Origin of the sequence: Palleronia sediminis (assembly GCF_004358695.1) — a bacterium.
Classification (GTDB): Bacteria; Pseudomonadota; Alphaproteobacteria; order Rhodobacterales; family Rhodobacteraceae; genus Palleronia; species Palleronia sediminis.
The window spans coordinates 1-55,147 of the sequence record NZ_SNAA01000017.1 but is presented as its reverse complement, the minus strand read 5'-3'; the positions used below and the strand labels follow the sequence as shown (position 1 = coordinate 55,147).

The 55,147-nt window shown below is 68.3% G+C and carries 56 protein-coding genes (1 of these 56 cut by a window edge); 18 read left to right on the top strand and 38 right to left on the bottom strand.

What is annotated here, in order from left to right:
- The 3 genes from E2L08_RS17385 to E2L08_RS13875 all read right to left on the bottom strand — a co-directional run.
- Positions 1-1,063: the 5' portion of an MRP-like and DUF971 domain-containing protein gene (locus E2L08_RS17385; protein ID WP_276321533.1), read on the bottom strand. 71 nt of this gene lie to the left of the window's left edge; only the first 1,063 of its 1,134 coding nucleotides appear in the window; its start codon is at positions 1,061-1,063; its stop codon lies beyond the left edge, outside the window.
- Positions 1,064-1,082: 19 nt separating this feature from the next.
- On the bottom strand, positions 1,083-1,682 hold the full coding sequence (locus E2L08_RS13880; RefSeq protein ID WP_133397693.1) for a MarR family winged helix-turn-helix transcriptional regulator: 600 nt from the start codon (positions 1,680-1,682) through the stop codon (positions 1,083-1,085).
- Positions 1,683-1,772: 90 nt separating this feature from the next.
- Entirely contained in the window at positions 1,773-3,080 is a 1,308-nt protein-coding gene (locus E2L08_RS13875) for a DUF8689 domain-containing protein (protein WP_133397692.1), read from the bottom strand.
- A 131-nt stretch (positions 3,081-3,211) separates the two neighbouring features.
- Here E2L08_RS13875 and E2L08_RS13870 point away from each other — a divergent pair, with 131 nt between their 5' ends.
- Positions 3,212-4,909: a DUF2339 domain-containing protein gene (locus E2L08_RS13870; RefSeq protein ID WP_133397691.1), complete on the top strand. Its 1,698-nt coding sequence runs from the start codon at positions 3,212-3,214 to the stop codon at positions 4,907-4,909.
- Here E2L08_RS13870 and E2L08_RS13865 read toward each other — a convergent pair.
- The 12 genes from E2L08_RS13865 to E2L08_RS13810 form a co-directional block, all read right to left on the bottom strand.
- Positions 4,814-5,335 carry a prepilin peptidase gene (locus E2L08_RS13865; protein ID WP_240758240.1) on the bottom strand — a complete coding sequence of 174 codons (522 nt, stop codon included), beginning with the start codon at positions 5,333-5,335 and terminating at the stop codon, positions 4,814-4,816. The genes E2L08_RS13870 and E2L08_RS13865 overlap by 96 nt on opposite strands.
- A 4-nt stretch (positions 5,336-5,339) precedes the next feature.
- A complete protein-coding gene (locus E2L08_RS13860) occupies positions 5,340-6,197 on the bottom strand; it encodes a tetratricopeptide repeat protein (RefSeq protein WP_133397689.1) in 858 nt (285 codons plus the stop codon).
- Positions 6,198-6,221: 24 nt separating this feature from the next.
- Positions 6,222-6,797 (bottom strand): tetratricopeptide repeat protein, encoded by a 576-nt coding sequence (locus E2L08_RS13855; protein ID WP_168771160.1) that lies wholly within the window; start codon positions 6,795-6,797, stop codon positions 6,222-6,224.
- Positions 6,794-7,762, bottom strand: a complete 969-nt coding sequence (locus tag E2L08_RS13850; protein ID WP_370450689.1) for a type II secretion system F family protein — start codon at positions 7,760-7,762, stop codon at positions 6,794-6,796. The genes E2L08_RS13855 and E2L08_RS13850 overlap by 4 nt, the downstream gene beginning before the upstream one ends.
- A 22-nt stretch (positions 7,763-7,784) precedes the next feature.
- Entirely contained in the window at positions 7,785-8,753 is a 969-nt protein-coding gene (locus E2L08_RS13845) for a type II secretion system F family protein (RefSeq protein WP_133397687.1), read from the bottom strand.
- A gap of 6 nt (positions 8,754-8,759) precedes the next feature.
- Positions 8,760-10,208 (bottom strand): TadA family conjugal transfer-associated ATPase, encoded by a 1,449-nt coding sequence (locus E2L08_RS13840; RefSeq protein ID WP_133397686.1) that lies wholly within the window; start codon positions 10,206-10,208, stop codon positions 8,760-8,762.
- 1 nt (position 10,209) lies between these two features.
- Positions 10,210-11,463 carry a CpaE/TadZ family protein gene (locus E2L08_RS13835; protein WP_133397685.1) on the bottom strand — a complete coding sequence of 418 codons (1,254 nt, stop codon included), beginning with the start codon at positions 11,461-11,463 and terminating at the stop codon, positions 10,210-10,212.
- Positions 11,464-11,623: 160 nt separating this feature from the next.
- The gene (locus tag E2L08_RS13830) at positions 11,624-12,274 is read right to left on the bottom strand and encodes an OmpA family protein (RefSeq protein WP_133397684.1); all 651 of its coding nucleotides are present in this window, start codon (positions 12,272-12,274) and stop codon (positions 11,624-11,626) included.
- A 5-nt stretch (positions 12,275-12,279) separates the two neighbouring features.
- Positions 12,280-13,629, bottom strand: coding sequence for a type II and III secretion system protein family protein (locus E2L08_RS13825; RefSeq protein WP_240758239.1), 1,350 nt, complete (start codon positions 13,627-13,629; stop codon positions 12,280-12,282).
- 186 nt (positions 13,630-13,815) lie between these two features.
- Positions 13,816-14,658 carry a Flp pilus assembly protein CpaB gene (cpaB, locus tag E2L08_RS13820; RefSeq protein WP_133397682.1) on the bottom strand — a complete coding sequence of 281 codons (843 nt, stop codon included), beginning with the start codon at positions 14,656-14,658 and terminating at the stop codon, positions 13,816-13,818.
- A gap of 190 nt (positions 14,659-14,848) precedes the next feature.
- Complete coding sequence (locus tag E2L08_RS13815; RefSeq protein ID WP_133397681.1) at positions 14,849-15,043, bottom strand: Flp family type IVb pilin; 195 nt, start codon at positions 15,041-15,043, stop codon at positions 14,849-14,851.
- 144 nt (positions 15,044-15,187) lie between these two features.
- Complete coding sequence (locus E2L08_RS13810; protein WP_133397680.1) at positions 15,188-15,379, bottom strand: hypothetical protein; 192 nt, start codon at positions 15,377-15,379, stop codon at positions 15,188-15,190.
- Between the two features lie 244 nt (positions 15,380-15,623).
- Between E2L08_RS13810 and E2L08_RS13805 the strand changes: the two genes are divergently transcribed.
- Positions 15,624-16,487 (top strand): lytic transglycosylase domain-containing protein, encoded by an 864-nt coding sequence (locus E2L08_RS13805; RefSeq protein ID WP_133397679.1) that lies wholly within the window; start codon positions 15,624-15,626, stop codon positions 16,485-16,487.
- A complete protein-coding gene (locus E2L08_RS13800; RefSeq protein WP_133397678.1) occupies positions 16,480-17,889 on the top strand; it encodes a UbiA family prenyltransferase in 1,410 nt (469 codons plus the stop codon). Before E2L08_RS13805 ends, E2L08_RS13800 begins: the two co-directional genes overlap by 8 nt.
- On the opposite strand, the gene E2L08_RS13795 is transcribed toward E2L08_RS13800, so the two are convergent.
- From E2L08_RS13795 to tldD, 8 genes are all read right to left on the bottom strand, one after another.
- The gene (locus E2L08_RS13795; RefSeq protein ID WP_133397677.1) at positions 17,886-18,614 is read right to left on the bottom strand and encodes an SDR family oxidoreductase; all 729 of its coding nucleotides are present in this window, start codon (positions 18,612-18,614) and stop codon (positions 17,886-17,888) included. The genes E2L08_RS13800 and E2L08_RS13795 overlap by 4 nt on opposite strands.
- Positions 18,611-19,918 carry an FAD-binding oxidoreductase gene (locus tag E2L08_RS13790; RefSeq protein WP_133397676.1) on the bottom strand — a complete coding sequence of 436 codons (1,308 nt, stop codon included), beginning with the start codon at positions 19,916-19,918 and terminating at the stop codon, positions 18,611-18,613. The genes E2L08_RS13795 and E2L08_RS13790 overlap by 4 nt, the downstream gene beginning before the upstream one ends.
- Positions 19,899-20,897: a lysylphosphatidylglycerol synthase transmembrane domain-containing protein gene (locus E2L08_RS13785; RefSeq protein WP_133397675.1), complete on the bottom strand. Its 999-nt coding sequence runs from the start codon at positions 20,895-20,897 to the stop codon at positions 19,899-19,901. The genes E2L08_RS13790 and E2L08_RS13785 overlap by 20 nt, the downstream gene beginning before the upstream one ends.
- Before the next feature lie 93 nt (positions 20,898-20,990).
- Positions 20,991-21,614 (bottom strand): 3-oxoacid CoA-transferase subunit B, encoded by a 624-nt coding sequence (locus tag E2L08_RS13780; RefSeq protein WP_133397674.1) that lies wholly within the window; start codon positions 21,612-21,614, stop codon positions 20,991-20,993.
- A complete protein-coding gene (locus E2L08_RS13775; protein WP_133397673.1) occupies positions 21,614-22,336 on the bottom strand; it encodes a CoA transferase subunit A in 723 nt (240 codons plus the stop codon). The genes E2L08_RS13780 and E2L08_RS13775 overlap by 1 nt, the downstream gene beginning before the upstream one ends.
- A gap of 117 nt (positions 22,337-22,453) precedes the next feature.
- Positions 22,454-25,168 carry a type I DNA topoisomerase gene (gene topA / locus E2L08_RS13770; protein WP_133397672.1) on the bottom strand — a complete coding sequence of 905 codons (2,715 nt, stop codon included), beginning with the start codon at positions 25,166-25,168 and terminating at the stop codon, positions 22,454-22,456.
- Between the two features lie 54 nt (positions 25,169-25,222).
- Positions 25,223-26,389 (bottom strand): DNA-processing protein DprA, encoded by a 1,167-nt coding sequence (dprA, locus tag E2L08_RS13765; protein ID WP_338069524.1) that lies wholly within the window; start codon positions 26,387-26,389, stop codon positions 25,223-25,225.
- A gap of 127 nt (positions 26,390-26,516) precedes the next feature.
- Entirely contained in the window at positions 26,517-27,938 is a 1,422-nt protein-coding gene (gene tldD / locus E2L08_RS13760) for a metalloprotease TldD (protein ID WP_133397670.1), read from the bottom strand.
- Positions 27,939-28,114: 176 nt separating this feature from the next.
- Here tldD and coxB point away from each other — a divergent pair, with 176 nt between their 5' ends.
- The 11 genes from coxB to E2L08_RS13705 all read left to right on the top strand — a co-directional run bounded on the left by coxB (position 28,115) and on the right by E2L08_RS13705 (position 37,922).
- Positions 28,115-29,086: a cytochrome c oxidase subunit II gene (coxB, locus tag E2L08_RS13755; RefSeq protein ID WP_133397669.1), complete on the top strand. Its 972-nt coding sequence runs from the start codon at positions 28,115-28,117 to the stop codon at positions 29,084-29,086.
- Positions 29,087-29,114: 28 nt separating this feature from the next.
- Positions 29,115-30,044 carry a heme o synthase gene (gene cyoE, locus E2L08_RS13750; RefSeq protein ID WP_133397668.1) on the top strand — a complete coding sequence of 310 codons (930 nt, stop codon included), beginning with the start codon at positions 29,115-29,117 and terminating at the stop codon, positions 30,042-30,044.
- Between the two features lies 1 nt (position 30,045).
- A complete protein-coding gene (locus E2L08_RS13745; protein WP_133397667.1) occupies positions 30,046-30,240 on the top strand; it encodes a cytochrome c oxidase system small membrane protein in 195 nt (64 codons plus the stop codon).
- Positions 30,237-30,794, top strand: a complete 558-nt coding sequence (locus tag E2L08_RS13740) for a cytochrome c oxidase assembly protein (RefSeq protein WP_133397666.1) — start codon at positions 30,237-30,239, stop codon at positions 30,792-30,794. The genes E2L08_RS13745 and E2L08_RS13740 overlap by 4 nt, the downstream gene beginning before the upstream one ends.
- A gap of 19 nt (positions 30,795-30,813) precedes the next feature.
- A complete protein-coding gene (locus tag E2L08_RS13735; RefSeq protein ID WP_133397665.1) occupies positions 30,814-31,605 on the top strand; it encodes a cytochrome c oxidase subunit 3 in 792 nt (263 codons plus the stop codon).
- An 89-nt stretch (positions 31,606-31,694) separates the two neighbouring features.
- Positions 31,695-32,381, top strand: a complete 687-nt coding sequence (locus E2L08_RS13730; protein ID WP_133397664.1) for an SURF1 family protein — start codon at positions 31,695-31,697, stop codon at positions 32,379-32,381.
- Positions 32,378-33,757: a threonine synthase gene (gene thrC, locus E2L08_RS13725; protein ID WP_133397663.1), complete on the top strand. Its 1,380-nt coding sequence runs from the start codon at positions 32,378-32,380 to the stop codon at positions 33,755-33,757. Before E2L08_RS13730 ends, thrC begins: the two co-directional genes overlap by 4 nt.
- Positions 33,754-35,016, top strand: a complete 1,263-nt coding sequence (locus E2L08_RS13720; RefSeq protein WP_133397662.1) for a M16 family metallopeptidase — start codon at positions 33,754-33,756, stop codon at positions 35,014-35,016. Before thrC ends, E2L08_RS13720 begins: the two co-directional genes overlap by 4 nt.
- Positions 35,016-35,600 (top strand): GNAT family N-acetyltransferase, encoded by a 585-nt coding sequence (locus E2L08_RS13715; RefSeq protein ID WP_133397726.1) that lies wholly within the window; start codon positions 35,016-35,018, stop codon positions 35,598-35,600. The genes E2L08_RS13720 and E2L08_RS13715 overlap by 1 nt, the downstream gene beginning before the upstream one ends.
- A gap of 67 nt (positions 35,601-35,667) precedes the next feature.
- Complete coding sequence (locus E2L08_RS13710) at positions 35,668-36,501, top strand: MBL fold metallo-hydrolase (RefSeq protein ID WP_240758238.1); 834 nt, start codon at positions 35,668-35,670, stop codon at positions 36,499-36,501.
- Complete coding sequence (locus E2L08_RS13705; RefSeq protein ID WP_133397661.1) at positions 36,498-37,922, top strand: FAD-binding oxidoreductase; 1,425 nt, start codon at positions 36,498-36,500, stop codon at positions 37,920-37,922. Before E2L08_RS13710 ends, E2L08_RS13705 begins: the two co-directional genes overlap by 4 nt.
- Here E2L08_RS13705 and E2L08_RS13700 read toward each other — a convergent pair.
- From E2L08_RS13700 to E2L08_RS13665, 8 genes are all read right to left on the bottom strand, one after another.
- Complete coding sequence (locus E2L08_RS13700; protein WP_133397660.1) at positions 37,919-38,725, bottom strand: ABC transporter permease; 807 nt, start codon at positions 38,723-38,725, stop codon at positions 37,919-37,921. The two genes, E2L08_RS13705 and E2L08_RS13700, sit on opposite strands and share 4 nt — an antisense overlap.
- Positions 38,722-39,579 (bottom strand): ABC transporter permease, encoded by an 858-nt coding sequence (locus E2L08_RS13695; protein WP_133397659.1) that lies wholly within the window; start codon positions 39,577-39,579, stop codon positions 38,722-38,724. The genes E2L08_RS13700 and E2L08_RS13695 overlap by 4 nt, the downstream gene beginning before the upstream one ends.
- Positions 39,580-39,620: 41 nt before the next feature.
- Positions 39,621-40,457, bottom strand: a complete 837-nt coding sequence (locus E2L08_RS13690; protein ID WP_133397658.1) for an AAC(3) family N-acetyltransferase — start codon at positions 40,455-40,457, stop codon at positions 39,621-39,623.
- Positions 40,458-40,461: 4 nt separating this feature from the next.
- The gene (locus E2L08_RS13685) at positions 40,462-41,202 is read right to left on the bottom strand and encodes a transporter substrate-binding domain-containing protein (protein WP_133397657.1); all 741 of its coding nucleotides are present in this window, start codon (positions 41,200-41,202) and stop codon (positions 40,462-40,464) included.
- A gap of 105 nt (positions 41,203-41,307) precedes the next feature.
- Positions 41,308-42,075: an ABC transporter ATP-binding protein gene (locus tag E2L08_RS13680; protein ID WP_168771159.1), complete on the bottom strand. Its 768-nt coding sequence runs from the start codon at positions 42,073-42,075 to the stop codon at positions 41,308-41,310.
- A 63-nt stretch (positions 42,076-42,138) separates the two neighbouring features.
- Complete coding sequence (locus E2L08_RS13675; protein WP_133397656.1) at positions 42,139-42,585, bottom strand: tellurite resistance TerB family protein; 447 nt, start codon at positions 42,583-42,585, stop codon at positions 42,139-42,141.
- Between the two features lie 61 nt (positions 42,586-42,646).
- On the bottom strand, positions 42,647-43,432 hold the full coding sequence (gene rpiA / locus E2L08_RS13670; protein ID WP_133397655.1) for a ribose-5-phosphate isomerase RpiA: 786 nt from the start codon (positions 43,430-43,432) through the stop codon (positions 42,647-42,649).
- Positions 43,433-43,495: 63 nt separating this feature from the next.
- Positions 43,496-44,188 (bottom strand): thiamine diphosphokinase, encoded by a 693-nt coding sequence (locus E2L08_RS13665; RefSeq protein WP_240758237.1) that lies wholly within the window; start codon positions 44,186-44,188, stop codon positions 43,496-43,498.
- 132 nt (positions 44,189-44,320) lie between these two features.
- Between E2L08_RS13665 and E2L08_RS13660 the strand changes: the two genes are divergently transcribed.
- Positions 44,321-46,558 (top strand): hypothetical protein, encoded by a 2,238-nt coding sequence (locus E2L08_RS13660; RefSeq protein ID WP_133397653.1) that lies wholly within the window; start codon positions 44,321-44,323, stop codon positions 46,556-46,558.
- A 45-nt stretch (positions 46,559-46,603) separates the two neighbouring features.
- On the opposite strand, the gene E2L08_RS13655 is transcribed toward E2L08_RS13660, so the two are convergent.
- Complete coding sequence (locus E2L08_RS13655) at positions 46,604-47,479, bottom strand: 3-hydroxybutyryl-CoA dehydrogenase (protein WP_133397652.1); 876 nt, start codon at positions 47,477-47,479, stop codon at positions 46,604-46,606.
- 163 nt (positions 47,480-47,642) lie between these two features.
- On the opposite strand from E2L08_RS13655, the gene E2L08_RS13650 reads away from it, so the two are divergent.
- Positions 47,643-48,416: a DUF6473 family protein gene (locus tag E2L08_RS13650; RefSeq protein ID WP_133397651.1), complete on the top strand. Its 774-nt coding sequence runs from the start codon at positions 47,643-47,645 to the stop codon at positions 48,414-48,416.
- A gap of 47 nt (positions 48,417-48,463) precedes the next feature.
- Here E2L08_RS13650 and E2L08_RS13645 read toward each other — a convergent pair whose 3' ends face one another.
- The 6 genes from E2L08_RS13645 to E2L08_RS13620 form a co-directional block, all read right to left on the bottom strand.
- Positions 48,464-49,390 carry an electron transfer flavoprotein subunit alpha/FixB family protein gene (locus tag E2L08_RS13645; RefSeq protein WP_133397650.1) on the bottom strand — a complete coding sequence of 309 codons (927 nt, stop codon included), beginning with the start codon at positions 49,388-49,390 and terminating at the stop codon, positions 48,464-48,466.
- On the bottom strand, positions 49,390-50,151 hold the full coding sequence (locus tag E2L08_RS13640) for an electron transfer flavoprotein subunit beta/FixA family protein (protein WP_133397649.1): 762 nt from the start codon (positions 50,149-50,151) through the stop codon (positions 49,390-49,392). The genes E2L08_RS13645 and E2L08_RS13640 overlap by 1 nt, the downstream gene beginning before the upstream one ends.
- Positions 50,152-50,239: 88 nt before the next feature.
- Positions 50,240-50,812 carry a cob(I)yrinic acid a,c-diamide adenosyltransferase gene (locus E2L08_RS13635; RefSeq protein ID WP_133397648.1) on the bottom strand — a complete coding sequence of 191 codons (573 nt, stop codon included), beginning with the start codon at positions 50,810-50,812 and terminating at the stop codon, positions 50,240-50,242.
- Between the two features lie 12 nt (positions 50,813-50,824).
- On the bottom strand, positions 50,825-51,022 hold the full coding sequence (locus E2L08_RS13630; RefSeq protein WP_133397647.1) for a twin transmembrane helix small protein: 198 nt from the start codon (positions 51,020-51,022) through the stop codon (positions 50,825-50,827).
- Between the two features lie 66 nt (positions 51,023-51,088).
- On the bottom strand, positions 51,089-51,913 hold the full coding sequence (locus tag E2L08_RS13625; protein ID WP_133397646.1) for an SDR family NAD(P)-dependent oxidoreductase: 825 nt from the start codon (positions 51,911-51,913) through the stop codon (positions 51,089-51,091).
- A gap of 42 nt (positions 51,914-51,955) precedes the next feature.
- On the bottom strand, positions 51,956-52,432 hold the full coding sequence (locus E2L08_RS13620; protein WP_133397645.1) for an SH3 domain-containing protein: 477 nt from the start codon (positions 52,430-52,432) through the stop codon (positions 51,956-51,958).
- Between the two features lie 164 nt (positions 52,433-52,596).
- Here E2L08_RS13620 and E2L08_RS13615 point away from each other — a divergent pair, with 164 nt between their 5' ends.
- Both E2L08_RS13615 and E2L08_RS13610 read left to right on the top strand, forming a co-directional pair.
- Positions 52,597-54,894, top strand: coding sequence for a DNA topoisomerase IV subunit A (locus E2L08_RS13615; RefSeq protein WP_133397644.1), 2,298 nt, complete (start codon positions 52,597-52,599; stop codon positions 54,892-54,894).
- A gap of 126 nt (positions 54,895-55,020) precedes the next feature.
- A partial coding sequence (locus E2L08_RS13610) for a GTP-binding protein (RefSeq protein WP_240758241.1) occupies positions 55,021-55,147 on the top strand: 127 nt, incomplete at its 3' end.

Below are 55,147 nucleotides of genomic sequence, written 5' to 3'. Positions count from 1 at the left end.
CGTCGCTGAAGGTCATGCCCAGGGCGTAGTTCCCGACGCTCCACACCCGCAGGAGCGACAGGTCGAGCGGCACGTTCGCGGGGTCGAGCAACCGCTTGCCGGTCATCTCGTCGCGGCACTTGGCACAGGTGCAGGCCAGCCGAAGATCCCTGTCGGCGAGGCGCTGCCGCGACCCGTCGGCCCAGTCGAGCACCAGCGCCCCGTCGTCATGGTCGATCGCGACGAGGCGGTCGCGCGGCCCGTCGGTCAGGGGCGCGGCGGGGGCGGGTTTGCCGGCGCCGTCGGCCAGCGTCCAGGCAAAGGGCGTCGCGATCCCCGCCATGTGGTCCTTGCCCGCGGCCAGGGCGCGCGCGATGTCGCGATAGGCCTGCGCGGCCGGGCTGCTGGGCGCGGCACGGACCAGCGGCCGGCCATCATCCCCGCAATCCACGACTGTGGGGTCGAGCGGGACGGCGCCTAGAAAGGCCACGCCGATCTCGTCCGCGATGGCCGCGCCGCCGCCCTGGTGAAAGATATGCGTGACGCTGCCGCAATCCGGGCAGGTAAAGCCGCTCATGTTCTCGATCACGCCGAGGATCGGGACATTCACCTGCTCCATCATGCGCAGCCCGCGGCGGGCGATCTTGAGGCTGACATCCTGCGGCGTGCTGACGACCACCGCGCCGGTCAGCGGGAAAGCCTGCGCCAGCGTCAACTGGATGTCACCGGTGCCGGGCGGCAGGTCGAGCAGCATGACGTCGAGCTGTCCCCAATCGACCTGGCGCACGAACATCTGGAGGTATTTCGTCACCATCGGGCCGCGCAGGATGGCGGGCTTGTCGTCATCGGTCAGCATCGCCATCGAGATGACCTTGACCCCGTGGGCCTGTGCCGGGATCACCTTGCCGTCGGGCGACATGGCCGGCTTGTCGGTCGAGACGCCCAGCATTCGCGGGATCGAGGGGCCGTAGATATCGGCATCGACCACGCCCACCGACAGGCCGGCATCGGCCATGGCGACGGCGATATTCGCGGTCACGGTGGATTTTCCGACGCCGCCCTTGCCGCTGCTGATGGCGATCATGCGGGGGGCTGTTTGGGGGTCAGGCTGCGCCATCGCGCTCTCCTTCCGATGCCGGCCCTGGGGTCGGCGTGTAACTTGCACAAAGTTTGACGATATCGGCTTCGGCCAGTTCGGCCGCCATGCAGGCGCAATAGGCGCCGTTGCCCGAGGTTCCGAAATGGCCGCAATCGGCGCAGGTGCCAAAGGCGGGTCCGTCGCGCCGCACCGCAAGCGCCGAGCTGAGCCGAGACAGGGTCGCGAGAAACCGATCCCGCTCGGCCCGGTCGAGAATGTCGATCACGCCCACGAGATCGCCCAGCGGGTCGCGTTCGAGCATCGCCTGCCCGAGGGGGCTGAGGTCGAAACAGACGCTGCGCCCGTCGCGGGCCGAGGGCCTGCGCGTAACGAGCCCCTGCCGTTCGAGCGATTTTACGATCTGCGAGGCGGTGCCGCGCGTCGTGGCCTGAAAGCTGGCAAAGGCCGATGGCGTGCGGGTGCTGCGATTGGCATGGGCAAAGAACCGCAGACAGGTCCATTGCGCCGCCGTCAGGTCCGAGCCCGAGGTTTCGCACCGCGCCGCGCGGCCGAGATGAACCAGAAGCTGCGCGATCCGGTCAGGGGTGTGAAGCGTATCAGCCATGCCGAACTGATAGCGAAACGAAACCAGTTTGGCAATCGCCCGCCACCCTTGGCGAGGGCGGCGGGGTGCGACCCGATGGCGCGCGCGGGGCTAGTGTTCGACCTCGCACTCCTCGACGAACAGGTTGGCCCAGGCGCGGTCGATCAGTTCGGGCGACATCTGCGGCGCAATCCCCTCGAACGCGCAAATCGAAAGCATCTGGTCGATCAGGAACACGGGCTGATAATTCGCGTAGACGTTGCCGATGGTCGGGTATTTCACCTTGAGCAGGTGAACCAGCGCGGCCTCGTTCAGCGGCATCCCCTTTCTCTTGGCCACGAGGGCAAAGATCTTAAGGAAATCCTCGCGCGAGGGGCCGTCGATCCTGACCTTGTAGGCGATCCGCCTCAGCGCCGCCTTGTCGAAGATCTTTTCGGGGTGGAAATTCGTAGAGAAAATCACGAGCGTATCGAACGGAACCTCAAATTTTTCGCCCGATTGAAGGGCAAGAATGTCCTTTCCCTCCTCCAGCGGGACGATCCACCGATTGATGAGCGCCTGCGGGGGATCGGCCTGCCGCCCGAGGTCGTCGACGATGAATACGCCCCCCGTCGATTTGAGCTGAAGCGGCGCCTGGTAGGTGCGCGACACCGGGTTGAACACGAGGTCGAGCATGTCGAGCTTGAGCTCGCCCCCCGTCACCACGGTGGGGCGGTCGCAGCGGATGTAGCGCGCATCGTGGCGCGGCGTGCAGCGCAGCGACGTGGGGTCGTCGGCGGTCTCTTCGGCTGCGCTGTGCACGATAGGGTCATAGACGCTGATGATCTGGCCGCCATATTCGATGGCGTGGGGCACGTAGATCCGGTCGCCCAGCGCATCGCGGATCCCGTTCGAGATCGACGATTTGCCGTTGCCGGGCGGGCCGTACATCAGGATCGACTTGCCCGATCCGACCGCGGGCCCGAGCTGGTCGATCAGCGACGGCGGCAGGATCAGATGGCCCATCGCGCGGGTGAGCTGCGGCCGCGTCAGGGCCATGTTGCGCAGCGACTGGCGTTTGACCTGCTCGGCATAGACGGCCATCGGCACCGGCATGGGGCCGAAATACTCGGACTGGGCCAGCGCATCCTGCGCCCGCTTGCGCCCCGCATCCGACAGCCGGAACCCCATCTCGCCGCTGCCCCCGGCATGAAGCGTCCCGGTCGCCTCGAGCAGGGCCGCGGTGCGGGCCGCGTCGATCAGCGTCTGGGTCAGGGCGCGCGTCAGGCAGATGCGCCGCGCGATCTCGGGCGCGGTTTCTGCGCCGGTGCGGAACATAGTCTTGAGCAGGATATCGGTCACGAGAACCGGGGACAGGCCAAGCGCCTCGGTCGTCCTGGGCGCAGCGGGGGCAAAGCCGGGATCGGTCGGGATGTTCACGGGATTACGGGCCTCCGGGTCATGGTATCGCCGCCGCGCTTTCCAATTTTGGCCATGCGGTCGGGTCAGGATCGTTTGTGACCGGCGGATGCGCCCGTATTGTGGCGAAATAGCGGAATGAGGCAGGACACATGAGCAGGTTTCACCGGATCGCCCTGCCGGTCTTCGGCCTCGCGATGATCGCGGTTCTGGGCGGCTTGTCCTTGATGAAGGGTGGGTTCTACGGCTCGCTCTATGACGGCGACATGCTTCACCTCGCCGATATCGTCCTGCGCATGGCCGACGGGCAGATGCCGCATCGCGATTTCATGACCCCCATCGGGCCGCTGGCCTTCTGGCCGATCTCGGGGCTGGTCGCGGCGGGGCAGGGGATCGGCCTCGCCATGGTGGGCGGACAGGTCGCGATGGCTCTGGCGATCCTGCCCCTCGCCCTATGGGCGGCGGCAAGCCGGTTCGCCGGCTGGACCGGTTTCGCCTTTCTCGCCGCGACCTGTCTCTTGCCGCTCGCGCTGGTGCAAGGGGGCGATGTCGCGGGGCTGTCGATGTCGATGCACTACAACCGATGGGCCTGGGCGCTGGCCTTCGTCGCGGTCGCGGTGGGCGTGCTGCCCGCGCGGCGCGAGGCGCCGATCCTGGACGCGCTGGCCATCGGACTGCCGATGGCGGGGCTCGTGCTCATCAAGGTGACTTACGTACTGGCGCTGGCCCCGGCGATTATCGTGGTCCTGGCGGCACGCGGCGATTGGCGGCGCCTGGGCGCTGCTGTGGCCGTGGGGATCGCGACGCTCGGTGCGGCGACCGCGTGGCTGGGCCTCGGTTTCTGGGAGGGGTATGTCACCGACCTCCTCGCCGTCGCCAATTCGCCCGGACGCTCGTATCCCGGTCTGCCGCTGGGCGAGCTTCTGGTGGCGCCGGGGCTCATCGCGGGCCATGCGCTGGCGCTGCTGTCGGTGATCCTGCTGCGCCGTGGCGGCCAGCGCGAGCTTGGGCTGGGACTGCTGTTCGCGCTGCCGGGGTTCGTCTATGTCACCTGGCAGAATTTCGGGCACGATCCGGTCTGGTTCGTGCTGTGGGGGCTCGTCCTGTGGGCGGCACTCGACACTGCCGGGCGCCGCGCCGCGCCGGGCTATATCGCCGTCGCCATGCTGGCGCTCGGGGTGCCGATATTCTCGAACTACGCGGTGAGCCCGCTGCGCCATCACGCCGAAAAGCCGGGCGATTTCCGTGCCGTTTTCGCCGGTACGCGCCATGACGATTTCGTCATACTCGCCGACCGGATGGAACAGCTCGACATGTCGCGGGCGGGCGAGCGCGATTTCCCCGAGGTGTTCGCCCGCATGGCCGAGGCCGACAGCCGCGAGGGCAAGCCTGCGATCCTCGGGGGCGAGACCCTGCCCACCTGCAAGCTGTCCAACGCGCTCGTCGGCTGGTTTCCCGCCATCGTGCGCGACATCGAACGGGCGGTGCCCGAGGGCGATCTGCGGATATTCTCGGCCGACCTGCTCAACCCGCTCTGGATCTATTCCGACCGCATCGCGCCGCTCGAGGGTGGCACGCCCTGGCATTACGACGGGCTGCCGGGGATCGAGAACGCCACCCATGTCTTCGTGCCGCTTTGCCCCTCGAGCCTGTTCGTCCGGTCCGAGACGCTTGCCGCGCTGAACGCCCGCGGCGACCTGCACCCCGTCGAGGTGGCCCGCAACGATCTCTATATCCTGCTGCGGCTCGACGGCTCAGCCCAAGGCGCAGAGCCAGAGATAGACGATCAGCGTGGGACCGAGGGCCAGGCCCATCGGGAAACGCGGCGAGGTCCAACTGACCCAGCCTGAGCCCACGCGGCGCCCGACCCCCAGCCCGCGCGCCGCGCGATGAAGGGCAAAGCTCGCCAGCAGCATGACGCTGAGGATCATGAGGACCGGCATCGTGTCACGTACCGCGATGAAGGGGGCGGCGGCGGCCATGAACTTGGCGTCGCCCGCACCCAGCCCGCCGATCATGTTGGCGAAGAACCCGAATAACAGGATCACCGCGAAGTTCAGCCAGCCCCAGGCCCAGAACTCGAACGGCAGTACCAGCGGCCCCACCAGCGCGTAGATCGCCAACAGGATCGCCACCGCGAGGTTGCGGATCTTCATCTCGGTGAGGTCGGTCCAGGCCACCCAGAGACAGACGGGCGCGACCAGCGGCAAGAGCCACAGCGCCGCGCGGTCCGGGAACACCAGGCCCGCCGCGAAATGCGTCAGCGACCACTCCACGGCGTCAGTTGGTGACGTTGGCGTCGAGCGCGGCCAGCGCGCGGGCCGCCGGCTCGAAATGCTGGGGATGGGTCTCGACGGCTTCTTCGAGCAGCGAGCGGCCGGTCGCGACATCGCCGCGTTTGATCGCGGCCAGCGCCAGCGTGTGCAAAAGCTGGGCCTTTTCGATCTGGGTCATCTTGACGACGGGCAGGTCGTAATTGCCCTGCGATCCGCGCGCGAGAACGAGGTTGTTCTTGGCCGTGAAAAGGCTGCCATCATGGCTCAGCGCGCGGGCGAAAAGCCGTTCGGCTGCCGCGTAATCGCCACGGCTGAGCTTTGAATAGCCCCAGTTGTTCAGGATGCCCGCGGGTTTCAGCGTCAGCCCCGCGGCCGTCTCGTAGAAACTGTCGGCGCGGGTCCAGTCGCCCTTGCTGTCGGCGACCATGGCCTCGAGCTTGTAGCGTTCGTAGGTCTCGACGGTGGGCGGGATACGATCGAGCTGCGCCTTGGCACCGGTCCAGTCGCCCGCCCGGATCAGGGCGCCGGCCAGTTCCACCCGGTCCTCGGGGGTGCCGCCCGGCCCGTCCGCCACCTGTGCCCAGATGCCGGCCGCCTCGGCGGGTTGCTTGGCGCGCACCAGCGACCGCGCCAGCCCGCGCTTGAGTTCGGGGCGGTCGGGGTTTTGCGTCGCGGTGCGGCGGAAATAGGCGACCGCCTCGGCCGGGTCCGCCGCGGACATCATGACCTCGTTGAGATTCGCCTCGTCGATGACGTTGATATCCTTGAGCGCGCGCTGAACCTCGGCCTCGTCCGACCGGTCGCCGCATGCCGAAACGGCAAGCGCGCAAATCACAAGTGTCACGAATGGTTTATGGCGCATCGCCCGCGTTCCCAGCCTGCCCGCTCAGGCCCCGTCTTCCGCTGCGCCGAGGATCAGGAAATCGCCCCGACCCCGCCGCACCAGCGCGAAGCTCTCTTTTTCGGGGTCAGCATATGCCGGATCGTCGCGTTTTGCGAGCGCGCGGGCAAGATTCGCCCGTATGGCGTCACTTTGGCCACTGTCATTGGCAAAGGCCGCGCGAAAGACCTCGGCCGCCTCGGCGGTGCGGCCGGTCTCCATCAGGACGACGCCCAGATTGTTCAGCGCCGGCACGAATGTCGGGTCGCGATCCATGGCGTCGCGCAACCGCTCCTCGGCCTGGCCGAGCCGGCCCAGCCGCAGATCGGCCGATCCGAGCGCCGAGAGGATATCGACATCGAACCCGCGTTCGAGCGCAGCGCGCAAATAGGCCTTGCGCGCAAGCTCGAACTCGCCCGCGCGCATGAGCCTGTGGCCCACGGTCAGGCCGTCGACGGCCTCTTCGTCCCGGTCCACCCCCGCGGGCGCAAAGGGATCGGCGGGCGCGTCGGGCGTGTCCGCGCAGCCCGTAAGGGCCAGCGCGGCGAGCGCGGCAAGCGTGATCGCGCGCAACCCGGTCACATTCCGATCTGTCCGAAGGTTTCGATGATGCTGTGGATCGAGGGGCCGAGCAGGATGATGAGCAGCGGCGGGACGCAGAACATCATCGTCGCCAGCGTCATCTTGGTGGGCAGGGTGTTGGCCTTTTCCTCCGCCCGCATCACCCGCTTGTCGCGCATCTCCGAGGCATAGACGCGCAGCGCCTCGGCGATCGAGGTGCCGAAGGCCGCGGACTGTATCAGCACGGTGACGAAGTTGGCGACATCGGGCACGCCAGCCCGTTCGGCCATGTCCTTGAGCACGGTGGGCTTGTCCTTGCCCGCTTTCACCTCGTAGGCGACGATCTGGTATTCGTCGGCCAGCGCCGGATAGCCCGACCTGATCTCGGTCGCGACCCGCGCGATGGAATGGTCCATGGATTGCCCGGCCTCGACGCAGACCAGCATCATGTCGAGACTGTCGGGAAAGCCGTTGGTGATTTCCTCGCGCCGTTTCTGCAACCGTTTCGTCACCCAATAGCGCGGCAGCATGTAGCCCACGGCGCCCGGAATCAGCGTCCAGAGGATCATCGACTGCGTCGTCACCTCGCCGTTCTGGGCGCGCGACAGGGCCAGGAACAGGCCGATGACCAGCGCCCCGATCCCGAGGGCGAACTGCGCGAAATGGAACATGCGGATCGCGTTCGGGCTGCGATAGCCCGCCTGCAACAGCCGCAGCTTGACGGCCGAGAATTCCTCGGCGTTCTGGGGTTCGAGAAAGGTCGAGAATTTCTCGAGCTTGTCCTTGTTGCGCCCGCCAAGGCGGAGCGATTGCACGTCCCCGTCCTGACGGCGGCGTTCGTCGCGGGTCCGCTCCTTGAGCTTCTGCATCGGGTCGGGGCCCTTGCCGAGCAGAAAGGGCAGGGTGGCCAGCACCAGTACGAGGCCCAGCCCGCCGACCGCGATCAGCGGCCCCGCGGGCCCGAGCGTTCCGGTCAGCATGTTCATCAGAGCATCCATCGGGCGGGCCTCATACCTTGATATCGACGAGCGAACGCATGACGAAGATGTTCGCGATCAGGAACCCCGCCACGACGAGGCAGGCGGGGATGAAATACTGGGTTTCCTTGACCGCGTCGTAATAGTTCGGCTGCAACAGGTTCACCATGACCAGCGCCCCGAGCGGGAAGGCCGACAGGAACATGCCCGACCACTTGGCCTCGGCGGTGATGGCCTTGACCCGGCGGAACAGCTTGAACCGCGACCGGATCACCCCGGCGAGGCCGGCAAGCACCTCGGCCAGGTTGCCGCCCGATTGCTGCTGGATCGTGACCGCCACGGCGAGAAAGCGCAGATCCTGCATGTCGAGCCGCTCGGCCATGGATTTCAGCGCCTCGCCCACGTCGCGGCCATAGGCGGCCTCGTCCGCGATCACGCCCATCTCCGAGCCGAGCGGGTCGGGCACCTCTTTCGCGACGGCGTTCAGCGCCGAGGAAAACGGATGGCCGACCCGCAGGCTGCGCACCATCAGCTCGACCGCGTCGGGCAACTGTTCCTCGATCAGGGCCATGCGTTTCTTGGCCCGGTTGTTGATCCAGACATAGATGCCGCCGACGCCCATCAGGATGCTGACGCCAAAGCGGATGGTGCCCGAGGCCGTCGTGCCCAGCGTCAGCGCGACATAGGAGAACACGGCCAGCGCCGCCATCATCATGATGAGCTGCGAGGGGGTGAAGGCGATATTCGCGCGCTGCGCCTTTTCGGCGAGGATCGCGTAGATCGGGATGCGCTGGCTGCGGATATGCTGCGTCATCTCCTTGCGGAGCTGGTCGAGAACCTCTTCGCGGTTCTTGCCCTTTTCGAGCATCTCGAGACGGCGATTGACGCGGCTGTTGAGGCTGATCGACTTGCCGAACACCGTCAGATAGACGCCCTCGACCAATAGCAGCACCGCGAAGAAGATCGCGCCGTAGACGACAAGATCGAAACTGATGCTCATGTCCGGTCAGCCCTTTACCACGTCAAAGATCTCGGGGGGCAGGTTGTAGCCCCACATCCTGAACCGCTCGGCGAAATGCGACCGGACGCCCGTGCCGGTGAAATGGCCGAGGATCTTGTTCTCGGGCGTCAGCCCCGTGCGCTGAAAGCGGAATACCTCCTGCATCGAGATCACGTCGCCCTCCATCCCGGTCACTTCGGTGATCGAGGTCATCCGGCGCGAGCCGTCCTGGAGGCGGCTGGCCTGCACGATCAGGTTGACGGCGCTCGCGACCTGGCTGCGCACCGCCTTGAGCGGCATCTCGATCCCCGCCATGGCGATCATGTTCTCGAGACGGCTGACCGCGTCGCGGGCCGAGTTCGCGTGGATCGTCGTCATCGACCCGTCATGGCCGGTGTTCATGGCCTGCAGCATGTCGATGACCTCTTCGCCGCGGGTCTCGCCCACGATGATGCGATCGGGGCGCATCCGTAGCGCGTTCTTGAGACAGTCGCGCTGGCTGACCGCGCCGCGGCCTTCGACATTGGCCGGGCGGCTTTCCATCCGACCCACATGGGTCTGTTGAAGCTGGAGTTCGGCCGTATCCTCGATGGTCAGGATCCGTTCGGAATCGTCGATGAAGGACGACAGCGCGTTCAGCGTGGTCGTCTTGCCCGAGCCCGTGCCGCCCGAGACGATCACATTGAGCCGCGTGCTGACCGCCGCCTCGAGATACAGCGCCATTTCCTCGCTGAAGGCGCCGAAATTCACCAGGTCGGGAATGCCGAGCTTTTCCTTCTTGAACTTGCGGATCGACACGAGGCTGCCGTCGACGGCAATGGGCGGAACCATCGCGTTGAACCGCGACCCGTCGGCGAGCCGCGCGTCGACATAGGGGTTCGATTCGTCCACCCGCCGCCCGACGGCCGACACGATCTTGTCGATGATCCGCAGGAGGTGCCGCTCGTCCTTGAAGCTGATATCGGTGAGTTGCAGCTTGCCCGCCCGCTCGACGAAGATCTGGTTGGGGCCGTTCACGAGGATATCGTTGACCGTATCGTCCTTGAGCAGCGTCTCGAGCGGGCCGAGCCCCTTGACCTCGTCAAAGAGGTCCTGGTTCAGCGACTGGCGTTCCTCGCGGTTCAGCACCACGCCCATTTCCTGAAGCGCCTCGGCCGAAATGGCGCTGATCTCGGCCTTGAGATCGCTCTCGGCGGCGGTGTCGAGCGCGGCGAGGTTGAGGTTGTCCAGCAGTTCCTGGTGCAGCTTGACCTTGATATCGCCGAGGCGTTCGCGGCGACGGCGATCCTTGTCGAGTTCCGGCCGCGCCTCGGCGCGGCGGGCCGGGCGCACGTTTTCGGGCAGGGCGCGCTTGCGCGGGGCCTCGGGCAACTGTTCGGGGGCGGCGCCGGCGCGCGGGGGCGCGGTCTTGGCCGGGGCAGCGGGCTGGGCGGTCTTCTTGTAGCGGGAGAACATGTCAGCCTACCTTCGATGCTTCGCGGTTCAGCTCGTGGGCCGAGGCCGCGAGCTTGGCGATCTCGCGCCGCAGCGGGTTCTTGCGCGCCGCCTCGGCCAGCGGCACGCCCCGGTCGCAGGCCTCGGAGACCGGGCGGCCGCCGTCCGGCAACTGCACCTCGAGCGAGATATCGAGGCTCTGGGCAAGCTGCTTGACCCGCGATTTCCCGGCGAGGTCGGTGAATTTCGGCGCCCGGTTGAGGATGAAGCGCAGCTTTTCGACCGGCAGATCCTCGGCCTTTAGCGCGCGCAGCAGCCTCAGCGCGTTCTGCGCCGAGCGCATGTCGATCTCGAGCAGGGAAAAGAACACATGCGCGCGGTTGAGTACCGTTTCGGTCCAGTGGACCACCGTGCGGGGCATGTCTATCACGACGTAATCGAACTGCGCAGTGGCCGCGTCGATGAGGCGGTCCACGTCTTCGGGGCCGATGATGTCGAGCGGCAGGATCTCGGCCGGCGCGGTCAGCGTCCAGAGGCGGTCATCATGGGGGACCAGCGCCTGGCGGAAACTCTCGTCGTCCATCGTCTCGGTGTCGGACAACAGCTCGAACACCGCCTCGCGCTGGACGAGGTCGAGATATGTCGCGCTCGACCCCGTTTGCAGGTCGAGATCGAGCAGGCACACGCTGCCATCGTCGCCCTTGGACAAAAGCGACAGCTCGTTGGCGAGGTTCACCGCGAAGGTGCTGGCCCCGACCCCGCCCGCAAGCCCCTGCACCGGAAGGATCACGCCGTTGCGGTTGCCGCCCGCCATCCGAGCCGGGGCGGCGAGCCGGGCCTGTTCGACCGGCGGGGCGACCGCCGGCTCGGGCGCCTCGAGCCGGGCCACGGCCTCGCGCAGGGCGTTCTCGGGCAGGGGATAGGGCAGGAACTCGGACGCGCCTTTCCTGAGGATCCGGTGCAGGTCCACCGGCTTGATATCCTCGGCCACGACGAGAACCTTGATCCCGCGGTCATGCGCCTCGGCGACCAGAAGCTCGATGAAAGGCAGTTCGGAGGTATCCGCCGTGTCGATGGCGAGGGCGAGGATGCGCAGGTCGGCGGCGTCGGGCTGGCCGAGAAAGGCGCGCGCCTCGGCAAAGGACAGATCGCCCCAATCCTCGCCGAACACGGTTTCCATGTCGTCGATCAGCAGGTCGAACTGTTGGACATCCCGCGAAACGGTGCAGGCCCGGAACGGTGCGGGGTCGGGCGCCACTGCGAGGTTTCCAGCCATATGCGTCATCCTTCGCTCGGTCGAGCATGGGTCGGACCGGGCCGGCGGAAAGCCGGATAGGGTCCGTCTGGCGCCTTTATCGGCGATGAAGTGGGCAACATTTTGGCCGGACGGGCATAATCGTTCGACAAACGGGGACGGTGGTGCCGGCTTGCGGGCGCTACTCGACCACGTTCAGGCCGCCGTCATCGGCCGGCGGCAGGGCAACGGCGCTTTCCACGTATTCGCGAAAGATCACCTCGGCATATTTGCCGTTGAGCAGCGTGCCGCGCCGCCCGACAAAGCCCGACACCTCGGTCACGGTGCGGCGGTTCGCCTCGGCGCGGCCCTGCGTCGCGATCAGCGGGCGCGATTCGCCGAATGACACCATCGCGGCCAGCCGGTCGCGCCGCACGCCGTTGGCTATCAGCGCATCGACGACCGATTTCGCCCGCCGCAGCCCCAACGCCTTGTTGTAGGCGTCGCTGCCGACGAGATCGGTATGGCCGAACACGCGGAAGGTCACCTCGGGGAACTGGCGGATCCACGATGCCTGCCGCGCGACCGTCGCATAGGCCTCGGCAGACAGAACGTCGCTGTCGAAGGCGAAATTCACCATCGGGTCGATCTCGGATGAAAAGCGGGCGTTCAGCCCCTCGACCTGGCCGATCCGTCCCGATTGCACGGCCATGTTGTTCGCGGTTGCCGCGCCGAACCGTCCCTCGTCCAGAGAGGCCCCGACCGGCGCGCCCCATCTTTCGCCCACGGGCACGTCTGCGCAGGCGGCCAAGGCCAGCAGGGCGGCAAGCAGGGTGGGCGCCTTTGCCGACATCGTCCTCACTCCATAACGTAGCCATAGGACCCCGAGAAGCCCTGGCGGGCGATCTCGCCCGCGGCGCCGCCGGTGGTGCGGCCCGACAGGAACAGCTCGCGTTCGGTCGGGAGTGTGACGCGGTCGGTCGGCAGGGTCAGCGCCTCGCCCCGGACGGGCGTGACGAGATGGGCGGTGATGATGATGACCAGTTCGGATTGCGCGCGGGCGTATTCGCTGCTGCGAAACAGCGCGCCCAGCACCGGAATGTCGCCGAGCCACGGAACCTGGCCCACGAGGTCGCGGAAATCGTCCTGCAACAACCCCGCGATGGCAAAGCTTTCGCCGTCGCGCATCTCGATGGTGGTCTGCGTCTCGCGCCGCGAAAACCCGTCGATGTTGAACCCGTTCTGCTGGATGCCGATGGTCGGGTCGACGGCCGAGACGGCGGCGGCGAGCTGGATGTTGATGAGGTCGGTATCGACGACGCGCGGCGTGAACTCGAGCTCGACACCGAAAGGCTTGTACTCGATCGTCACCCCCTCGTCGCCGCCCGCGACGGGAATGGGGTATTCGCCGCCCGCCAGGAACGAGGCCTGCTGGCCCGAAAGCGCGGTCAGGTTCGGCTCGGACAGGGTGCGCACGACCCCGCGGCTTTCCAGCGCCTCGAGCAGCACCTCGAACCGCAGGCTTTCGGGCCCGAAGCCGAAGACCGTCGCGCCCTGCGTGCCGCTCGCGACCTCGACCGGCTGGCCGGGCGCGTTGTCGCCGCGCAGGTAGCCGCCGGTCTCGGCCGAGAAATCGGTGCCCGACACGCCCAGCGAGGCCGAGAGGGATTTGCTGACCGACCGGCTCATCTCGGCAAAGCGGACCTTGAGCATCACCTGCTGCGTGCCGCCGACCGTCATCAGGTTCGATACCCGGTCGGGCGCATAGCGCCCGGCAAGATCGAGCGCGCGGTCCAGCGCCGTGATCGACGAGACGGTGCCCGACAGCACGATGCCGTCATTGGCGGTGCGCACCTCGATCTTTTCGTTGGGCAGGATCTGCTGGAGCCGCTCCTTGAACTCGCCCAGATCGGGGACGACATGCACCTCGACATTGGTGATGAGCCGCCCCTCGGCGTTCAATAGCGTCAGCGTCGTGCGCCCCGGCGTCTTGCCCAGAACGTAGACGGTGCGGTCGGACAGGGTCGAGATATCGGCGATGGCGGGGTTGGCGATGCTCAGCTCGGCAAAGGGCATGTCGGATTCGACGACCACCGCACGGTTCATCGGCACGCGCAGCACGCCCGAGGTGCTGCCCTGCAACACACGCAGGGATTGTGCCGGGCTTTCCGCCGGAACCCCCACGAGCGCCAACGCGCACCCGATCATAGCCAGTCTGAAGAGCGCCCTTATCGGCATTGAACGTGCTTTCGCCTCGAATATCCGGGTCTTGTGCCCGTTCGTTGAAGTCACCCTGCGGGGCGTTTCGCGTCATTGCAACGTCGCTGATACGGTGACCGGGCGGTTGTCACCGCCCCGCAACACAGCAAAGGCCCGGAAACCGGGCCTTTGGCGTCAGTTCGTGCAGGGGATCGGGATTTCGACCACCTCGTTGCCCCGGCGGGTGCGGATGGTGCAGACCTCGTCCTTTTCGACGACCGGGACGGGATCGTCGCGGATGCCCAGCAGGCTGCGCTGATCCATCTCGACCACGCCGACCTCGACATCGTCCGCGCCGCCGACCAGCGACAGCGACAGCCGCCCCGAGGATTGCGCCTGGGCGAGCTTGGCCACCTGCTGGGGTGTCGCCTCGACCGTGACGGTGCGCGCGACCGTGGCGCCCGTGCGTTCCTCGTCGGCGGATTGATCGACGGCGACGATGCGCACGCTGCGGTCGATGAGGCGCGTGACCTCTGACCGGGTATCGGGGGTCATGCCGGTCCAGTAGACATCGACCCGGTCGTTGGGGCGCAGGAAACCCGAGACGCCGGTGGCGACATCGACGCTGATCGCAAAGGCGCGCTTGCCCTTGCTGATGCGCGACGAGACGCCCGCGCCCTCGCCCGGCTCGGACACCTTGGAGGCGAGCACCGCCTCGTTGGCGAGCATCGAGCGCAGCGTGGTGCGCGGCATGTCGGCCCCGCGGGGAAACATCTCTTCGAAGGTTCCGAACAGCCCCTCGGGCACCGCGTCGAGCGGGAAGGACACGACGCGCAGATCCTCGGGGACGAGCGGCTGGCCATAAGGAATGTCGCGATTGACCACGATGACCGGGCGCATGGGCACGCTCGCGCCGTTCTTGGCGCGCTCGGCCTCGAGCGCGGTCTGGTATTCCGCGATCTGGTTCTGGATCATGTAGACGGCGAACCCCGCAAGCGCGAGACCGATCGCGAGAACGCCGATGAAAACGATACGCATCCTGTCACCTCATCTTCGGCTGCCGGACTGGCCCGGTATCGTGCCGGGCCCGTCGCGGCGATCCTCGAAAGCATGGCCTGGAAATGCGGCGCCGGCGTGACGCTGCCGTGACCATCGAAAGCAACGGGCCCGCATCGACAGGATGCGGGCCCGAGGCATGTCAGTCGTCGGTCGGACGTATGGCCCGGCCTTACGGGAAGGCCGTGGTCGTGGCGCCGCCTAGGTGCGACGAGATCGTGTTCGAGATCGACGTGGTGCCGCCCCGGACCGTCGTCAGAACGGCGATGCCCAGACCCATGACGGCGGCGGTCAGCACGACCCAGTCGACGGTGACGGCGCCGTCTTCGTCGTTGCGGAAGGTCTTGGCGAGTTTGAAGAATTTCATGACATGCTCCAGTGGTTTTCGGTTCGGGGCGTCGCCTGTGCTCGGTGGCGATGAGGACAATCTGCTGTTGCTTTGGGGCATCTTTTGGGCGCTGGTCGTTTCATTCTGCGGCATCCTCGGGGCGCCGCGGCCATGATTGCGGGATCAGCGGAACTGCGTCGTGATGGTGTAGCCGTTGTAATGGGTATGACCCGACGATGCCGTTTCCTGGTTGTTCGACACCGCGCTCAGCACGCCGATGGCCAGCGCGACGATCAGTCCGACCTGAAGGACCCAGTCCCCCGAGATGCCACCGTCCTGGGACGCAGCGAACTTCTTGAACATGGATACTGTCATAACGGTCGGTTCCTTCGGTCTTCCGGTAACGGCTTGTTAACCTTCTCTGCGTCGCAACTGCGGCAAACCGGGGGAAAGACGGCGGCGCGAGCGCTAACCGCGCCATCTCGATGCCGCAAACCGGGGGATTTTTGCGACGATCGGCCGGAAAAGGCCCGAATGCCCGAGGTTAGGCTTGCCGCATCCGTCCGTCCCCTCTGAAACTGGGCGCAACGAGAACAAGCCGAACGGTCGAGCAGCCCTGATGCGTCTCACACTGGTCCTGTCCGCATGCCTTGCGGCGACGCTCGCCGTTCCGGCCGCCGGCGAGGCGGTCTCGCCGTTTCCCGATTTCACCTTCAAACGTCAAAAGGCCCCGCCCGCCGGAACGCGGCCCCGAATCGGCGTCCAGATCGACCCCGAGGAACAGGCGCGCATCCTCGCCGCGCGCCCCAAGACCGTGCTTCGCCGGCCCGATGCGATCCTGCCCCAACGCGCGCAGCCCGAAGCCGCCCCGCCCGCGGGCGCGCAGGATTACGCGTGGTTCTGGGACGGGGTGCCGCTGAACGGGTTGGGGCCCGGCGGGCTCGAAGGTGCCATGAACGCGCTCGCCGCCCCGCCCGGCGGCGTCTCGGCGCCCGAATTCCGGCTCGACGATCTGCGCCGGATCGCGGACCGTCACGGGATCGAGATCCTCAAGGCCACGGTCGGCACCCGCGTCTCGCCCGCCCTCGCGCTGGCGGTGATCGCGGTCGAATCGGCGGGGCGGACCGACGCGGTCAGCCATGCGGGCGCGACCGGGCTGATGCAGCTCATGCCCGACACCGCCGCGCGGTTCGGCGTCACCGACAGCACCAATGCCGTGCAGAACATCGAGGGCGGGGTGAAATATCTCGACTGGCTGATGGGGCGGTTCCAGGGCGATCCGCTTTTGGTTCTGGCCGGGTACAACGCGGGCGAGGGGGCGGTCGACAAGCATTCGGGCGTCCCGCCCTATGTCGAGACGCTCGATTACGTGCCCAAGGTGCTCGCGGCGTTTCGCATCGCGCGCGGGCTGTGCCTGACGCCGCCGATGCTGGCCTCGGATGGCTGTGTCTTCGTGAACGGCCGGACGGCGCAGAATGGCTGATCCGCGCCCGCTCGTGCTCGACGTGGACGAGACGTTCCTCAAGACCGACCTGCTGCACGAATCGCTTTGCGCCGGGATCGGGCGGGCGCCGGGGGCGACGCTGAGATCGCTCGCCCGGCATTGGCGGCGGCCCGACAGGCTCAAGGCCGAGCTGGCCGAATCCGTACCGCTCAGGGTCGACCTGATGCCCACGCGCCGTGGCCTCGCAGCGCGCGCCCGCACGGCGCAATCCGAGGGCCGCGAGGTGATCCTCGCTTCGGCCTCCGACCGGCGGCATGTCGAGGCGCTGGCCGCGCATCATGGGTTCGACGGCGCGATGGGGTCCGAGAGGGGCGCGAATCTCAAGGGCGCCGCCAAGGCGCGCGCCCTCGTCGACCGGTTCGGCGTCGGGGGGTTCGACTACGCGGGCGATTCGACCGCCGACCGCGCCGTGTGGGCCAAGGCCGGTCGCGCCCTGACCGTCGGCGCCGATCCCCGCACCGACGGACCGATCGAGCGCCTGCCCGCCGAGCGCCGCGCGAAAGATATCGTCCGGGCCTTGCGGCCGAAATCCTGGGTCAAGAACATCCTCCTGTTCCTGCCTGCCGTGGCGGCCCATGCGTTCGACTGGGCGACTTTCGGACTGGCGCTCCTGGGGATCGTGGCGTTTTCGCTCGCCGCGTCCTCGATCTATATCGTCAACGACCTGCTCGATCTCGAGGCCGACCGCCTTCACCCGACGAAACGCAACCGCCCCTTTGCCAGCGGGGCGGTGTCGATCAGGACGGGGCTGGTGCTGTTCGTTGCAGCGCTTGGCGCGGCCCTGGCGGTATCGGCCGCGCTGGGCGCGGCCTTCACCGGGGTGATCGTCGTCTATGTCGCGCTGTCGCTGGGGTATTCGCTGCGGCTCAAGCGGATGCGCTGGGTCGATCTGTTCTGCCTTGCCGCCCTTTACACCTTGCGGGTCGTGGCGGGCGCGGCCGCGACCGGGGTGCCGGCGACCACCGCGATGCTCGTTTTCGTCTTCCCGGTGTTCTTCACGCTCGGCTGCGTCAAACGGCTGACCGAACTGGCCCGCGCGTCGTCGCCCGAGCGTTTGCCGGGCCGAGGGTACGGGGCTGCCGACAAGCCCGATCTGCTGAACCTCGCCGGGATGGGCGTGGTCGCGGCGCTGGCGATATTCGCGATCTACACCATGTCGCCGCAGGCCGAGGCGCTTTATCCCAGCCGGTGGCTGCTTTGGGCGGCGCTGCCGGTCATGGCGCTGTGGCTGATGCGGATGGTGGCGTTGGGCGCGCGGGGACGCATGGATTACGATCCCATCGTGTTCGCGCTACAGGACCGGCGCGGGATCGGGCTGCTGCTCATCACGTTGTCTCTGATCTTTTGGGCGGCGGGCCTGTGGTCCGAGTGGTTCGGCTAGATCGACAGGCGTTTGAACACCCGCTCGGGGATCGACCGGATGATGAGCATGATCGCCCGCCAGAAACCGGGGGTATAGATCACGTCCCGTTTGCGGTCGGCGGCGCGCAGGATGTCGCGCGCCACCCGTTCCGGCGGGGCGACGAGGAACATGCCGGGCAGGCCCCATGTCATGGCGGTGTCGACAAAGCCCGGCTTGACCGTCACCACATGGGCGCCGGTCCCCTCGAGCCGGGAACGCAGCCCCGAAAGATAGGTCGTGAACCCGGCCTTGGCGGCCCCGTAGACGTAATTGCCCTGCCGACCGCGGTCGCCCGCGACAGAGGAGACGCCGACCACCGTGCCGCCATGTTCGGACAGTTGCGGCAAAAGGCCGGTCAGGAATTGCGCGGGGCCGGTCAGATTGACGCGCATGACGCGGTCGATCAGGGCGGGGTCGGCGTCGATCTCGTCCTGCGCGGGCATGTCGCCCACGAAGACGGCGCAGTTCACGCGCCCCGGTCCGGCCATGGCGCGGATGTCGTCAAAGCCCGCGGGATCGCCGATATCGAGCCGCGCGATCTCCGCATCCGCAGCCCCGCGCGCGCGGCAATCGGCGGCGGTCGCGGCCAGATCGTCCTCGTCCCGTCCGGCTAGGATCAAACCGGCCCCCCGTTCGGCGAGGCTGCGCGCAAGCGCCCGCCCCATCGCCGAGGATGCGCCGAGGACGATCCAGGTCTCGCTCATGACGTGCCCCTCAGCTCGAGACGTCGCGTCAGCCCCGTGGCATAGGCGGCATTCGGGTCCAGCCGGTCGGCCTCGGCCAGCCAGTCGGCATGTTCTGGATACATCGCGCGCACCATCGCCCCCCCGGCCAGCGCATCCTTCGCGAGATAGATCCGCCCGCCGGCCTCGGCGACATCGTCGTAGAGGGCGCGGATCGCGGTTTCGCCCGCGTCGCCCGCGCGGATATCGCAGGCGAGCGTCCATCCCTCCATCGGAAAGGACATATGCCCCGCGCGCCCCGGCCCCATGCGCTTGAGCACGCTCAGCGGCGAGGCGAGACCGCTCTCGACGATCGCGCCGAATATCGCGCGCAGCGCGTCGAGCCGCGCCTCGGGCAGGACGCATTGGAACTGGTGAAACCCGTTGCGGCCGTAGAGGCGGTTCCAGTCCGCGATCCCGTCGAGCGGGAAATAGAAGCTCTCGCAGGGGATGTCGCGCGTGCGCCCCTCCTTTGGCACCCGCGCGAGATAGGCCGCGTTGAACAGCCGCACCACCGGTGGCGCAAGCGCCAGCCGCGGCGCGTCGAGAGGCACGCGCAGCCGCCTTTCGCGGGCGGTGCGGCGCGTTTCGGTCGGCGCGGCCTCTTCGACGATGCCGCGTCCGGTGGCCGCCCCGCGCGCCGTGGCGTCGATCCAGGCGACCGCGTATTCCGCAGGCGATTCGGCCAGCCGCGAAACGAGGGCGTCCCAATCGGCGGCGCGGGTTTCGGTGACGCGCATCGCCCCCGCCTGCCGCCGCTCGAGCTGTATCCTGACGCGCGCGATGGGGCCGGTCTGCCCCAGCCCGCCGATGGTTGCGAGAAACGCGGCCTCACCGGGGTGGAGACGCAGCGGGCCGTCGCCTGTGAGCAGCGTCAAGGCGGTGACATGCTGGCCGAAACTACCGGCGCGGTGGTGATTCTTTCCGTGCACGTCCATCGCGACGGCGCCGCCCACCGTGGCGTGACCCGTCCCCGGCAGGACCGGCGGCAGGAACCCCTGCGACCGGGCGAGGCGCAGCAGGTCGGCAAGAGTAAGGCCCGGTTCGACCTCGATCTCGCCCGTTTGCGTGTCGAACTCGAGCACGCGGTCGAGCCGCGTGCTGAGGATCGCGTCGCCGCCGGGGTTAAGGCAGGCATCGCCATAGGATCGGCGCGCGCCCAGAACAGGTGCGGGGGACGTGGCGATGAGGCGCGCAAGCTCGGCCTGGCGTTCGGGGCGGGCAAGCCGGCCCTTGGCACGAAGCGCACGGCCCCAGCCGGCATATTCAGCGGTTTTCCAGCGCATGATCCCTCTCGCAGCGGGTGGCGTGGCGTTCCGCGACCGGAAAGACGACCAGCCCGATGGCCAGCGCGAACCACAGCGTGGTGAGGCGGATCACTGCGGTCGCCGCGATGGCGGCATCGAGCGGGACGTCCGACGCGACGAGCAGCGCGACCATCGCCGCCTCGGCCCCGCCGAGGCCGCCGGGCGCGCCGGTCAGCCCGCCCGCTAGCGTTGCAAAGGTAAATATCGCGATGGCGGCCCAGAAACCCACCGGGGCGCCGAACCAACCGAGCAGCAGCCACAGCCCGATCCCCTCGGCCGCCCAGCCGACGATGCCCAGCGCCAGCACCGGCACCGCGACCCGCGGCGCCTGGAACCGGCCCAAGAGCCCCGCGGCGCTGCGCAGCCGCGCAAGCGGCCGGGCGAAACGCCCCGTAGCCCGATAGGCGCCCAGCGCGGCCGCCGCGAAAAGACCGGGGCGGGTGACGATAAAGGCCAGCGCCAGCGCGCCGCCCGCGGCCAGCATTCCCCCGGCGATGCCTGCCTGCGCCAGGGCCAGCGACACGGCGAGGATCAGCGCCATCGCGCCCAGGTCCGCCGCGCGGTCGAGGAGCGCCAGCGGCGCGATCCGCGTCATGGCGGCGCCGGTTTCGCGGCCGATCCAGCGCAGGCGCACGAGTTCGCCCACCCGGCCGGGCGTGACCGACATGGCGAACCCGCCGAGGAAGTGGCGCAGGCTGGACGAGAGCGGCAGGTCGAGCCCGGCGCGGCGCACGCAGACATGCCAGCGCAGCGCGCGGCAGCCGTAATTCGCCAGCGACAATACCAGCAAAACCGCAATCTGAACCGCCCCGAGGCGGGCGATCTGGTTCACGACCTCGGACCAGCCGGTTCCACGGGCAAGCATGACCAGCCCCGCGGCAATGGCCAGCGCGAACAGGGCGCCGAGCGCGATGTCGCGGTTGCGCGTGGTGCGGGGGATGGCGGTCGTGACCTTCATGAGCGCCGTGATAGCCGGGCATTGGGGCGATTTCATGGCCCCATAGGCCTGGCCGGCGGCATCACTCGCGATCCGCCGCCGGCCGTTGCCGGTTCAGACGATGGTGGCCTCGGTCGCCGCGCGCAGGTCGTCCTCGGTCACGCCGGGGGCGGTTTCCACGATCTTCAGCCCGCCCTCGACCACGTCCAGAACGCCGAGATTGGTAATGACGCGATCCACCACGCCCGTTCCGGTCAGCGGCAGGGTGCAGGCGCGCAGCAGCTTGGACTCGCCCTTCTTGTTCTGGTGATCCATGACCACGACCACGCGGCCGACGCCCGCGACGAGATCCATCGCCCCGCCCATGCCCTTGACCAGCTTGCCGGGGATCATCCAGTTGGCGAGATCGCCGTTCTCGGCAACCTCCATCGCGCCGAGGATCGCGACCGCGATCTTGCCGCCGCGGATCATTCCGAAACTGGTGGCGCTGTCGAAATAGGCGGTGCGGTCGAGCTCGGTTATGGTCTGCTTGCCGGCGTTGATGAGGTCGGGATCCTCGTCGCCCTCATAGGGGAAGGGGCCCATGCCGAGCATCCCGTTCTCGGATTGCAGGGTGATGTCCTTGTCGCCGGTATAGTTCGCGACCAGCGTCGGAATCCCGATCCCGAGATTGACATACATGCCGTCCTCGAGCTCTTGCGCGGCGCGTTCGGCCATCTGATTGCGGTCCCAGGGCATCACGCGGACTCCTTCTTGCGGGTGGTGCGCTGTTCGATGCGCTTTTCGTGATCGCCCTGGACGAGGCGGTGCACATAGACGCCGGGCAGGTGGATATGGTCGGGGTCGAGGCTGCCGCGCGGCACGATTTCCTCGACCTCGGCCACGCAGACCCGGCCGCACATCGCCGCCGGCACGTTGAAGTTGCGCGCCGTCTTGCGAAAGATCAGGTTGCCGGTGTCGTCTGCCTTCCATGCCTTGACGATGGCGAGGTCGGCGACGATCCCGCGCTCGAGGATATAGGTCTCGGGCGCGCCGTCCGGGCCGGTGGGGAAATCCTTGTGTTCCTTGCCCTCGGCGATCTGGGTGCCGACGCCGGTCTTGGTGTAGAAGCCCGGAATGCCCGCGCCGCCCGCGCGCATCCGCTCGGCCAGGGTGCCCTGGGGGTTGAACTCGACCTCGAGCTCGCCCTCGAGATACTGGCGCATGAACTCGGCATTCTCGCCCACATAGGACGACATCATCTTGCTGACCTGTCGGGTCGCCAAAAGGATGCCGATCCCGAAATCGTCCACGCCCGCGTTGTTCGAGGCGAATGTCAGGTTCTTCGGGCCCGCATCGCGGATCGCCGAAAGAAGCAGCTCGGGGATGCCGCAGAGCCCGAAGCCCCCAGCCGCGATCAGCATTCCGTCGCGCAGGAGGCCATCGAGCGCCGAGGCCGCGTCGTCATATATCTTCTGCATAAAACCGTCCCTTGTCCGTCCCGAACATATCGGGCCGGGCGCCATGGGGTGTCAACGCACGGCTTGCCGTTTTGCGCGATCCACGCGCGCCCGCCGCGGTCGGGCAGGCGGCGCGGGCTACTCCTTCTTCGCGGCGGAGGCCTTCTTCGCCGGTGCTTTCCCGGCGGCGGGTTTCTTTGTCGCCGCCTTTCTGGCCGCGGGTTTCTTGGTCGCGGCTTTCTTGGGGGCGGCCTTTTTCTTCGCGACTTTCTTGCCGCTCCTGGCGGCGCGTTCGTCGATCAGGTCGACGGCCTGCGCCAGCGTCAGCTCGGCCGCGTCGATGGTTTCGGGGATCGTCGCGTTGATCTTTTCCCATTTGACGTAGAGGCCGTATTTCCCGTCATAGATCGCCACCGGGCCACCGGCCTCGGGGTGTTCGCCCAGTTCGCGCAGCGGCTTGGCCGCGCGACCACGTGCGCCGCGGCTTGCCACCTTTTCCGCCAGAAGCTGCACCGCGCGGTTCATGCCCACGGTCCAGACATCCTCGAGCGTTTCGAGATTGGCGTTCGTGCCGCCCCGATCCGAGGTGCTTTCGGCGTGTTTGAGGTAGGGGCCGTAGCGCCCGATATTCGCCCAGACCGGAACGCCGTCCTCGGGGTGCTGTCCCACGAGGCGGGGCAGGGCGAGCAGGCGCACGGCATCGGCCAGCGACACCTCTTCGGGGGTCCAGTCCTGCGGGATCGACTGGCGCGGGGGCTTGGGGTTGTCCTCGGTCGCCGTGCCGCGCTGCGCATAGGGGCCGTAACGCCCCTTGAAGATGCGGATCTCGTCGCCCTGATCCTTGCCCAGAAGCTTGCCCTCGGGCGGGATGGCCGAGGCTTCGGCCTCGGGGTCGGGCGGGCCGAACGGGCGGGTATAGCGGCATTCGGGATAGTTCGAGCACCCGATGAAGGCCCCGCCAGACCGCGCCGTGCGCATCGACAGCCGCCCGTTGCCGCAATTGGGGCAGAGCCGCGGGTTCGAGCCGTCGGGTTGCGGCGGGTAGAGATGCGGCGACAGCACCTCGTCGATCTTGTCGAGCACCTCGGAAATCCGCAGATCGGCGGTTTCCTCGATGGCGGCATGAAAGTCGCGCCAGAACCGGTCGAGCAGGGTCTTCCAGTCCTCCTCGCCGGCGCTGACATGGTCGAGGCTCTCCTCCAGCCCGGCGGTGAAGTCGTATTCAACGTAGCGGCGGAAGTAATTGACGAGGAACGCGGTCACGAGCCGCCCCTGGTCCTCGGGGAACAGGCGGTTCTTGTCCTTGCGGACGTATTTGCGATCCTGGATCGTGGTGACGATGGAGGCATAGGTCGATGGCCGCCCGATCCCCAGTTCCTCCATCCGCTTGACCAGCGTCGCCTCGGTATAGCGCGGCGGCGGCTGGGTATGATGCTGAAGCCCGAGAACCGCGCCGTCATGGCCGAGCTGCGAGGCACCCGCCCCGGCTTTTGCGGCCTCGTCGGCGAAAGTCTTGTCGGCAAAGCCGAGCGCGTCGCCCTCGGCGATCTGCGGCAGACGCTTGTCGTCATCCTCGGCCGGTTCGTCGCGACCTTCCTCGTAGATGGCGATGAAGCCGTCGAAGAGCATGACCTGCCCCGTCGCGCGCAGCCCGACCTGGCGATCGGGGCTCTCGATCTCGACCGTGGTGCGTTCGAGCCGCGCGGCCTCCATCTGGCTGGCGAGCGTGCGTTTCCAGATTAGGTCGTAGAGCTTGCGCTGATCGGCATCGGCCAGCTTGAGGCTGTCGGCATCGCGCGCCATGTCGGTGGGGCGGATCGCCTCGTGGGCCTCCTGCGCGTTCTTGGCCTTGTTCTTGTAGATCCGCGGGGCCTGCGGCACGTAATCCGCGCCGAAACGGTCGCGGATCGCATCGCGCGCGGCGCTGACCGCCTCGGGGGCCATGTCGATGCCGTCGGTCCGCATGTAGGTGATGTGGCCCGCCTCGTAGAGCCGCTGCGCCGTCGACATCGCGGCACGCGCGCCCATGCCGAACTTGCGGCTCGCCTCCTGCTGGAGCGTCGAGGTCATGAAGGGCGGGGCGGGGTTGCGGGTGGAGGGCTTGGCCTCGACCGACACGACCGAGAGCTTGCGCGACGATACCGCCTGCACCGCCATTTCGGCCTGCGTCTCGTTGGCCAGGTCGAACCGCTCGAGCTTGCGGCCCGCCAGCGACACCAGCCGCGCCTCGAAGGGCTTGCCGCGCGGCGTCGTCAGCCCGGCGCGGACGGTCCAGTATTCGCGCGGGCGGAATGCCTCGATCTCCATTTCGCGCTCGACGATCAGGCGCAGGCAGACCGACTGCACCCGCCCGGCCGATTTCGATCCGGGCAGCTTGCGCCACAGCACGGGCGAGAGATTGAACCCCACGAGGTAATCCAGCGCGCGGCGGGCGAGATAGGCCTCGACCAGCGGGGCGTCGACCTGCCGGGGGTTCTTCATCGCCTCGGTCACGGCGCTTTTCGTGATGGCATTGAACACGACGCGGCTGACGGCGGTATCCTTGCGGATCGCCTTGCGCTCGCGCAGCGTCTCTTCGAGGTGCCAACTGATCGCCTCGCCCTCGCGGTCGGGGTCGGTGGCGAGGATCAGTTCGTTGTCGGTCTTGAGCGCGTCGGCGATGGCCTTGACGTGTTTCTTGCTGTCGGACGCGACCTCCCACCGCATGTCGAACCCGTTATCGGGGTCGACCGACCCATCCTTCGGCGGCAGGTCGCGAACATGCCCGTACGAGGCGAGGACGGTATAGCCGTCGCCCAGGTACTTGTCGATGGTTTTCGCCTTGGCGGGCGATTCGACGACGACGACGGCCATAATGGGACCCCGATCAGAGACAGGGGGCTAGATGTGTGCGATGGCCGGGGGTTGTCAATCGGTGGATGCCGCGGCGTCGCCCGCCGCAGGCTCGGACGGACGGCTCAGCATCCCGCCCGCGCCGCGCGTGATCCGGCCTGAAAGCTCGAGCGCGACCAGCGCCGGGGCCACCCGGCCGGGGGGCACGCCGATGTCGCGCAGCAGCTCGTCCTCGAGCGTTGGCGACGGCCCCAGCCGCGACAGGATCAGCCGGTCGAGCGCGGCCCCCTCGGGCCCCGCGGATGCGGGCGGGGGCGGCGGGTCCGCGCGGGTCCGGCGCCGCGCGGCGGGCGCGGCCGGAGGCGCCAGCGCCTCGCGCAGGTCGTCGGCCCCGCGCACCAGCGTCGCGCCGTCGCGGATCAGCATGTTCGCCCCCGAGGCGCGCGCGTCGAAGGGGTGTCCCGGCACGGCCAGCACGTCGCGCCCCTGGTCGAGCGCGTCGCGCGAGGTGATGAGGCTGCCCGATTTCGCCGCAGCCTCGACGACGACGACGGCACGCGCCAGCCCCGAGATGATGCGGTTGCGCCGCGGAAAATGACGGGCCTGCGGGGCGAGCCCCATGGGCTGCTCGGACAAAAGCACCCCGCTTTCGGCGATGCGCGCGGTCAGCGCGGCGTTCTCTGTCGGATAGACGACATCGACCCCCCCGGCGAGCACGGCGACGGTGATCCCCCCGGCCTCGAGCGCGGCGTCGTGGGCGGCGGCATCTATGCCGCGTGCCAGCCCGGACACGATGGCGTGACCGTCGCCCGCCATGGCCCCGGCGAGCCTTCGCGCCATGCGCAATCCCAGCGACGAGGCGTTGCGCGCGCCCACCAGCGCGATGGCGGTACGGTCGAGCCGCGCGGGATCGCCGCGGCACCACAGCAGGGGCGGGGCATCGTCGATCCCGGCGAGCATCGCGGGATATGACGGGCCGCCGATGGCCAGCGGCACCGCGCCCGCGCGCCGCCCGCGCGCCAGTTCGGCCGCGGCGATCTCGGGGGGGCAGGCGCACCAGTCGCGCGCCCCGGCCGCCTGCGCGATGCCGGGCAGCGCGTCGAGCGCGGCGCGCGCCGATCCGTATTCGGCCATAAGGCGATAGAAGGTCGCGACGCCGACGCGACGCGAACGCAAGAGGCGGAACCAGTCCAGCCACTCTTCCTCAGAGTGGGGTGGGGTGAGAAGGGGTGGGGAAGGGATGAACTCCAAGGCCGTTCCAGCTCCGCCAACTTGCCCGCCCAGATGTGACGCGCGAAGGTTAAGGCGGGGTAAACGCCGCGACGAAACCGGCGCGCGGCGTTATCCCTAATGAAACGGAACCGGAACGTCAGGTGGCCGAGCCGCCGACGGTCAGCCCGCCGATCATCAATGTCGGCTGGCCGACGCCCACCGGCACCCATTGCCCGGCCTTGCCGCAATTCCCGATGCCGGGATCGAGCGCCATGTCGTTGCCGATGGCCCGGATCTGGCGCAGCGCGGTCGCACCGTCGCCGATCAGCGTCGCGCCCTTGACCGGCGCGCCGACGCGGCCGCCCTTCACCCGGTAGGCCTCGGTGCAGGAAAAGACGAACTTGCCGTTCGTGATGTCGACCTGCCCGCCGCCGAAACCCACGGCATAGATCCCGTCCCTGAGATCGGCGAGGATCGCCGCCGGGTCGGTGTCGCCGCCCGTCATGTAGGTGTTCGTCATCCGCGGCATCGGCATGTGGGCATAGCTTTCGCGCCGCCCGTTGCCCGTCGGCGCGACCCCCATCAGGCGGGCGTTCTGGCGATCCTGCATGTAGCCCACGAGTATGCCGTCCTCGATCAGCACGTTCTTGCCCGAGGGCGTGCCCTCGTCGTCGATGGTGATCGACCCGCGCCGCCCCGGAATCGTGCCGTCATCCAGCACCGTGACGCCCGGCGCGGCGATGCGCGTGCCCATCAGACCGGCGAAGGCCGAGCTTTTCTTGCGGTTGAAATCCCCCTCGAGCCCATGGCCGATGGCCTCGTGCAGCAGGATGCCGGGCCAGCCGGGGCCGAGCACGACATCCATCACCCCGGCGGGCGCGGGCTCGGCCGCGAGGTTGACCAGCGCGATCCTCAGCGCCTCGCGGACCTGCGGCTCCCACGTGTCGCGCTCCATCAGCGCGGCCAGCCCCTCGCGGCCGCCGCCGCCCGTCGAGCCCTGCTCGCGCCGGCCGTTCTCTTCGACGATGACCTGCACGTTCAGCCGCGACATGGGCCGCACGTCACGCAGGACCTGCCCGTCGGGCCGCAGGATCTCGACCTCCTGCAGGGATGCCCCGAGGCTCGCCGTGACCTGCACCACCCGGCGATCGAGCTCGCGCGCCACGGCATCCATCTCGCGCAAGAGCGCGACCTTGGCCGGGAACCCCGCCTCGGACATGGGGTCGAGATCGGGATAGAGCCTGCGATTGGTCGGAACCGGCCCCGCGGCCATCGTCCCGCCGCCCGCGCCTACCGCCAGCCGGGCGGTATCGACCGCGCGCCGCAGCGCGGATTCGGTCAGCTCGCTCGAATGGGCATAGGCCGAGGTCTCGCCCCGAACGGCCCGCAGCCCGAACCCCTCGCTCGCGTCGAAGCTCGCGTTGCGGATGCGCCCGTCGTCAAAGGTGATTGCCTCGGCGCGGCGGCGTTCGAGGAAAAGCTCGCCGTCATCGGCCCCGTCGGTCGCCTCGCGCAGCAGTTTCAGCGCGGTGCCGTCGTCGATGCGGTCGGACAGGGGGCGGAAGGGGGCGTCGGACATCTATGCCTCGGAGTTTGGGGGATTTCGGGTCGAAATGTCGATGAAAAGCTGCCCGCCGTGTCTCTTCGCCGCAACGGTTCGTCTTGTTCACCCAGCTTTTATATGGTTTCAAGCGACGGATTTCCAACGGGACGGGTCGTGCGACTCGCCCGGACGTTGTTGCACAGGACATGCCGATGCGTTTCAGCACCCTTCTCGCCACCCCGGCCGCCTTTCTCGCGGGGGCTACCGTCGCACGGGCCCAGGACAACCCGATCGGCGATCTGCCGATCATCGGCAAGCCGGCGCCGGGCGGAATGGGCTGGCAGCCCGCGGTTACCGACCTCGCCGCGGATATCCATTGGCTCGACAACATGATCCTCGTCATCATCACGCTCATCACCCTGCTGGTGACGGGTCTGCTGCTGTGGATCGCCTTCCGCTACAACGCGCGCCGCGGGCACGAGCCCAAGGCCTTCACCCACAACACCCCGCTCGAGATCGCGTGGACGCTCGGGCCCATCGTGATCCTCGTCTTCATCGGGGCGTTCTCGCTGCCGATCCTGTTCAACCAGCAAGAGATCCCCGAGGGCGACATCACCATCAAGACCACCGGCTACCAGTGGTACTGGGGCTACGAGTATGTCGATCACGATTTCTCGTTCGACAGCTACATGATCGGCGCCCCGGCCACGGGCGGCGACAACCGCCTGACGGACGAGGTGCGCGCCCAGCTTCAGGAGGCCGGCTATTCCGAGGACGAGTTCCGCCTTGCGACCGACACCGCCATGGTCGTGCCCGTGGGCGCCACCGTGGTCGTTCAGGTCACGGGCGCGGACGTGATCCATTCGTGGACCATCCCGGCCTTCGGCGTGAAGCAGGACGCCGTGCCGGGCCGCCTGGCCGAGCTGTGGTTCGAGGCCGAGGAAGAGGGCGTGTATTTCGGCCAGTGCTCCGAGCTTTGCGGGATCGCCCATGCCTACATGCCGATCACGGTCAAGGTCGTCGACCAGGAGACGTATGACGCCTGGCTCGATTGGGCCATCGCCGAATATGGCGGCACCCCGCGCGAGGCCGTCACCGCCGCCGCCGCCCCTGCGGGCGACCCGGCGATCGAGGATGCCGCCACGCTCGAGGATGCCGCGACGCTGGAACCGGCCTCCGACTGAACCGCCGCGAAAGGACCCCACCGATCCGATGACCGATCTTTCCGCCACGCGCGCCATCGAGGGCGAAGCCCAGTTCGGCGATTACTTCGCGCTGCTCAAGCCGCGCGTCATGACCCTCGTCGTGTTCACCGCGCTGGTCGGGATGCTGGTCGCACCGGTTGCGGTGCACCCCTTCGTGGGGTTTTGCGCGATCCTGTTCATCGCGGTGGGCGGCGGTGCCTCGGGCGCGCTGAACATGTGGTGGGATGCCGATATCGACGCCGTCATGCGCCGCACCTCTGGGCGGCCGATCCCCTCGGGGCGCGTCACCGGCGGCGAGGCGCTGGCCATCGGGCTTGCCCTGTCGGGCTTTTCGGTCGTCATGCTGGGGCTTGCGACGAACTGGGCGGCGGCGGCGCTGCTGGCCTTCACCATCTTCTTCTACGCCGTGATCTATTCGATGTGGCTCAAGCGGTCGACGCCGCAGAATATCGTGATCGGCGGCGCGGCGGGGGCGTTCCCGCCGATGATCGGCTGGCTGGCCGCGACCGGGTCGCTTTCGCTCGAGCCGGTGCTGATGTTCGCGCTGGTCTTTCTCTGGACGCCGCCTCATTTCTGGGCGCTCGCGCTGTTCATGCGGTCGGATTACGACGATGCCGGCGTGCCCATGCTGACCGTGACGCATGGCCGACCGGCCACCCGGCGCCACATCCTCGCCTATTCGATCGTGCTGGCCGTGTTCGCGGTATGGCTGGCGGTAACGGCGGCGGGCGGGCCGGTCTATGCCGTGACGGCGGTGGCCCTGAACGCCTGGCTGCTGCGCGGCGCGGTGCAGATCGTGCGACGGGACGAATCCGCCGCCGAGGCCGACCGCTATCTCGTCGAGAAAAAGTTCTTCAAGTTCTCGCTGCTCTACCTTTTCCTTCATTTCGGCGCCCTCCTGGCGGATGCCGGGCTCAGGGGCGCGGGGGTTCTCTGACATGGCACTTCAAACGCTGCACGACATGCATATCCGGCGCCGGTCGCGCAATATCGGCCTCGGGCTCGTTCTCGTCGGGTTCATCGGGATCGTGTTCGGCCTGACCGTCGTCAAGGTTCAGCAACTGGGCGCGACGCAGGCCTTCGACCACGTCCTGCGCCCCGAACTCCTGCCCGGAGAGGTGGCGCCGGAATGACCATGGATCCCCGCCGCAAGACCGTGTTCCAGACCGTCGGCGTCGTCGTCGTGATGGGCGGGCTCGCCTGGGCGTCAGTGCCGTTCTACGACTGGTTCTGCCGCGTCACCGGCTATGGCGGCACGCCCAACGTCGCGGCCGCGGAAAGCGCCGAGATCCTCGACCGCACGATCAAGGTGCGGTTCGACGGGTCGCTGTCGCGCGACATGGCGTGGGAGTTCACCCCGGTCGAGCGCGAGATGGAGGTGCGGATCGGCGAGACGGGGCTGGCCTTCTACGAGGCCTACAACCCGACCGACCGCCCCATCGCCGGGCAGGCCAGCTATAACGTCGCGCCCTATGACGCGGGCCAGTTCTTCTCCAAGATCGAGTGCTTCTGCTTCACCGAACAGGTGCTTCAGCCCGGCGAGCGGGTGCAGATGCCGGTCAGCTTTTTCATCGATCCGGCCATCGTCGAGGATCGCGACGCGAAACACGTGAATCACATCACGCTGTCCTATACATTCTACGAAATCGACCTGCCCGAAGACGATCGGCAGGCGAGCCTGAACTGAAGCCCGAGGGACCACGCCAATGGCGCAAGAAAAAAACCACGACTACCACATCCTGTCCCCCTCCCTGCATCCGTTCGTCGCCTCGGTCGGCGCCTTCGTGATGCTGATCGGGGCCGTGCTCTGGATGCACGCCATCACGCCGTTCCCGTTCTTCATCGGTCTGGCCATCGTGCTCTATTCGATGTTCGCCTGGTGGTCCGATGTCGTGGCCGAATCGAACGAGGGCGATCACACGCCGGTCGTGCGGATCGGCCTGCGCTACGGCTTCATCCTGTTCATCATGTCCGAGGTCATGTTCTTCTCGGCCTGGTTCTGGTCGTTCTTCAAGCACGCCCTCTACCCGATGGAGACGTTTTCCGAAGGCCAGTGGCCGCCCCCGGCGATCGAGACCTTCGACCCGTGGCACCTGCCGCTCATCAACACCCTGATCCTGCTGTGCTCGGGCTGTGCCGCCACCTGGGCGCATCACGCGCTGGTGCACGAGAACAACCGCAAGGACGTGGCCACCGGGCTGATCGTCGCCGTGCTGCTGGGCGTGATCTTCACCTTCTTCCAGGCCTATGAGTACAGCCACGCGGCCTTCGGCTTTGCCGGCAACATCTATGGCGCCAACTTCTTCATGGCGACGGGCTTCCACGGTGCGCATGTCATCATCGGCACGATCTTTCTCTTCGTGTGCTACCTGCGGCTGAGGGCGGGACACTTCTCCCCCGAAAAGCATGTCGGGTTCGAGGCCGCGGCCTGGTACTGGCACTTCGTCGACGTGGTCTGGCTGTTCCTCTTCGCGTCGATCTATATCTGGGGCTCCTGACGCCTCACGATCCGCAGGTTTTGCCGGGCCGTTCTTTCGGGGGCGGCCCGGTGTCGTTCCGCAACAAGCAATAAAGAGTGACCCCGCCCGTGGCCCGCTGGATCTCGATCATCGCCCTCGGTCTCGGGGGGCTTGCGATCCTCCTGTCGCTGGGGGTCTGGCAGCTCCAGCGGCTGGCGTGGAAGACCGAGATGCTCGACCGGATCGAGACGCGCATCGCAGGCCCCGCCGAACCGCTGCCCGTCGATCCCGACCCCGAGGCGATGCGCTTTCGCCCCGTCGCGGTCGAGGGGTCGATCGCCGGCGCCCCGCTGCATGTCCTGACCTCGACCGCCGAGACCGGACCGGGATACCGCGTGATCGCGCCGTTCGAGACGACGACCGGGCGCGCGGTCATGGTCGATCTGGGCGTGATCCCGACCGCGGCCAAGGACGCGGCGCCGGATACCGGCCCCCTGCGGATCGAGGGCAACCTGCACTGGCCGCGCGAAAGCGATGGCTTCACCCCGCCGCCCGAGGCCGAGCGCAATATCTGGTATGCCCGCGACGTGCCCATGATGGCCGAGGCGCTCGGGACCGAGCCGATCCTCGTCGTCGCGCGCGGCGTCGAGCCGCCGTTGCCGGGCATCCTGCTTCAGCCGGTCGGAACCGCGGCGATCGCCAACGATCACCTGCAATACGCGATCACGTGGTTCACCATCGCCGCAGGCTGGGCGGGGATGACACTGCTTTTGCTGTGGCGTATGGCCAGATCCGACAGGTCGAGGACGCGATGAGATATCAATCCACAAGGGGCCAGGCGCCCGAGCTCGATTTCGAGGGGGCCATGCTGACGGGGCTGGCGCGGGACGGTGGGCTTTACGTGCCGACCGAGATCCCGCGACTCGACCCCTCCGAGATCGCCGCCATGGCCGGCCGCCCCTACGAAGAGGTGGCGCTGACCGTCATGCGCCCCTTCACGGGGATGGACGACGCGCGCCTCGCCCCGCTGATCGAACGCGCCTATGCCGCCATCGACCACCCCGCCCGCGCGCCGCTCAGGCAACTGGCGCCGTGCCATTTCCTGCTCGAGCTGTTCCACGGGCCGACGCTGGCCTTCAAGGATTTCGCGATGCAGCTGATCGGTCAGCTGTTCCAGGACGTGATGGCGCGCCGTGGCGAGCGGATCACCATCGTCGGCGCGACCAGCGGCGATACCGGGTCGGCCGCCATCGAGGCGTTTCGCGGGCTCGACAACGTCGAGTGTTTCATCCTTTTCCCGCATGGCCGCGTCTCGGACGTGCAGCGCCGCCAGATGACCACCCCGACCGAGGCCAATGTCCACGCGCTCGCCCTGCATGGCGATTTCGACGATTGCCAGGCAGCGGTGAAGGCGATGTTCAACGACCACCCGTTCCGCGACCGCGTCGGGTTGACGGCGGTGAACTCGATCAACTGGGCGCGGGTGCTGGCGCAGGTCGTGTATTACTTTGCCGCAGCCACCGCGCTCGGAGCCCCACATCGCCCCGTCTGCTTTACCGTGCCCACCGGCAATTTCGGCGATATCTTTGCCGGCTGGGTGGCGCGGCAGATGGGGTTGCCCATCGACCGGCTCGTGATCGCGACCAACCGCAACGATATCCTGCACCGCACCATGGCCAGCGGCGCGCATCGCAAGCAGGGGGTCGCGCCGACGATCAGCCCGTCGATGGATATCCAGGTCAGTTCGAACTTCGAACGGGCGCTGTTCATGGCCTATGGGCGCGACGGGCGCGCCACGGCGCAGCTCATGGACGAATTGGCCCGCGAGGGCGGGTTCCAGATCAGCCAGGGCGCGATGCAGGCGCTGCGCGAGGATTTCGTTTCGGGCCGCGCCTCGGAGGACGAGACCCGCGCCACCATCGCCCGCATCGCCCGGACCACGGGCGAGATCCTGTGCCCCCATACCGCCGTCGGCGTGAAGGTCGCCGAAGAGATGGCGGGCGAGGCGCCGATGGTCACGCTGGCCACCGCCCATCCTGCCAAGTTTCCCGACGCGGTCGAGGCGGCGACCGGCACGCGCCCGGCGCTGCCCGCGCGCATGGCCGATCTCTTTGACCGGCCCGAGCGCGTCACCGAGGTCGCGAACGACGTCGCGGCGATCCAGTCCCTGATCGAAAAGAGAATTGCATGAGCCTGCGCAGCGATACCTTGCCCAACGGCCTGCGGGTCGTGACCGAACACATGCCCGGCCTCATGTCGGCCAGCATCGGCGTGTGGGTCACGGCGGGCGGCCGCCACGAGCGGGCCGAGCAGAACGGCATCGCGCATTTCCTCGAGCACATGGCGTTCAAGGGGACCGAAACGCGCAATGCGCGCCAGATCGCGGAATCCATCGAGGATGTCGGCGGCTATATCAACGCCTATACCAGCCGCGAGATGACGGCCTATTACGCCCGCGTGCTCGAGGCGGATGTGCCGCTCGCGCTCGACGTGATCTCGGATATCGTGCTGAATCCGGTCTTCGACGCGGCCGAGATCGAGATCGAGCGCGGCGTGATCCTCCAGGAGATCGGGCAGGTCGCCGACACGCCCGACGATATCGTGTTCGACTGGTTGCAGGAGGCGGCCTATCCGAACCAGCCGCTCGGGCGTCCGATCCTCGGGCCGTCCGAACGGGTCCAGGCCTTCGGGCGCGGCGATCTGGCGGATTTCGTGGGCGAACGCTACGCCGCGAGCGACATGATCCTCGCCGCGGCGGGGGCGGTCGATCACGACGCGATCATGCGCTATGCGACGGCGATGTTCGGCGGGCGGCCGGGGCGGGTCAAGACCGCGCCCGAAAAGGCCGTCTGGCGCGGCGGCGAGCGGCGCGAGATCCGCGATTTCGAACAGGTGCATTTCACGCTCGGTTTCGAGGCGCCGAGCTATCGCGACCCCGATTTCCACACCGCGCAGATCCATGCCAGCGCGCTGGGGGGCGGCATGTCCTCGCGGCTGTTCCAGGAACTGCGCGAGACGCGGGGCCTGTGCTATTCGATCTTTGCGCAGGCGGGCGCCTATGACGATACCGGGATGCTGACGGTCTATGCCGGGACATCGGCCGATCAGATCGGGGCGCTGGTCGGTCTGACCGCCGACGAGATGAAGCGGGCCGCCGACGACATGACCGATGCCGAGGTCGAGCGTGCGCGCGCCCAGCTCAAGGCGGGGCTGCTCATGGGGCTCGAAGGCGCCTCGGCCCGTGCCGAGCGGCTGGCGCGGCTGACCTCGATCTGGGGCCGGGTGCCGAGCCTCGAGGAGACGATCGAAAAGATCGACGCCGTCACGACCCGCGACGTGCGCGACTATGCCGGGCGGGCGCTCCATGCCTCGACCCCGGCGCTGGCGCTTTACGGGCCGGCCGGGGACGCGCCCGATCTCGAGCGGCTGAAAGAGCGGCTCGCCGCGTGATGTTCGCGCGCGGGCGGACTCTGCGGATCGAGACCGATCGTCTCTGCCTCCGCCCGCCGCAGCAATCCGATTACCGGGCGTGGTCGGCGCTGCGGCGCGACAGCGCGGCGTTCCTCCAGCCGTGGGAGCCGACATGGGCTCCCGACCACCTGACGCGCAAGAGCTTTACAAATCGCGTCTACTGGGCCGCGCGCTCGATCCGGTCCGAACAGGCGATCCCGCTGTTTCTCATCCGGCGCGAGGATTCGACGCTGGTCGGGGCGATCACGCTCGACAATATCCGGCGCGGCCCGGCGCAATCGGGCACGCTCGGCTACTGGATCGGCGAGCCGTTCCAGCGCCGCGGCTACATGCGCGAAAGCATCGAGGCGGTGGTGCATCACGCCTTTCGCAAGCTCGACCTGAGCCGGGTCGAGGCCGCCTGCCTGCCCGAGAACGCGGCCTCTCGCGGGGTGCTCGAGCGGTCCGGGTTCAAGTACGAGGGCGTCGCGCAGAGCTATCTCCAGATCGCCGGGCGGTGGCGCAACCATGTCCTCTTCGCGAACCTGCGCGGCGACCGGCGGGGCCGTGTCGATATGTCCTGACGGCGTGCTCGCCCGACGGGGCCGCGTGGTCTAGCATGATCGCGCCCGCCGCCGACGGAGACCCGACATGTTCGCCCGCCGCCTTGCCGCCTGCCTTTTGACCCTGTTCATGCTCGCGCCCGTGGCCGCGCCCGCGCAAGAGCGGATGAGCCATTGCATCGCCATCGCCGATGCCGCGCCGGGGATCGAGTACCTGACGCTCGCGGATTGGCGCGCGCCGGTCAGCGACGATCACGCCGTGCGCATCAGCTATATCGACCATTCGATGTTTCTCATCCGGACGGCCGGGGGGGTGTCGGCCGTGACCGATTACAACGGCTTTATCGGCAGCGCCGATTTCGTGCCGGACGTGGTAACCATGAACCGCGCCCATTCCACGCATTGGACGGCCCGCCCCGATCCGCGGATTGCCCACGTGCTCGAGGGGTGGGGCGATGGCGTGGCCCCCGCGCGCCACCGGCTCGACCTTGGCGAGCTGTTCGTGCGCAATGTCGCGACCGATATCCGCGGCGGCATGACCGGGGTCGAGCGGTTCGGCAATTCGATCTTCGTCTTCGAGGCCGGGGGCCTGTGCATCGGCCATCTCGGCCACCTGCACCACGCCCCGGACGAGGCGCAATATGCCGCGCTGGGGCGGCTCGACGTGGTCATGGCGGCGGTCGATGGCGGGCTGACGCTGGACCTGCCGACGATGATCGGCGTTCTCGACCGGCTCAGGGCCTCGGTGGTGATCCCGATGCACTGGTTCGGCCCGGCGACGCTGGCGCGGTTCCTCGACGGGGTGTCGGATCGGTTCGCTATCGACATGCGCGACGGCAGCACGGTCGAGATCGGCTTGCGCAACCTGCCTGACCGGCCCACGGTGGTGGTCCTCAGACCCGAGTTCCTGACCCACGAATGACCCTTCGCCCGCTGACGACCGCTCTGCTCGACCGGCTGGGCCCCGACCTGTCCGACGGCACCCTGCGCGAGACCGCGCCGGCCTACCTGGCCGAGCCGCGGGGCATGTGGCAGGGCCGCGCGGGCGCGGTGCTGGCGCCGCGCGATACGGCCGAGGTGGCCCGCATCGTGCGGTTCGCCGCGGCCGAGCGGGTGGGGATCGTGCCCTGGGGCGGCGGCACGGGGCTTGTCGGCGGGCAGGTGATGCCGGACGGGGCCGCGCCCATCGTGCTGAGCCTCGAGCGGATGCGCGCCATCCGCCGCGTCTGGCCCGACGAGAACGTGCTGGTGGCCGAGGCGGGCGCGATCCTGTCCGATGTGCAGGACGCCGCACGCGAGGCCGGGCGGCTCTTTCCGCTGTCGCTCGCCTCCGAAGGGTCGGCCCGGATCGGCGGGCTTCTGTCGACCAATGCGGGTGGGGTGAACGTGCTGCGCTGGGGCAACGCGCGCGACCTGTGCCTCGGGATCGAGGCGGTGATGCCCGATGGCGCGGTGCTGCACGGGCTGCGGCGGCTGCGCAAGGACAATACCGGCTACGATATCCGCAACCTGCTGATCGGGGCCGAGGGCACGCTGGGCGTCATCACCGCCGCCGCGCTGCGCCTGTTTCCGCGCCCGGCCAGCCGGGGCGTCGCGATGCTGGTCGTGCCGTCGCCCGAAGCGGCGATCGACCTGTTCCACCGTGCCGATGCGCTCGGGTCGCTTTCCGCGTTCGAATTGATCTCGGGGCAGGGGATGCGTTTCCTCGTCGAGGGAGGGTTCGATATCCGGCAGCCCTTTGCCGCGATCCCCGAATGGGCGGTGCTGCTGGAATACGGCCTCACACGGGGCGAGGACGCGCCCGCCCGGCTCGAGGCCCTGTTCGAGGATGCGTCGGGCGCGGGGCTCGTCTCGGACGGGGTGCTCGCGTCGAGCGAGGCGCAGGCCGCCGCGCTCTGGGCCGTGCGCGAACATATCCCGCTGGCCAACCGGGCGGTGGGGTCCATCGCCTCGAACGACATCTCGCTGCCCATCGGCGAGATCCCCGGATTCCTGCGCGATTGCGGCGCGCGGCTGGCCGCCATGGCCGATATCCGCATCAACGCCTTCGGGCATCTGGGCGACGGCAATCTACATTACAACCTGTTCCCCGCCCCCGGCCGGACCAAACACGACTATGCCGACCGGGCCGAGGCGCTGCGCGAGATCGTCAACGAAGACGTTGCGGCCCGCGACGGATCGTTCTCGGCCGAGCACGGGGTCGGGCGGCTCAAGGTCGCGACGCTCGAGCGGTACGGCGACCCGGCGCGGTTGCAGGCTATGCGCGCGATCAAGGCGGCGCTCGACCCGCTGGGGATCATGAATCCGGGGGCGGTGCTGCGTGCCGCCGGGGCGTCGGACTAGCGCAGGAGGTTCAGCCTCAGCCGCGACCGCGTGCGGCGTTCGCGGGGCAGATGCCTGCTCCACCGTGCGCCGAGCATGCCGAACACCCCGATCACCGCAAGCGTCAGAAGAATGAAGTAGAAGGCGAGGATCGGGTAGGGGATGAACGGGTTGAAGGTCTTGTCGGCGAAATAGCTCGCGTAATACAGCGCATCGCCGCGCTGCTGCCACGCCGGAAAGCCCGAAAAGAACACCAGTGCCGTGGCGTGGAACAGGAATATCGCCTCGTTCGTGTAGGCGGGCCAGGCCAGCCGCAGCATCGTGGGAAAGGTGATGCGCCGGAACCGGGTCCAGCCCGTCAGCCCATAGGCATCGGCGGCCTCGAGATCGCCGCGCGGAATGGCCCTCAGCGCGCCGTGAAAGATCTCGGCCGAATAGGCCGACGTGTTGAAGAACAGCACGACCAGCGCCCCTGCCCATGCCGAGGTGAACGGGTCGAACAGCGGCGAATAGCCCTTGAGCGAGAGAAAGGCGAAATAGGCAAAAAAGAACTGGATGAAGAGCGGCGAGCCGCGGAACACGAAGACGAACCACTCGGCCGGCTTACGCAGGATCGGCCGCGGCGACAGCCGCGCGGTGGCCAGCGCGGTGGCCAGCACGAACCCCGCGGCCAGCGCGACCACCCCGAGATATATGTTCCACAGCATCCCCGACCCGATCAGGGTGAATTGCTGGCACAGGGTGAAATCCTCACGCGGCAGCAGCCGCTCACCGATCCCGATCGAACGCAGCGCGTAGTCCTGGATCGTCTGCCAGCAGCTCATCCCGCCACCGCCTGACCGACGCGGACCCGCCGCATCAGCCGGTCGAGCACCATCTGGCTCACCTGCGTCAGCGCGAGGTAGAACACCAGCAGGGCGAGGAAATACCACACGCGCCAGTCGCCATGCGGATAATCGGTGAAATTGGGCGTCTTGGTGCCGCCAAGCTCGCGCGCCCAATAGACGATATCCTCGATCCCCAGAAGGAACAGCAGGGGCGTCGCCTTGATGAGCACCATCCAGATGTTCCCGAGCCCCGGCAGCGCATAAATCCACATCTGCGGCACCAGAACGCGGCGGAACGCCTGCGCGGGGGTCATGCCATAGGCCTGTGCGGTCTCGATCTGCGCCCTGGGTACCGCGCGCATCGCTCCGGCCAGAACGTTGCCGACGAAGGCGCCGAAAACGATGGCGAATGTCAGTGCCGCGATGAAAAATCCATAGGTTTCGTGCACCCATTGCGGGGCATTGCCCTGCGGCAGTTTCGCCTCGGGGCAGACGACGAAATCGCTGCCCTGCCGCACGGGCAGATCCCAGCCCGGACATAGCGCCTGGTGGCGCAGCCATTCGATGCCCTGGTCGAGCGCGATCACGAAGAACAGGAAAAACGCGATATCGGGCACGCCGCGCACCAGCGCGATATAGGTCTGCCCCAGCAGGCGTGCGGGCCAGAACCGGGCGCGCGCCGCCACCGCGCCGCCGAACCCCAGCAACAGCGCCGCCGGCGCCGTGACTGCCAGCAGCAGCAGCACCGTTCCGAACGAGGCATAGAACGCCAGGTGCTTGCCCGTGGTCAGGTAGCAGGCAAACCAGGATATCCCGTCAAGAGCGGCCGGGTCTGAGCAGAAGGAGAATATGTGCCGTCCCTCCGGGGCGCGCTATGCCGGGATGCCCGAGCCTAGCGCGAAGGATCGCGCGGGGAAACCCCGCGCGCATGCCCGAGCCACTCGACCGCGAAATCGACGAGCGGTGCCATGGGGATGAGGCGCAGATGCCCCGCACCCAGCGGATGCGGCCCAAGCCCCGCCACGCGCTCGAACGCCGCGCCGATTCGGGGAAACGGCGCCGCATCGAAGGCAGGCGTGGTATAGTCGACCGCCAGCCGCCCCGTGGCGGTCCTGATCCAACTGGTATGGCGTTTAATCGGATCGCCGGGGCGCGCCGTCAGCGTCTCGCCAAGATGGAGTGCGGTGCAGGCGCCATAACCCACGCCCAGCAGCAGGATGCTGGCCCGTCGTTCCCGCGCCCGGCCCAACGGCGAGCCGGGGCCGTGCGGGTCGTGGGCATCGTGGATTGCGGTCAGCGCGTCCGCCTCGGGACCGAGCGCCGCCCATGAGCGCGCCGGATGCGGACTGCGCCGGGCGCCCGGCCATGTGCGGATCACCTCGGCCACGCGCCCCATGCGGTCCGACGGTGTCGTGGCCGGGTCATAGCCCGGCAGTCCCGCCCGGATCGCCGGCCAGTCGGCCTCGGGGCGGTCGTGCACGCCCGATGCGGGGTCGAGATTGGTCCAGCTTTGCGCGGGCGCCATGAGCGTACCGTCTGGGCCCACGGCCTCGCGCAGGGCCAGAACGACCGCCTCGGCCCCGCCGACAACATGGCCCAGCGGCGAAAGCGCGGCATGCACCAGCAGCACACCGCCGGGTCGGAGCCCGGCGGCACGCAGCGCCGCGGCGATATCGACGCCGGTGACGAGAGGGGGCGCCGCGCACGTATCCCGAGTGCGCGGCGCCATGGGGTCAGCCGGCGTCGTCGAACTTGGCCGAGCCGGGGAGCCATTTCTCGATGAGCGCGTTCAGCGATCCGTCCTGCTTCATCGAGTCGATCGCCGCGTCGAACTGCTGCTGGAGCGAATCGTCGCTCTCGCGCAGGCCGAGCCCGATGCCACCGCCCAGAAGGACATCCTCGCCGATGAAGTTCAGGTCGCCCTCGTTCTCGACGATGGGCACGAGGAACGCCTTGTCGGCGATCACCGCGTCGGCCTCGCCGTTGCGCACCGCGGCGACGGTTTCCTCGGGGGTGGCGAACTCGACCAGCGTGGCCCCCGGCATCGAGGCGACATGCCCCGCCTGGATCGTGCCGGTCTGGGCCGCGATCACCGCCTCGTCCAGCGCGACATCGCCCATCGCCGCAAAGGCCGACGGATCGGGCCGCGTGTAGGGCTGGGTGAAGTCGATCACCGCGTCGCGTTCATCGGTGATGGACATGCCCGCGATGATCGCGTCGTAATTGCCCGAAACGAGGTTGGGGATGATCGAGTCCCACTCGTTCGTGACCCATTCGCAGGTCAGTTCGGCCCGTGCGCAAAGCTCGTCGCCCAGTTCGCGCTCGAACCCGGCCACTTCGCCGTTGTCGTCGAGGAAGTTGTAGGGCGGGTATCCGCCTTCGGTTCCGAGCCGCACGGTCTGACCCGAGCTCTGGGCCGAAGCGGCGCCGGCGGTCAGGGCGACGATGGCGGCGCCGAGGAATAGTTTCTTCATTCTGGTTCTCGCTGATGGACTGTGATCGCAAATCGAGCCCGCAGCTTATGAAACCTGACCCGAACGGCAAGCCATCCGCGAGCGCCGAGACCCGATTTCCTGCGTTCAGCCGCCGGTTATCGACAGGAACCCGCGCAACCGTTCGCTTTCGGGCTGGCCGAACAGGCGTTCGGGCGTGCCTTCTTCCTCGATCAGGCCCTGGTGGAGAAAGATCACCCGGTCCGAGCAATCCCGCGCCATGTGCATGTCGTGCGTCACGAGGATCATCGTGCGGCCCTCTTCGGCGAGGGCCTTGATGACGCGCACGACCTCCTGTTCCAGCTCGGGGTCGAGCGCCGATGTCGGCTCGTCGAAAAGCAGCGCCCGCGGCTCCATGCAGAGGGCGCGAGCAATGGCTGCGCGCTGTTGTTGCCCGCCCGAAAGCTGCGCGGGATAGGCGTCGGCCTTGTCGGCGATCCCCACCTTGTCGAGATAGCCGCGCGCGGCCTCTTCGACCTCGGCGCGGGGGCGGCCGAGCACGTGGACCGGCGCCTCCATCACGTTTTGCAGGATCGTCATGTGCGCCCACAGGTTGAACTGCTGGAACACCATCGACAGGTTCGTGCGGATGCGCGTCACCTGCGCGGGGTCGGCGGGCCGGCGGTCGCGGCCGCGCCCCTTCCAGCGCACCGGCTCGCCTTCAAAGGCGATCTCGCCCTGCTGGCTGTCCTCGAGCAGGTTGGCGCAGCGCAAAAGCGTCGATTTGCCTGAGCCCGACGACCCGATCAGCGACACGACATGCCCGCGCTGTGCCGTCAGGTCGACGCCTTTCAGCACCTCGATATCGCCATAGCTCTTGTGCAGGTCGCGGATCGACAGGACGGGTTCGGTCAAGACGCGCAACCTCTTGGCGGGACGGCCCCGAATAGGACCGATCACGCCGCGGATTGCAACGGTTCAGGTCGAAAAACGCGCCTCGACCCGCCGCCGGGCAAGGTTCGAGTCGCGGTCGTTCACCCCCAGGAGCGGCGCGACCATGCGCAACAGCGCGTCTTCCTCGTCGTCGCGATGCCCGTCGACCAGCACGACGGCCCACATCGCCTCGATCACGCCGATCCGGTCGTCGTAATCGACCGCGTCCTTGATCGCGCGGGTGAACCGCACGGTATCGGGCGCCTCGCGCTCGACCGCCTCGGCCTCGACCACCAGCGCCTCGGCCCCGGCCCGGTCCAGCCCGTAGCGTTCGCAGACGATGTTCTGGATACGCGTGCGTTCCTGCGCGGTGAACACGTTGTCGGCCCGCGCCAGCCGCACGAGAAGCGCGGTCAGGGCCAGTCGGGCATCGGGATCCGGCAGCGCCTCGGGGGGGCTTTCGGTCAGGCGGCGAAGGAAATCTGCTATCATGCCCCCGGATATAGACCCCGCGCCGCGCCGGGCAAAGCCCGGTCGTGTGGCGCGCCGCCGCTCAGTCGAGTTCCGAGAACAGGTTCGCCGGCTCGTCGATCTCGATCCGGCCCGTGCGGGTGGTGCCGTCATTGATGTCGGTGACGCTGACGCTGCCATCGCCCGAGCCCACGATCACGATATCGCAGATGTCGATGAAGAGCCCGTTCTCGACCACGCCCGGAACCTGGTTGAGCACCAGCGCAAGCTGGCGCGGGTTGCCGATCCGTCCGAGGTGAAGATCGAGGATATGGTTCCCCTCGTCGGTCACGTAGGGGTCGCCGCCGTCCATCCTCAGCGTCACGGTCTCGCCCATCACGTCGAGCGAGGCGACGGTCTCCTCGAGCAAGGCCTTGGTAGTCTGCCAGCCAAAGGGGATGACCTCGACCGGCAGGGGAAAGGCGCCCAGCGTCTCGACCTTTTTCGTAGCGTCGGCGATCACGATCATGCGGTCCGACGCGGTGGCCACTATCTTTTCCTGCAACAGCGCCCCGCCGCCGCCCTTGATGAGGTTCAGCTCGCCGTCGAACTCGTCCGCGCCGTCGATGGTCAGGTCGAGCCAGCGCGCCTCGTCAAGGCTCACGACCTCGATGCCCGCCTGCCGCGCCAGCTCGGCCGTTCGGGTCGAGGTGGGCACGCCGGTGATCCTCAGCCCGTCCTGCTCGACCATCTCGCCCAGGCAGCGCACCAGCCACGCGGCGGTGGAGCCGGTGCCCAGGCCCAGCCGCATCCCGTCCTCGACATAGGTGCAGGCCTGTTTCGCCGCGACGAACTTGGCGGTGTCGATGGCCGACAGGGTGGCGGACATGAGCGGTCTCCTGGCTGGACGTTCGGCCCCCTGTATAGGTGCCGCCACGTTCGGGCGGAACGGCTAAAACGGCAAGCGCGGTGCTCGGCATCCGGTCGGCGACAGCGCGGCAAGAGCCGCATCGCGCGCCGACGTCGGCAGCAGCATCGCAACCCCGCCGCCATCCAGCGCGATCTTGACCGGGCCGGTGGCCTCGTTCGAGGTGCCGAGCCGCCCGAGCGGCGACAGCACCAGCCCGTCGATGGGCCAGCGCAGCCCCTCGGACCGGCCTGTGACCGGCGCAAAGGGAAACAGCGACACCCGCATTCCGGCGGGCAGGTCGATCCCGAACTCGCGCGGGCAGGCAAATCCGCAATCGTTCGGCCCCAACAGCAGCACCGGTCGCCCATGGCGCAGCGTCACCGCCAGCGCGGCCAGCGTGTGATCGGTGCGCGCGCCGATAAAACCCAGTGCGACGACCAAGGGCGCGTCGATACGCTGGAGGCATTTCTCGAAATCCGTGGTTTCCTGTTCCGCGACCTCGATGATTCGGCCGGGCAGGCGCGCGCGTGCGGTGCCCGTCAGCGAATCGAGATCGCCGATCACGGCGCGCGGCACGAGGTTCGCGGCGAGGGCATGTTCGGCGCCGCCGTCCGCCGCGTAAAGCGCAGGCGCGCGGGCCAGCGCCCAGTCCAGATCCCCTTGCGACACGGGGCCGCCGCCCAGCAACGTGACCGGCCCGGCCTCGCGGAACCGGTCGGAAATCGTGCCGCTCACGACCCTTTGTCCGAGGAGCGGCCACATTCCGGCCTTGGAAAAATGCTGCAAATAACGCGGTTCTGTTCATTTTGCGGAACCGAACCGTGGTAATTATCTGGGACCACGGAAGACAGGGAAGGCGAATATATCATGTCTGCGTCGAACCGGATCCTGACCGTTTCCTATGGAACGTTCTCCTGCACACTGGAGGGGTTCGACGATCCCTTCAACACGATGCAGTCGATTGCCGAGTATTTCCGCGGTCTCGCCTCGGAGGACCGGTATTTCGGGGCGGAGCCGCCGCAGCCCGATCCCCAGATGCTTCACCGCATCGCCGAGCGCGAGATAAACCGCCGGGTCGAGGCGCATGTCGCCGAAACCGGTGTCGTACTCAGACAGCTCGCCGCCGACAGCCCCGCGCCGGAAACCCCCGAGACCGCCGCACCGCTTGCCCCGCCATCCGACGGCGCCACCGACAGCGTGACGGACAAGCTCAACCGCATCCGCGAGGCGGTAGCCCGCGCCAAGGCCGAACGCGCCCGCAGTTTCGAAGAGGACGAGCAGGTCGAGGATGCGATCCTCTCCGATACCGTCGATGCCGCCTTTGCCCGGGACGACGCGGCGCCCGACATGATCGAGGATGCCGCCGATTTCACCCGCGATGCCGATGTCGACGACGAATCGGAACCCGCCACCACCCTGTCCGAGGCCATCGCCGCCCCCGATGACGGGCCTGACGAGGCCGACGATGATGCCGTTCGGGACGATGCCCGCGATGCGGAACCTGCCCTGCGCGAAGCGCCCGAGCTTGCCGTTCCCGCCGCGAGCCTCGCCGTCGGCGAGGGGGCCGAGGCGCTGATGGCCGACGGGCTGTCGCTCGACCCCGCGGATCGTGCCGAGCCCGTGGACCCGGTGGCCGAGCCGCAGAAGGACGAGCAGGACGCGCCCGAGGCGGAGTGGACCGACACGGCCCAGGATATCCCCTTGGTAACCCTGCCCGAGGAGGATACCGCCGAGGAAAGCGACGCGCCGGCCGAGGATCGCGCGGAAGACGCGGCGCCCGAGACCGAGGACCTGCTGATCGCCCGCCTGCTCGCCGATGAGGCCGAGGGCGAGACGCAGACCGACGCGTCTGCCGAAAGCGACAGCACCCCCGAACCCGAGGACGAGGTCGCGGTCGCCGCCGCAGGGGACGAGCCCGCCGACGCTGACAGCGACGAGGATATCGCGGCGCTGGCCGAGATGGACGGCGCGGCCCCCGATGCCGATACGGCCGAGGAGGAGGGCACTGCCGAGGAAGGCGACACGGCCGACGAAGACGATGACGGTATCGAGATCGAGGTTGAGGAGGATGGCGAAATCCGCATCGTCCGCATGACCCGTGCCGAGTTCGACGCGGCGGTCGCAGCTGGTGAGCTCGAGGAAGTCACCGGCGCCGACGAGGACGAGGATGCCCCCGGCGACGACGATGCTCCCGTCGCCGTCTCCGACGACGAGGGAACCGACCCGGTCAGCGACCGCATCCGCGCGATGCTGGCCGCATCGAGCCTGTCGGACGAGGCCCGGACCGAGCTGCTGTCCGAACTGTCGCAGGCCCGTTCGGCCGACCGCACGGATGAGGGCGTCGTGGTCGATTCAGACGCGGCCGATACCCCCGAAGGCGAGGCCGACGCGCCACGCGACGCCGACACCCCGGCCGACGAAACTCCGGCCCGGCCCGTGGCGAAACCCGCGGCGAGCCCCGTGGATCGCATCCTCGACCGGACCAATGCCGAACTGGGCGACGAGGAAAGCAGCCGTCGCCGCAACGCCATCGCGCATCTCAAGCGCGCCGTGGCCGCCACCCGCGCCGATAGCCACGCCGAATCGCGTCAGCGCGAAGATGCCGCGACGATGGACCGGTTTCGCGAGGATCTGAACGACGTGGTGCGCCCGCGCCGTCCGGTGCGCGACGGCGGCGCCTCGGACAGGCGGCCGGGCGGATCGGTCGCGCCGCTGGTGCTGGTCTCGGCGCAGCGCGTCGATGCCGGGCGCGACACCAAAGCCGCCGAGGCGCCGGTGCGCCCGCGCCGGATCGCCAGCGCCCCCGCGCCCGAACGGGCCGCCGACGCCCCGGCCTTCGACGCCTTCGCGCGCGAGCGCGGCGCGCAGGACATGCCCGAGATGCTCGAGGCCGCGGCGGCCTACGCGATGATCGTCGAGGGCGAAGAGGGGCAATCCCGCCCCGAGCTGATGAAACGCGCCGCGGCCGCGCTGGGCGGGCAGATCAGCCGCGAGGAAGGTCTGCGCAGCTTTGGCATCCTTCTGCGCCAGGGGCGTCTGCGCAAGCTGCCCTCGGGCCGGTTCGCCCTGCCCGAAGGGGCCGACCGGCCGCAGCGCCGGGCCTGAGCGCCGCGCGGACCGGATGCGGGGGCGGCGGCGCCCCCGCCGCCTTCAGCGGGTCGGAACCGGCGCCTCTCCGGCATAGTCGTAAAAGCCGCGGCCCGTCTTGCGGCCTAGCCAGCCGGCCTCGACATATTTCGTCAAGAGCGGGCAGGGGCGGTATTTCGTATCCGCCAGCCCGTCATGCAGCACGTTCATGATCGCGAGGCAGGTATCGAGCCCGATGAAATCGGCCAGTGCGAGCGGCCCCATCGGATGGTTGGTGCCCAGCCGCATCGCCTTGTCGATCGAGGCGACGTTCCCGACACCCTCGTAGAGCACGTAAACCGCCTCGTTTATCATGGGCACGAGGATGCGGTTGACGATGAAGGCGGGAAAATCCTCGGCCGTGGCGGCGGTCTTGCCCAACCGTTCGACCACGGCAAGGCAGGTGGCGAATGTTTCTTCGTCGGTGGCGATGCCGCGGATCAGCTCGACCAGGCTCATCACCGGGACGGGGTTCATGAAGTGGAATCCCAGGAATTTCTCGGGCCGATCCGTGCGCGAGGCGAGCCGCGTGATCGAGATCGACGAGGTGTTCGAGGTCAGGATCGTCTCGGGTTTCAGATGCGGCACAAGCTCGGCAAAGATGGCATCCTTGACCGACTCGCGTTCGGTCGCGGCCTCGATGACAAGGTCGCAGTGCCCCAGATCGGCCAGCGTCGGGGTCGTCGCGATCCGCGCCAGCGCCGCGTCGCGATCCGCCGCGGTGATCTTGTCGCGCGAAACCTGCCGGCCGAGGTTGCTCTCGATGGTCGAGATCGCCGCGCGCAGAGCATCCGCATCCACATCGGTCAGCATCACGTCATAGCCCGCCTGCGCGAAAACATGCGCGATGCCGTTGCCCATCTGCCCCGCGCCGATGATCCCGACCGTTTCGATGTCCATGTTCCGACGCCTTTCCCAGCCCATCCGAGGCCGAGCATTGGCACCCCCACCAGGTTGATGCAAGCGCGGCAAATCCGCAGGAATTGCGTCGAATTGCGCCTTTAGCTTTTCGGTCAGAAACCTCCGCGATGCTGGCCCCAGGGTGATTGAAAGGGGGTGGCACATGACGTGCGACGCAAGACTGGGGCCCGTGGGGCAGGTCGATCTGTGGCGATTGGGGTTCCGCCGACCGGCCGAGGCGTTCGAGGGGCGCGAGATCGCGGTGATCGGCGGGACCGAGGCGTTCGGGCGCGGAATCGACCTGCCCCTGGCCCGTGCGCTCGAACAGCGGGTGGGGCGGCCCTGCGCCGATCTGACCGCGCCCAATGCGGGGCTCGACGCGGTGATGGCCGACCCCGCGATCGGCCGCGCGACCGGGCGGGCGCGGGTGGTGGTGCTGGGGCTGACGGGCGCGCATCTGCTGCGCAACCCGTTCTACGACGTGCACCGGTTCCGCAACGACAGGGTGGTGCGCCAGACCGACCGCATGGCCGAGCTCTATCCGGGGCTGGATTTCTTCGGCCACCATTTCGTCGGGCACATGCTGCAGGATCTTCAGCATGCCTCGCCCAAGCGTTTCGCGATGCTGCGCGATGCGCTGTGCCGGACCTGGGTTCAGCGGATGGGCGCGTTCCTCGGGGGCATCGACGCGCCGGTGATCGGCCTGTGGCTGGGCGACCGCCATCCCGACGACCCGGCACGGCATGTGGACGACGGCGCCCCGGCCTTTGTCACGCGCCACATGACCAGGGCGATTGCCCCGAAACTCGCCGGGCTGGTCGAGGTGGTGGCGCCCGAGGGTCTGGACGCGGCGGCGCATGACCGGGCGGCCGAACGCCTCGCGCCGCTGATCGGGGCGATCCTCGACCGGCCCGCCCCGGCGCGGCGTTCGGCATGAGGGCGCGCGTTCGCGCCGGCCCCGCGGCGGGGCCGGTGCCGCGCGTGTCAGAGCTTGTCGGTCAGTTCCGGTACGGCCTCGAACAGGTCGGCCACCAGCCCGTAATCGGCCACCTGAAAGATCGGCGCCTCGCCATCCTTGTTGATCGCGACGATGATCTTGCTGTCCTTCATGCCCGCGAGGTGCTGGATCGCCCCCGAGATGCCGACCGCGATATAGAGATCGGGCGCGACGACCTTGCCGGTCTGGCCGACCTGCCAGTCATTCGGCGCAAAGCCCGAATCGACGGCGGCGCGGCTGGCCCCGATGGCGGCGCCGAGCTTGTCGGCCAGGCGTTCCACGATGGCGAAATCCTCTTCGGAGCCGATACCGCGCCCGCCCGACACCACGATCCCGGCCGAGGTCAGTTCGGGCCGGTCCGAGGCCGCGACACGGTCCGCGACCCATTCCGACAGGCCGGGGGCCTCGGCGGTGGCGATCGTCTCGACCGGGGCGTCGCCATCCTCGGGCGCCGCGTCGAAGGACGAGGTGCGGATCGACAGCACCTTGACCGCGTCGCGCGATTTGACGGTCTGAAGCGCGTTGCCGGCATAGATCGGCCGCTCGAACGTGTCGGCATCCGCGATCCCCGACACATCGGTAATGACCATCACGTCAAGCAGCGCGGCGACGCGGGGCAGGATGTTCTTGGCGTCGGTCGTGGCCGGTGCGCAGATATGGCTGTAATCGCCGGCGAGCGACACGATCAGCGCGGCGGTCGGTTCGGCCAGGCGGTGCCCGTAAAGCGCATCCTCGGCCACGAGCACGCGGCCCACGCCCCGGATCGTCGCCGCGGCGCGGCCCGCCTCGGCCGCCGCCTCGCCCGCGCAAAGCACGGTGACATCGCCCAGAGGCTGCACCGCCGTCACGGCCTTGGCGGTCGCATCCATCGCCAGCGCGCCGTCCGTCACCTCGGCCAGAAGCAGAACCGCCATCAGATTACCCCCGCGTCGTTTTTCAGCTTGTCCAGAAGCTCGTCCACCGAGCCGACCATGATCCCCGCCTTGCGCTCGGCCGGCTCGGAGGTCGCGACGATCTCGAGCCGGGGCGTGGTGTCGACGCCGTAATCGGCGGGCGTCTTTTCGACCAGCGGCTTTTTCTTGGCCTTCATGATGTTGGGCAGCGAGGCATAGCGCGGCTCGTTCAGGCGCAGGTCGGTCGAGACCACGGCGGGCATCGAGACGCGGATCGACTGCATCCCGCCGTCGACCTCGCGGCGGACCGTGGCCGTCCCGTCCTCGATCTCGAGCTTCGAGGCGAATGTCGCCTGGCTCCACCCCAGAAGCGCGGCGAGCATCTGGCCGGTGGCGTTCATGTCGTTGTCGATGGCCTGCTTGCCGCACAGCACGAGGCCCGCGCCCTCTTCGTCGACGATGGCGCGCAGGATCTTGGCCACCGCCAGCGGTTCGATGTCGTCATGCACATCCTCGGCCGCGATCACGAGGATCGCCCGGTCGGCGCCCATCGCCAGCGCGGTGCGCAGGGTTTCCTGCGACTGCTTCACGCCGATGGAAACCGCGATCACCTCGTCGGCGGCGCCCTTTTCCTTGAGCCGCACGGCCTCTTCGACGGCGATCTCGTCGAAGGGGTTCATCGACATCTTCACGTTGGCCAGATCGACGCCCGATCCGTCCGCCTTCACGCGGACCTTGACGTTATAGTCGATCACCCGCTTGACGGGCACGATAACCTTCATGGCGCATCTCCTCGGAACTCTCGCCCCAAGCCCTAGCGCAGCCGTCAGGCCCGCGCGAGGTCAAAAAACGACACCCCGCCGCGCGATTTCACTGGTTCGCGCCGGGGGTCCACAAAACATCCGCGCGCCCGTCGTCATTGGCCAGCCGCGCCGCACAAAAGCACCAGTCGCTCAGGCGGTTGAGATAGCGCAGCGCGTCCGGGTTCGCCTCGTCCTCGCGGGCGAGCAGCGTGCCCAGCCGCTCGGCCCGGCGCACGACCGTCCGCGCGAGGTGCAGATGCGCGGCCAGCGCCGATCCGCCCGGCAGCACGAAGCTGCGCAGCGGCTCGAGCCGTTCGTTCATCGCGTCGATCTCGCGCTCCAGCCGGTCGGTCTGCGCGGCGACGATGCGCAGCGGGGTATAACCGGCCTCGGAATCGCTGGCCATGTCGGGCCGCGCGAGGTCGGCGCCGAGGTCGAACAGGTCGTTCTGGATGCGCTCGATCTGCGCCGCCATCTCGTCCGACGCGTGCAGCCGGGCCATGCCCAGCGTCGCATTGGCCTCGTCCACCGTGCCGTAGGTCTCGACCCGGACAGAGTGTTTCGGAACCCGCTCGCCATTGACCAGCGCGGTTTCCCCGCCATCGCCGCTGCGGGTGTAGATGCGGTTGAGAACGACCATGGACAGAGCCCCCTATTGACGGAAAAAGACGAAGGCCAGGATCACCACGATGGCGACGGCCTGGGCATAGATGCGCCAGCGCATGTACTTGTTCGAGTTCTTGGCGGCCGCCTCGCCGCCCCGCCCGAAATTGCCGACGCCTATGGCCAGGATGACGAGAACGACCAGAAGGGACGCAGCGACGATCAGAAACAGCGGGTCAGCAAGCATATGGGGCCTTTCGGTGTCGCGGTGACTAGCACCTAGATCATGGGGTCCGCGGGGCGAACGCGGCGATCAGCCGCGTGCCAGCAGGGCGTGCAGCATACGGCCGGGCAGCACCCGCCGCCCCAGCGCGGCGAGACGGGTGGGGGTGGTGACGCGGTAGCGGTCGCGCGGCCGCGGCGTCTCGAGCGCCTCGACCAGCCGGCGCGTGACCGCCGATGCCGGAAGCTGGAACCGGTCGGGCGCCCCCTCGTAGAGCCGTCTCAGCAGCGTCGCCTCGTATTGCGCGCGCCGGGGCGAGGCGCGCCAGTCGATCCACCGCTCGAAATGCGGGATCGAATTCGCCCGGATGCGCGTGGCGATGGGCCCCGGCTGGATCGAGATCACGTCGATCCCCGTGCCCCGCATCTCGAGCCGCAGCGTGTCGGTCAGCCCCTCGAGCGCATGTTTGCTGGCGACATAGGCCGCGCGCCACGGCATCGGCACGAACCCCAGCACGGATGAACACTGGACGATCCGCCCGCGCCCTTGCCGGCGCATCGGCACGATGGCCGCGCGGGTCAGGTGGTGCCAGCCAAAGACATTGGCCTCGAACACGGCGCGCAGGGCATCGGTGGGCAGATCCTCGACCGCGCCGGGGCAGGCGAAGGCGCCGTTGTTGAACAGCGCGTCGAGCGTCCCGCCCGTGGCGTCGAGCACCTCGGACAGCGCGGCGTCGATGCTGTCGGCGTCGGCATAGTCGAGCCGGGGCGCGTCGAACCCCTCGGCGCGGCGGGCGGCGCAATCGGCCTCGGCCCGGCACGAGGCAAAGACCCGCCAGCCCGCATCGCGCAGGCCCCGCGCGGCATCGAGACCGATGCCCGACGAACAGCCGGTGATGAGGATGGAACGGGTCATCGGCCGGGCATGGCCCGCCGGCGCGGCCGTGGCAAGCCCGGCTCAGCCCTTGGGCGTGATGAACTGGCCAAAGATATAGGCGGTGTTCCCGGTGCGCGGCACCACGATCTGCGCCCAGCCGTCATCGGTCCAGGACACGACCTCGACCCGTTCGTCGAGCAGGACCTGGTCGACCACCGGCTGCGCGGTCGAGGGGCCTTGCCGCAGGTTCACCCGCGAGGCGGTCACGACAAAGGACTGCGCGTCGGACGGGATCGGGGCGAGGGGGGCAAGGCTCGCCTCGCGCCGCGGCTCGCGGATCACCGGTTCGGGCGACAGGCTCGCCTCGACGGCGCGGTCGATGGCGTCGCCGCGGGCGTCGATCGCCCCCAACCAGTCGCCCGCCCGCTCGGGGCGCACGTCGCTCTGCGCCACGAAACCGGCGTCGCCATCGCTGCCTTGCGGGCGGTCGAGATCGCGCCCCGCGACCGAAAGCGTCACCACGATGCCCGCGATGAGCAGCATAACCAGTCGAATCATCTGATCCCTCGTATCCTGTTGCGGATCTAGCATGGCGACGCCTTTGCGCCGCGTGCTTTTTTCCGTTCCATTCATGCGGTTGCCCGCCCTGTTGCCGCCGCGCCGCGCCTCGGGGGCGGCGGGCGCCCTTGCCGCGCAGCCGCCCCGCCGCTATCCCCCCGCCCATGGCCGACAAGCGCGACGACGAACTGACGGAATCCCTGGGGCGCGCCATCGGCGACCGCTACCTCACCTATGCGCTCTCCACGATCATGCACCGGGCGCTTCCCGATGCGCGCGACGGGCTCAAGCCGGTGCACCGCCGCATCCTCTATGCAATGCGCGAACTGCGGGTCGGGTCCACGGGGGGGTTCCGAAAATCGGCCAAGATCTCGGGCGACGTGATGGGCAACTATCACCCCCATGGCGATGCGGCGATCTATGACGCGATGGCCCGGCTCGCCCAGGATTTCGCAATGCGCTATCCGCTGGTCGACGGGCAGGGCAATTTCGGCTCGATCGACGGCGACAACCCTGCCGCCTCGCGCTATACCGAGGCCCGGCTGACCGCCGCCGCCGAGGCGCTGATGGTGGGGCTCGACGAGAATGCCGTCGACTACCGCCCCAATTACGACGGCACCCTCGAAGAGCCCGTCGTTCTGCCCGGCGCGTTCCCCAACCTACTGGCCAACGGTGCCAGCGGCATCGCCGTGGGCATGGCCACGAACATTCCGCCCCACAATATCGACGAGCTGGTGGCGGCCTGCCTGCATCTCATCAAGTCGCCAGACGCGCGCGACGAGACGCTGCTTACCCATGTGAAGGGGCCCGATTTCCCGACCGGCGGCGTGATCGTGGAAAGCCCCGAAAGCATGGCCGAGGCCTATCGCACGGGGCGGGGCGGGTTCCGTCTGCGCGCCACCTGGGAGCGCGAGGATCTCGGCCGCGGGCAATGGCAGATCGTCGTGACCGAGATCCCGTTCCAGGTCCAGAAGTCGCGGCTGATCGAAAAGATCGCCGAGCTGATCCAGTCGCGCAAGCTGCCGATTCTCGCCGATATCCGAGATGAGAGCGCCGAGGATGTCCGCCTGATCCTCGAGCCGCGCTCGCGCAGCGTCGAGCCGGGCGTGCTGATGGGAATGCTGTTCCGCCAGACCGATCTCGAGGTGCGGTTCGCGCTGAACATGAACGTGCTGATCGACGGCCGGACGCCCAAGGTCTGCTCGCTCAAGGAGGTGCTGCGCGCCTTTCTCGACCACCGCCGCGAGGTGCTGCTGCGCCGCTCGGTCCACCGGGTGGCCAGGATCGACCACCGGCTCGAGGTGCTCGAGGGCTTTCTCATAGCCTTTCTCAATCTCGACCGGGTGATCGACATCATCCGCTATGACGGCGACCCCAAGCCCGCGCTGATGCACGAAAACTGGTCGGCCCCGAAGGCGCGCGCCACCGACGAGACCGATTACGTCTCGCCCCTGCCCAGCGACGACGAGCCCTACCTCTCCGAGGTGCAGGCCGAGGCGATCCTCAACATGCGTCTGCGCGCGCTGCGCCGTCTCGAGGAAATGCAGCTTCGCGCCGAGCGCGACGCGCTGATGGCCGAACGCGCCGGGTTGCAGGATTTGCTCGATGACGAGGGCCTGCAATGGGCGCGCATCGCCGACGAGCTGCGCGAGACGCGCAAGGCCTTCGGCAAATCGGCCCCGCGCGGCGGGCGGCTGACCCGGATCGAGACCGCCGACGAGGTGCCCGACGTGCCCCTCGAGGCCATGATCGACCGGGAGCCGGTCACGGTCGTCTGCTCGGCCATGGGCTGGATCCGGGCGATGAAGGGGCATATCGACCTCGCCACCGAGCTCAAGTTCCGCGACGGGGACGGGCCGGGGTTCCTCTTTCATGCCGAGACCACGGACCGGCTGCTTCTGGTCGGCTCGAACGGGCGGTTCTACACGCTGCCGGTCGCCGGGCTTCCGGGCGGGCGCGGCCTGGGTGAGCCGGTGCGCCTGATGCTCGACCTGCCCAACGAGGCGCGGATCGTCGCGCTGCGCGTCCACCGGCCCGGCGGTCGGCTGCTGGTCGCGTCGAGCGCGGGCGACGGGTTCGTCCTGCCCGAGGACGAGGCGCTGGCCCAGACCCGCGGCGGCAAGCAGGTGCTCAACCTGCGCGCCCCGGCCGAGCTGCGCGTCGTGCGGCCCGTGGCGGGCGATCACGTCGCCGTGGTGGGCGAGAACCGCAAGATGGCGGTATTCGCGCTGGACGAGATGCCCGAGATGGCGCGCGGCAAGGGCGTGCGGTTGCAGAAATACAAGGATGGCGGGCTGTCGGACGCGACGACCTTCGAAATGGGGGCGGGGTTGTCCTGGCTCGACCCCGCGGGCCGGACCCGCACCGTGCGCGAGCCCGAACTGACCGAGTATCTCGGCCGCCGCGCCGCCGCCGGGCGCATGGCCCCGCGCGGGTTTCCGCGCGACAACACCTTCGACTGATCCGCGCGCGCCGGGGCCGCGCCAAGTCAGGCTTGCGTTCCGCCCCTGTGCTTTGTAGAGAGCGCGCGATCATGAACCGGGCCCGCCAACGCGTCGCGGCCCCCAAGGAATGAGGCGCACACTTCCATGGCGAAGGCAAAGTTCGAACGCAACAAGCCGCATGTGAACATTGGGACGATCGGTCACGTTGATCACGGCAAGACGACGCTGACGGCGGCGATCACGAAGTATTTCGGCGATTTCCGGGCCTATG

Bases quoted from the DNA above. Each gene is read 5' to 3' on its own strand.
- E2L08_RS13785 (WP_133397675.1), bottom strand. From the start codon at position 20,897: ATGAAGGTCACGACCGCCATCCCCCGCACCACGCGCAACCGCGACATC.
- E2L08_RS13870 (WP_133397691.1), top strand. From the start codon at position 3,212: ATGAGCAGGTTTCACCGGATCGCCCTGCCGGTCTTCGGCCTCGCGATG.
- E2L08_RS13655 (WP_133397652.1), bottom strand. From the start codon at position 47,479: ATGGACATCGAAACGGTCGGGATCATCGGCGCGGGGCAGATGGGCAAC.
- E2L08_RS13860 (WP_133397689.1), bottom strand. From the start codon at position 6,197: ATGCGCCATAAACCATTCGTGACACTTGTGATTTGCGCGCTTGCCGTT.
- tldD (WP_133397670.1), bottom strand. From the start codon at position 27,938: ATGTCCGACGCCCCCTTCCGCCCCCTGTCCGACCGCATCGACGACGGC.
- E2L08_RS13645 (WP_133397650.1), bottom strand. From the start codon at position 49,390: ATGGCGGTTCTGCTTCTGGCCGAGGTGACGGACGGCGCGCTGGCGATG.
- E2L08_RS13740 (WP_133397666.1), top strand. From the start codon at position 30,237: ATGACCATGGATCCCCGCCGCAAGACCGTGTTCCAGACCGTCGGCGTC.
- E2L08_RS13780 (WP_133397674.1), bottom strand. From the start codon at position 21,614: ATGCCCTGGGACCGCAATCAGATGGCCGAACGCGCCGCGCAAGAGCTC.
- topA (WP_133397672.1), bottom strand. From the start codon at position 25,168: ATGGCCGTCGTCGTCGTCGAATCGCCCGCCAAGGCGAAAACCATCGAC.
- E2L08_RS13675 (WP_133397656.1), bottom strand. From the start codon at position 42,585: ATGATAGCAGATTTCCTTCGCCGCCTGACCGAAAGCCCCCCCGAGGCG.
- E2L08_RS13805 (WP_133397679.1), top strand. From the start codon at position 15,624: ATGCGTCTCACACTGGTCCTGTCCGCATGCCTTGCGGCGACGCTCGCC.
- E2L08_RS13625 (WP_133397646.1), bottom strand. From the start codon at position 51,913: ATGACCCGTTCCATCCTCATCACCGGCTGTTCGTCGGGCATCGGTCTC.
- E2L08_RS13845 (WP_133397687.1), bottom strand. From the start codon at position 8,753: ATGAGCATCAGTTTCGATCTTGTCGTCTACGGCGCGATCTTCTTCGCG.
- E2L08_RS13710 (WP_240758238.1), top strand. From the start codon at position 35,668: ATGTTCGCCCGCCGCCTTGCCGCCTGCCTTTTGACCCTGTTCATGCTC.
- E2L08_RS13830 (WP_133397684.1), bottom strand. From the start codon at position 12,274: ATGTCGGCAAAGGCGCCCACCCTGCTTGCCGCCCTGCTGGCCTTGGCC.
- E2L08_RS13775 (WP_133397673.1), bottom strand. From the start codon at position 22,336: ATGCAGAAGATATATGACGACGCGGCCTCGGCGCTCGATGGCCTCCTG.
- E2L08_RS13615 (WP_133397644.1), top strand. From the start codon at position 52,597: ATGGCCGACAAGCGCGACGACGAACTGACGGAATCCCTGGGGCGCGCC.
- E2L08_RS13650 (WP_133397651.1), top strand. From the start codon at position 47,643: ATGACGTGCGACGCAAGACTGGGGCCCGTGGGGCAGGTCGATCTGTGG.
- E2L08_RS13800 (WP_133397678.1), top strand. From the start codon at position 16,480: ATGGCTGATCCGCGCCCGCTCGTGCTCGACGTGGACGAGACGTTCCTC.
- cyoE (WP_133397668.1), top strand. From the start codon at position 29,115: ATGACCGATCTTTCCGCCACGCGCGCCATCGAGGGCGAAGCCCAGTTC.
- E2L08_RS13620 (WP_133397645.1), bottom strand. From the start codon at position 52,432: ATGATTCGACTGGTTATGCTGCTCATCGCGGGCATCGTGGTGACGCTT.
- E2L08_RS13700 (WP_133397660.1), bottom strand. From the start codon at position 38,725: ATGAGCTGCTGGCAGACGATCCAGGACTACGCGCTGCGTTCGATCGGG.
- E2L08_RS13630 (WP_133397647.1), bottom strand. From the start codon at position 51,022: ATGCTTGCTGACCCGCTGTTTCTGATCGTCGCTGCGTCCCTTCTGGTC.
- cpaB (WP_133397682.1), bottom strand. From the start codon at position 14,658: ATGCGTATCGTTTTCATCGGCGTTCTCGCGATCGGTCTCGCGCTTGCG.
- E2L08_RS13825 (WP_240758239.1), bottom strand. From the start codon at position 13,629: ATGATCGGGTGCGCGTTGGCGCTCGTGGGGGTTCCGGCGGAAAGCCCG.
- thrC (WP_133397663.1), top strand. From the start codon at position 32,378: ATGAGATATCAATCCACAAGGGGCCAGGCGCCCGAGCTCGATTTCGAG.
- E2L08_RS13735 (WP_133397665.1), top strand. From the start codon at position 30,814: ATGGCGCAAGAAAAAAACCACGACTACCACATCCTGTCCCCCTCCCTG.
- E2L08_RS13835 (WP_133397685.1), bottom strand. From the start codon at position 11,463: ATGGCTGGAAACCTCGCAGTGGCGCCCGACCCCGCACCGTTCCGGGCC.
- E2L08_RS13685 (WP_133397657.1), bottom strand. From the start codon at position 41,202: ATGAAGAAACTATTCCTCGGCGCCGCCATCGTCGCCCTGACCGCCGGC.
- E2L08_RS13720 (WP_133397662.1), top strand. From the start codon at position 33,754: ATGAGCCTGCGCAGCGATACCTTGCCCAACGGCCTGCGGGTCGTGACC.
- E2L08_RS13640 (WP_133397649.1), bottom strand. From the start codon at position 50,151: ATGAAGGTTATCGTGCCCGTCAAGCGGGTGATCGACTATAACGTCAAG.
- E2L08_RS13880 (WP_133397693.1), bottom strand. From the start codon at position 1,682: ATGGCTGATACGCTTCACACCCCTGACCGGATCGCGCAGCTTCTGGTT.
- E2L08_RS13790 (WP_133397676.1), bottom strand. From the start codon at position 19,918: ATGCGCTGGAAAACCGCTGAATATGCCGGCTGGGGCCGTGCGCTTCGT.
- E2L08_RS13635 (WP_133397648.1), bottom strand. From the start codon at position 50,812: ATGGTCGTTCTCAACCGCATCTACACCCGCAGCGGCGATGGCGGGGAA.
- E2L08_RS13745 (WP_133397667.1), top strand. From the start codon at position 30,046: ATGGCACTTCAAACGCTGCACGACATGCATATCCGGCGCCGGTCGCGC.
- E2L08_RS13705 (WP_133397661.1), top strand. From the start codon at position 36,498: ATGACCCTTCGCCCGCTGACGACCGCTCTGCTCGACCGGCTGGGCCCC.
- rpiA (WP_133397655.1), bottom strand. From the start codon at position 43,432: ATGTCCGCCACCCTGTCGGCCATCGACACCGCCAAGTTCGTCGCGGCG.
- E2L08_RS13795 (WP_133397677.1), bottom strand. From the start codon at position 18,614: ATGAGCGAGACCTGGATCGTCCTCGGCGCATCCTCGGCGATGGGGCGG.
- E2L08_RS13850 (WP_370450689.1), bottom strand. From the start codon at position 7,762: ATGAACATGCTGACCGGAACGCTCGGGCCCGCGGGGCCGCTGATCGCG.
- coxB (WP_133397669.1), top strand. From the start codon at position 28,115: ATGCGTTTCAGCACCCTTCTCGCCACCCCGGCCGCCTTTCTCGCGGGG.
- E2L08_RS13810 (WP_133397680.1), bottom strand. From the start codon at position 15,379: ATGACAGTATCCATGTTCAAGAAGTTCGCTGCGTCCCAGGACGGTGGC.
- E2L08_RS13815 (WP_133397681.1), bottom strand. From the start codon at position 15,043: ATGAAATTCTTCAAACTCGCCAAGACCTTCCGCAACGACGAAGACGGC.
- E2L08_RS13840 (WP_133397686.1), bottom strand. From the start codon at position 10,208: ATGTTCTCCCGCTACAAGAAGACCGCCCAGCCCGCTGCCCCGGCCAAG.
- E2L08_RS13690 (WP_133397658.1), bottom strand. From the start codon at position 40,457: ATGGCGCCGCGCACTCGGGATACGTGCGCGGCGCCCCCTCTCGTCACC.
- E2L08_RS13660 (WP_133397653.1), top strand. From the start codon at position 44,321: ATGTCTGCGTCGAACCGGATCCTGACCGTTTCCTATGGAACGTTCTCC.
- E2L08_RS13715 (WP_133397726.1), top strand. From the start codon at position 35,016: ATGTTCGCGCGCGGGCGGACTCTGCGGATCGAGACCGATCGTCTCTGC.